Origin of the sequence: Bacillus sp. NPDC057893 (assembly GCF_042796455.1) — a bacterium.
GTDB lineage: Bacteria > Bacillota > Bacilli > Bacillales > Bacillaceae_G > Bacillus_A.
Genome location: NZ_JBHVNG010000001.1, coordinates 330,618 through 388,288 on the forward strand (window position 1 = coordinate 330,618; position 57,671 = coordinate 388,288).

The window sequence follows — 57,671 nt, forward strand, 5'->3', positions numbered from 1 at the left end:
TCGACAGGAATAACTGGAGCAACGGGTCCTACAGGATCGACAGGAATAACAGGAGCAACGGGTCCAACAGGATCGACAGGAATAACAGGAGCAACGGGTCCGACAGGATCGACAGGAATAACAGGAGCAACGGGTCCAACAGGATCGACAGGAATAACAGGAGCAACGGGTCCGACAGGATCGACAGGAATAACAGGAGCAACGGGTCCAACAGGATCGACAGGAATAACAGGAGCAACGGGTCCGACAGGATCGACAGGAATAACAGGAGCAACGGGTCCAACAGGATCGACAGGAATAACAGGAGCAACAGGTCCAACGGGAGTAACAGGAGCAACAGGATCGACAGGAATAACGGGAGCAACAGGTCCAACGGGAGTAACAGGAGCAACAGGTCCAACGGGATCGACAGGAATAACGGGAGCAACAGGCCCAACAGGTCCAACAGGAATAACAGGAGCAACAGGTCCAACGGGATCGACAGGAATAACGGGAGCAACAGGAATAACAGGAGCGACAGGAATAACGGGAGCAACAGGAATAACGGGAGCAACAGGAATAACAGGAATAACGGGAGCAACAGGAATAACAGGAATAACGGGAGCAACAGGAATAACGGGAGCAACAGGAGCAACAGGAGCAACAGGAGCAACAGGAGCAACAGGATTGACAGGAATAACGGGAGCAACGGGAGCAACGGGTCCAACAGGTCCAACAGGATTGACAGGAATAACGGGAGCAACAGGAATAACAGGAATAACGGGAGCAACGGGTCCAACGGGATCGACAGGAATAACGGGAGCAACAGGTCCAACAGGGTCGACAGGTCCAACGGGAGTAACGGGTCCAACAGGGTCGACAGGAATAACAGGAGCAACGGGTCCAACGGGGTCGACAGGAATAACAGGAGCAACAGGTACAAGTATCACGGCAACATATGCATTTGCAAATAATACATCGGGTACAGCAATATCGGTACTACTGGGTGGAACAAATGTCACACTCCCGAATAATCAAAATATCGGCCCAGGTATTACAGTGTCTGGGGGGAACACAGTATTTACGGCTGCAAATGCAGGGAATTATTATATTTCATATACAATTAATATAACAGCTTCATTATTAGTTAGTTCGCGAATTACAATTAATGGAGCAGCGCTTGCCGGGACTATCAATTCCCCTGCATTAGCAACTACATCATTTAGTGCAACAATTATTACAACTCTTGCAGCAGGAGATGCTATTAGTTTGCAATTATTTGGTTTGTTAGCTGTTGCAACATTATCAACGACTACACCTGGTGCAGTTTTAACGATTATAAGATTAAGCTAAGTAACGTGAACTCTCTTATTCTTTTAAGATTAGGAGAGTTTATACATATAATAAGAAGTTAACGAAGTAAAGCATAGTTATATAAAAGTCAGAATATTATGATTGTAACGTTGTTATGACTATAATATAATGAAAACAACATCATGAATGAACATTCATTTATTTTCACAAGTATTGGAAGGGGGAATGAGAGTGGAAAAACCTTGGCTGCAGAGTTATCCAGATGAAATTCCAGGGACAATTTCTTATGATATTCAGCCACTTCATAGATATTTAGAGAAAATGGCTGCTCGTTATCCAGAAAAGAAAGCGCTTCACTTTTTAGGTAAAGATGTTACATTTTCAGATTTCCATGACAAGGTAAAGAAATTTGCGAATTACCTTCAAAGGCTTGGTATTGAAAAAGGCGATAGAGTTGCGATTATGTTACCAAATTGTCCGCAATCTGTAATTGGTTATTATGGTACTTTGCTTGCGGGAGGGATTGTCGTACAAACGAATCCTCTTTATACAGAAAGAGAGCTTGAGTACCAACTTCATGACTCAGGGGCAAAAGTTATTCTTTGCCTTGATTTAGTGTTTCCGAGAGTTACTAACGTTCAAACTGCAACAAAGCTTGAGCACATTATCGTAACCCGTATTGCAGATTTTTTACCATTTCCTAAAAATTTACTTTATCCATTTGTACAAAAAAAGCAGGCAAATCTTGTTGTGAATGTGTCGGAAAGCGAAACGATTCATCTTTGGAAATCGGTAGAAAGGGAAAGTAGTACTAATGTTGAAGTTCCATGTGATCCTGAAAATGATTTAGCCCTTTTGCAGTATACAGGGGGAACGACAGGGTTTCCAAAAGGGGTTATGTTAACGCATAAAAACCTCGTTTCGAACACTTTAATGGGCGCACATTGGTTATATAATTGTAAAGAAGGAGAAGAGGTAATTCTTGGTGTTCTTCCGTTTTTTCATGTGTACGGGATGACAGCTGTAATGAATTTAAGTATTATGCAAGGATATAAAATGGTGCTTATTCCGAAATTTGATATGAAAATGGTTTTTGAAGCAATTAAGAAACATAAAGTTACACTATTTCCAGGAGCACCAACTATTTACATTGCTCTATTAAATAGTCCTCTTTTAAAAGAATATGATATTTCTTCAATTCAGGCTTGTATTAGTGGTTCTGCACCGCTTCCTGTAGAAGTACAGGAGGAGTTTGAGAGAGTTACAGGTGGTAAATTAGTAGAAGGTTATGGATTAACTGAGTCATCACCAGTTACACATGGGAATTTTTTGTGGGAAAAACGAGTTCCGGGAAGTATTGGGGTACCGTGGCCAGATACAGAGGCAATCATCATGTCACTTGAAACAGGAGAGGCATTACCTCCGGGTGAAATTGGTGAAATTGTTGTAAGGGGCCCACAAATTATGAAAGGGTATTGGAATAAGCCAGAAGAAACGGCAGCTGTATTGCAAGATGGCTGGCTTCATACAGGTGATGTAGGATACATGGATGAGGATGGCTTTTTCTATGTGAAAGATCGTAAGAAAGATATGATTGTTGCTAGTGGTTTTAACGTATATCCTCGTGAAGTAGAAGAAGTGTTATATGAACACGAAAAGGTGCAAGAAGTGGTAACAATCGGTGTTCCTGATCCGTATCGAGGGGAAACTGTAAAAGCGTTTGTTGTTTTGAAAGAAGGCGTAGAATGTTCTGAAGAAGAATTAGATCAGTTTGCACGTAAATATTTAGCAGCTTATAAAGTCCCGAAAGTATATGAGTTTAGAAGTGAGTTGCCGAAGACGACAGTCGGAAAAATTTTACGCCGTGTCCTAATAGATGAAGAGAAGAGAAAGAATGAGGATGAGCAAACGGGCTAAGGCCCTTTCTTTTTGAAAAAATAGGATTGACACTTTTCTAAATAGTCAGTATTATAAGAATATGAATGACTATTCATTCAGTCATCTTCTTGAAGGGGACAGTAAAGTGAAGAAAAATAGACCGAAATACAATCAAATTATTGATGCAGCAGTCATTGTGATTGCGGAGAATGGATACCATCAAGCGCAAGTTTCTAAAATTGCAAAGCAAGCAGGAGTAGCTGATGGCACGATTTATTTATATTTTAAAAATAAAGAAGATATATTAATATCCTTATTCCAAGAGAAGATGGGAGAATTTGTTGAAACAATTCGTCAAAAAATAGCAGGAATTGAAAGCGCTGTAGCGAAGTTATTCATGTTGGTAGAAACGCACTTCTTGCTGTTGTCACAAAATGATCCTCTTGCTATCGTTACGCAATTAGAACTAAGGCAGTCCAATCAAGACTTGCGCCTTAAAATAAATGAAGTATTAAAAGGCTACTTACAAGTTATGGATGAGATTTTAGAGACAGGTATAAAGCAAGGTGAATTTCAGGCGGATTTAAATGTTCGCGTGGCAAGACAAATGATCTTTGGAACAGTAGATGAAGTTGTGACCAATTGGGTAATGAGCGATCATAAGTATGATCTGGTCGCACTTTCAAAAACGGTACATGGGCTACTTATTGCAGCTTGTGGTTATCGTCAATAATGGGAGGGATCATGTTGAAATTCCTATCTGTAAAAGTTGAAGATCATATCGCGGTGGCGACGTTAAATCATGCTCCAGCTAATGCGATGTCTTCACAAGTTATGCATGACGTTACTGAATTAATCGATCAAGTGGAAAAGGATGATAACATTCGTGTTGTTGTTCTTCATGGGGAAGGACGTTTCTTCTCAGCAGGAGCAGATATTAAAGAATTTACATCTGTTACTGAAGCGAAGCAAGCGACAGAATTAGCGCAACTTGGACAAGTTACGTTTGAGCGCGTAGAAAAATGTTCAAAACCAGTTATTGCGGCAATTCATGGAGCGGCACTTGGCGGCGGCCTTGAGTTTGCTATGTCTTGCCACATGCGCTTTGCTACTGAAAGTGCAAAACTTGGTTTGCCTGAATTGACACTTGGATTAATTCCTGGCTTTGCAGGTACACAACGCTTACCACGTTATGTTGGGAAAGCGAAAGCTTGTGAAATGATGTTAACAAGTACGCCAATTACTGGTGCTGAAGCATTAAAATGGGGACTTGTTAACGGATTGTTCTCTGAAGAATCGTTTTTAGATGATACGCTTAAAGTTGCAAAACAAATTGCTGGAAAAAGTCCAGCAACAACTCGTGCTGTACTAGAGTTATTGCAAACGACGAAATCGTCTCATTATTATGAAGGTGTACAACGTGAATCACAGATTTTTGGTGAAGTATTTACGAGTGAAGATGGAAGAGAAGGTGTAGCAGCGTTTTTAGAAAAACGTAAGCCTTCATTTAGTGGCAGGTAGTTCAATTATTTTTTTAATATAAATTAACAGAATTTTAAAATTGATAGAATCTTTCTGAAAAACAAGGGGGTAAATGAAATGAACATCTACGTACTCATGAAACGAACATTTGATACAGAAGAAAAAATCGTAATTAAAAACGGTGCAATTTACGATGGCGAAGCGGAATTCATCATCAACCCTTACGATGAATATGCGATTGAAGAAGCAATTCAAGTAAGAGATGCACAAGGTGGAGAGGTTACTGTCGTAACAGTTGGTGGCGAAGATAGTGAGAAAGAGCTTCGTACTGCATTAGCGATGGGCTGCGATAAAGCGGTGTTAATTAATATTGAAGATGATGTTGAAAATGGTGACCAGTTCACGACAGCAAAAGTACTTGCTGAATATTTGAAAGATAAAGAAGTAGATTTAATTTTAGGCGGGAACGTTGCGATTGACGGAGCGTCTGGACAAGTTGGTCCACGCGTAGCTGAAGCGTTAAATATCCCATACGTAACGACAATCACAAAACTTGAAATTGATGGTACAAACGTGAAAATTGAGCGTGATGTTGAAGGTGATACAGAAGTTATTGAAACATCATTACCAGTTTTAGTCACAGCGCAACAAGGTTTAAATGAACCTCGTTATCCATCGCTTCCAGGTATTATGAAAGCGAAGAAAAAGCCGCTAGAAGAAGTAGAATTAGATGATTTAGATTTAGAAGAAGATGATGTGGAAGCAAAGACAAAAACAATTGAAATCTATTTGCCTCCTAAGAAAGATGCAGGAAAAGTGTTACAAGGCGAGCTGCAAGATCAAGTAAAAGAACTTGTATCGTTGCTCCATACAGAAGCGAAAGTAATCTAATAAAATACGAAATTATATATGCAGGAGGGAAAATCTATGGCTCGTAAAGTATTAGTAATGGGTGAAGTTCGTGACGGATCACTACGTAACGTTTCGTTTGAAGCGGTAGCAGCAGCAAAAACAATTGCAGAAGGCGGTGAAGTGGTAGGTCTTCTAGTTGGAGACAGCGTGGCCTCTTTTGCAAATGAATTGATTCATTACGGTGCAGATCGCGTTGTGACAGTTGAAAATGATAAATTAAAATCATATACGTCTGATGGTTATGCACAAGCGTTTTTAGCTGTATATGCTGAAGAAAAACCAGAAGGTATTGTATTTGGACATACAGCACTTGGTAAAGATTTATCGCCAAAATTAGCAGCGAAATTAGAAGCAGGTTTAGTTTCTGACGTGACGGCTTTAGAAGTTGAAGGTGGAAATGTTATCTTCACTCGTCCAATTTACTCTGGTAAAGCATTCGAGAAGAAGATTGTAACAAATGGTATATTATTTGCGACAGTGCGTCCAAATAATATCGCAACTCTTGAAAAAGATGAATCTCGCACAGGTGAAGCGTCTTCTATTACAGTTGATGTGAAAGACTTACGTACAATCATTCAAGACGTTGTCCGTAAAACGGCAGAAGGTGTTGATCTTTCTGAAGCGAAAGTTATTATCGCTGGCGGACGCGGTGTGAAGAGTGAAGAAGGATTTAAACCATTGAAAGAGTTAGCTGACGTATTAGGCGGCGCTGTTGGAGCATCTCGTGGTGCTTGTGACGCTGAGTATTGTGATTACTCATTACAAATTGGTCAAACAGGTAAAGTTGTTACACCAGACTTATACATTGCATGCGGAATTTCTGGTGCGATTCAGCATTTAGCTGGTATGTCTAACTCAAAAATAATCGTTGCGATTAACAAAGATCCAGAAGCGAGTATCTTCAAGGTAGCTGACTACGGTATTGTCGGTGATCTATTTGAAGTATTACCTCTTTTAACAGAAGAGTTTAAAAAGTTAAAAGTACATTCATGATTTGAGTACCCTTGAGTTCCAAGTGAAGTACCCCTATATATAGAAGAAGGTGAGAGATCCCCTGTCTCTCATCTTTTTAGTATTTCATCCATATTTTTATATAGTATAAAGGAACATTTTTTTGTTACAATACATAACGATACATAATATTCGCCACGTATAAAAGTTAATGATATACTCTTGGTAGAATATACTTGAAGGAGGAAATAAAATGGCAATTATAAATGCAAATGACCAAAGCTTCGCAGCTGAAACTAGCGAAGGTGTTGTATTATTAGATTTCTGGGCGCCTTGGTGCGGACCTTGTAAAATGATCGCTCCTGTATTAGAGGAAATCGATTCAGAGTTAGGCGAGAAAGTAAAAGTAGTAAAAGTGGACGTTGATGAAAATCAAGAAACTGCTCGTCAATTCGAAGTAATGAGTATTCCAGCTCTTTTCGTATTAAAAGACGGTAAAGTAGTTGATCAAGCGTTAGGATATAAACCGAAAGAAGCGTTAGTAGAATTAGTTTCTAAACACTTCTAAAATAAAGAAGCTACCATTTGGTAGCTTTTTTTATTTTCTTTTTTACAACCTTTCCGTTACAATAAAAGAACGTATGTTGGGTGTTTTGACATAGTATGTTTTTATGTGAAAATAAAAATGATAAGCATGTAGAAATGGAGGGAGACGAGTGCACGAGCATTTAAAAGAGAAGTTAGCAATTTTGCCCGATCAACCTGGTTGTTATTTAATGAAGGATAAACAGGGAACGGTTATATATGTTGGAAAAGCAAAGGTACTCAAAAATCGTGTGCGCTCGTACTTTACTGGTTCACATGATGGGAAAACACTTCGGCTTGTTGGAGAAATTGTTGATTTTGAATATATTGTGACTTCCTCAAATTTGGAGGCTCTTATTTTAGAGTTAAATTTAATAAAAAAATATGATCCAAAATATAATATTCAATTAAAAGATGATAAAACATATCCTTTCATTAAAATTACAGCTGAAAAACAGCCGCGCTTACTCATTACGCGAAATGTAAAAAAGGATAAAGGAAAGTACTTTGGGCCTTATCCAAATGCGCAATCGGCACATGAAACAAAGAAATTATTAGATCGTATGTATCCACTTCGTAAATGTTCAAATATGCCAGATAAAGTTTGCTTGTATTATCATATGGGTCAATGTTTAGCACCTTGTGTGAAAGAAGTACCGGATGAGCAAAACAAAGAAATTGTTGATGAAATTATTAAATTCTTAAACGGTGGGCATAAAGAAATTCGTTCAGAATTAGAAACGAAGATGTATGAGGCTTCAGAGAAACTAGAATTTGAACGGGCGAAAGAGTTGCGAGATCAAATTGCTCATATTGATGCAATTATGGAAAAGCAAAAGATGATTATGAGTGATTTAGTGGATCGTGATGTGTTTGGGTATGCAGTTGATAAAGGCTGGATGTGTGTTCAAGTTTTCTTCGTTCGAAAAGGAAAGTTAATTGAGCGCGATGTTTCCATGTTCCCGATATATGATGAACCTGAAGAGGGTTTTTTAACTTTTATCGGTCAATTTTATGAAAACAGTAGTCATTTCAAGCCGAAGGAAATTGTTGTTCCAGGAAGTATAGATTCAGAATTAGTAGAGCGCTTTTTAGAAGTTGAAGCGACACAGCCGAAGCGTGGAAAGAAAAAAGATCTTGTGGAATTAGCAAATAAAAATGCGAAAATTGCACTAGAAGAGAAATTTCACTTAATTGAACGTGATGAAGAACGGACGATTAAAGCTGTTGATAATCTAGGAAAGCAACTAGGGATTGAAACACCCTATCGTATTGAAGCGTTTGATAATTCAAATATTCAAGGAACAAATCCTGTTTCAGCAATGATTGTTTTTATCGATGGGAAACCAGCGAAGAAAGAATATCGGAAATATAAAATTAAAACGGTCCAAGGGCCAGATGATTACGAGTCTATGAGGGAAGTTGTGAGACGCCGTTATACGAGAGCATTAAAGGAAAATTTACCTCTGCCAGATTTAATAATTATCGATGGGGGAAAAGGACATCTCACGGCTACAAGTGATGTTCTTGAAAACGAGCTTGGATTATATATTCCAATGGCTGGGCTTGTAAAAGATGAAAAACATAAAACATCACATTTAATTATTGGGGATCCGCCTGAGCCTGTTATGCTTACGAGGAATAGCCAAGAGTTTTATTTATTGCAGCGCATTCAAGATGAAGTACATCGATTTGCAATTACATTCCATCGTCAATTACACGGGAAATCTGTTATTCAATCCGCGTTGGATGAAATTCCAGGAATCGGTGATAAACGAAAAAAAGTATTGCTAAAACATTTTGGTTCATTAAAAAAGATGAAAGAAGCTTCCATATCGGAATTTGTCGAAGCGGGTATGCCGAAAAATGTAGCGGAGACAATTTATACTTATTTAACAGATAAGAAGACGTTGTAGTTTACAATGTCTTCTGTTTTTTGATATAATTTCTGAAGATTTAAAATAAACGCACCTAAATGAATATACAAAAAAGTCAACTAAACTTATATGTCTAGTTGACTGTAAGTAGATGCTACACTTCAATGAGATCTTTTATATCCCATTTAACAAGAAATGTAATAGAGTCTGAACGTTTTTTCTGTTCCTCATAGGACTCTGCAACGACGTTTCTTTGTCTTTGAATTTGCTCGGCGATAAATCCAGCTTCTAATTGATAAGATGAATGCCTTTTTTGTTTTTGACGCTCAGTAATAAGTGTACCTTTAAGTTGAAACTGCATTTCACGACGTTTATGTTCAATGATGCTTAAAGTACCCCAACCAGCTTTTTCAAAAAACTGAATGACTTCTTCAATTGTTTCTAGCGGATATTTTCTCGCAAGGTTTCTACCGGCCCAGTATAAAATACCATCTAAATCGTTACCAATTAAATCAGGTAGTAATTCTTCACGTAGCAATTCATAAGCGAAGGCGTTCAATGAAACATCTTCTAAAGATGTTATATCGATTGTATTTTTGCTCACAATATTCCCCTCTTTCTATAGGGCTTATTATATAACATTTTTCATTTATAAAAACAGATTTTTCTTAGGGAAAATCTGAATATATAAGAAGAAAAAAAGAATTGGCAAATTATATGCAAATTATGTATACGTTTTCTTGACGCTTCGACAAAAATAGGGGTAAAATGAACTTGGAATCAAATTATGCTGAAATATTTTGAATAATTTTTTCAGTTTTTCTTATGCCAATAGTGAAAAAACATTATTGTTGTAAATTAATCTGAAAACAGCAGTCAAACATTCAAGGGGGTAATGGGGACATGAAAGGCCGCGAGTATACGTTTCGTAAGTGGCACTCATTAATGGGGGTCATCCCGGTTGGTGTCTTTTTGACGCAACATTTAATTGTAAACAACTTTGCAACAAGAGGAGCAGAGGCTTTTAACAAAGCTGCAGGCTTTATGGAGCTCCTTCCATTCCGGTATGCGCTAGAAATTTTCATCATCTTTTTACCTATACTGTACCATGCTATATATGGCTTATATATTGCATTTACAGCTAAGAACAATGCGGTATCTTACGGCTATTTCCGTAACTGGATGTTCGTCTTCCAACGAATTTCAGGTATCGTTACGCTGATCTTCATTTCTTGGCACGTCTGGGAAACTCGTATTCAAGCATTGTTAGGTAAAGAGGTAAACTATGATATGATGGCAGATATTTTAAACAACCCATTTATGTTTGGTTTCTATTTAGTTGGTGTTGTTTCAACAATTTTCCACTTTGCAAATGGACTATGGACATTCTGCATAAGCTGGGGAATTACAGTATCTCCACGTTCACAAAGAATCTCTACTTATGTAACATTAGCTATTTTCTTAGGTCTATCTTATGTAGGTGTGAGTGCATTATTAGCGTTCATCGATCCACAGCTAGCAAACCAGTAAGGAGTGGGAGAGCATGAAAGGGAAACTTATAGTAGTCGGCGGTGGCTTGGCCGGCTTAATGGCAACGATTAAAGCGGCAGAAGCAGGAGTGAATGTTGAACTATTTTCTTTAGTACCAGTAAAACGTTCACATTCTGTATGTGCCCAAGGTGGAATTAACGGTGCCGTAAATACAAAAGGTGAAGGGGATTCTCCATGGATCCACTTTGACGATACAATTTATGGTGGGGACTTCTTAGCGAACCAACCACCAGTTAAAGCGATGTGTGATGCAGCACCTGGTATTATTCATTTAATGGACCGCATGGGTGTTATGTTCAACCGTACGGAAGAAGGACTTCTTGATTTCCGTCGTTTCGGTGGAACACAACATCACCGTACAGCATTTGCTGGCGCAACAACTGGTCAACAATTACTATATGCATTAGATGAGCAAGTACGTCGTCATGAAGTAGCAGGACTTGTAACGAAATATGAAGGTTGGGATTTCTTACGAGCTGTTGTGGATGATGAAGGTGTGTGCCGAGGAATCGTCGCGCAAGACTTACAAACTATGGAGATAAAAAGTTTCCAAGCTGATGCCGTAATTATGGCAACAGGGGGCCCTGGTATCATCTTTGGAAAATCAACAAACTCTATTATTAATACAGGTACAGCAGCGTCTGCTGTATATCAACAAGGTGCATATTATGCGAACGGTGAGTTCATTCAAATCCATCCAACGGCAATTCCTGGAGATGATAAGTTACGTCTTATGAGTGAATCTGCACGTGGTGAAGGTGGACGTGTTTGGACATATAAAGATGGTAAGCCATGGTACTTCTTAGAAGAAAAATATCCAGCTTACGGAAACCTTGTACCTCGTGATATTGCAACGCGTGAAATCTTTGATGTTTGCGTAGAGCAAAAACTAGGTATTAACGGTGAAAACATGGTGTACTTAGATCTTTCTCATAAAGATCCGAAAGAACTAGATATTAAACTTGGTGGAATTATTGAAATCTATGAGAAATTTACAGGTGATGATCCTCGTAAACTACCAATGAAAATATTCCCAGCGGTTCACTATTCAATGGGCGGATTATGGGTTGATTATAAACAAATGACAAGTATTCCAGGTTTATTTGCAGCAGGTGAGTGTGATTATTCTATGCACGGTGGTAATCGCCTTGGTGCGAACTCACTATTATCAGCAATTTACGGTGGTATGGTAGCAGGACCGAACGCAATTGAGTATATGAAAGGTCTTTCTAAATCATCTGATGCTGTTTCATCTACTGTATATGAGCAAAATGAATTAATCGAAACAGAGAAATTTAACAATATTTTAGCGCTTGATGGTAACGAAAATGCGTATGTTCTTCATAAAGAGCTTGGAGAATGGATGACAGATAACGTTACAGTAGTTCGTGAAAATAAAAAATTATTAGAAACAGATGCGAAAATTGAAGAGTTAATGGCGCGTTACAAACGCATTAACATTAACGATACAGCAAGATGGAGTAACCAAGGTGCTTCATTTACACGCCAACTTGCAAATATGTTTGAGTTAGCGCGTGTTATTACAATTGGAGCATATAACCGCAATGAAAGCCGCGGGGCGCATTACAAACCAGAATTCCCAAATCGTGATGATGCAAACTTCTTAAAAACTACGATGGCGAAATTTGAGGGAGAAGGAAAGGCACCAGCATTCCATTACGAAGAAGTGGATGTTTCATTAATTAAACCACGTAAACGTGACTATTCCTCAAAACATGATGTAGCTGCTAAGGGTGAAGAGAAGGGGGATAAGCAACATGTCTGAGAAAACAATCCGCCTCATCATTACGAGACAAGATGGACCAGATGCACAAGAGTTTGACCAAGAGTTTGAAATTCCATATCGTCCAAATATGAATATTATTTCGGCACTGATGGAAATTCGTCGTAATCCTGTTGATTCAAAAGGAAACCAGACGACTCCGATTGCATGGGATATGAACTGTTTAGAAGAAGTATGTGGTGCTTGTTCGATGGTGATTAACGGAAAACCACGTCAATCATGTACAGCTCTTATTGACCAGTTAGAACAACCAATTCGCTTAAAGCCGATGAAGACATTCCCGATTGTACGTGACTTACAAGTTGACCGTAGCCGTATGTTTAACGCGTTAAAACGTGTTAAAGCTTGGATTCCAATCGACGGTACGTACGACCTAGGACCAGGTCCAAGAATGCCAGAGAAAAAGCGTCAATGGGCATATGAACTTTCGAAATGTATGACATGTGGTGTTTGCTTAGAGTCATGTCCGAACGTAAACAGTAAGTCTGACTTTATTGGACCAGCACCGCTTTCACAAGCGCGTTTATTTAACTCGCATCCAACTGGTGAAATGCATAAAGCAGATCGCTTGCGTGCAATTATGGGTGATGGAGGACTTGCAAACTGTGGTAACTCTCAAAACTGTGTGCAATCATGTCCGAAAGGTATTCCATTAACAACTTCAATTGCAGCATTAAACCGTGATACAACAATTCAATCGTTCAAAGATTTCTTTGGTAGCGACAATAACTATTAATAAATATTGCCTCTTCATGTTGAAGAGGCAATATTTATAACTTTATATTTCTGTTTATTCTGTTTATTTTAAAGGCGAAAAGGAGAGGGAACGATGAAGAGAATTTCTTATATTGAAGACTTTGAGCAATGGGAGAGTGGTTTTTCATTTTATAATCCTGTCAAAGTTCGTTTTGGTGAAGTAGATATGTTTGGACATGTAAATAATGTCGTTGCTTTTACATATTTTGAAGAAGCTCGTATCGCATTGTTTAAAGAACTTGGATTTATGCAAGAATGGACACATGAATCTTCAGAAACGATGATCGTTGTTGCAGATTTACAATGCAATTTTATTAAACAAATTTATTTTGATGAGCAGTTGAAAATATATGTAAAGGCAGGAGCGGTTGGGAACTCCTCTTTAGATTTACACTATATGGTCAAAAATGCAGAAGGAGAAGTTTGTTTAGTTGGACGCGGTATGATGGTCCAAGCATCGAAAAAAACTGGAAGAGGCGAACCGTGGCCTGAGGAATGGAAGAAATTATTACAATAATAGAATAAAAGAAAAATAAGAGAGCGATTCGCTCTCTTATTTTTTGTCCTTCATTGCCTCTTCTAATGTTAGATGGTGCTTATATATGTATGCGGCATATGGATTGCCAACGTAGCGTAAGTGCCACGGTTCGTATGAATACTCTGTTGTCTCTGTTTTATCCTCTAAATAACGAATGACAAATCCGAACTCATGGGCATGTTCTGCAACCCATTTTCCTTCTGCTGTCTCTCCGAAGATTGGTTCTAATTGGAATTTAGCAGATTTTGAGCTAATATCCATTGCTAGACCAGTTTGATGCTCGCTTGTTCCAGGAATTGCACTTACCGAATCAGCCTCAGCTTTTCCTTGGCGTTTAATATATGTATTATGTAATGACTGTTGGCGTTTGTAAGAACGGTAACCTGAAACTGCTGTAAGTTCTAAACCTTCTTCTTTGGCTGCTTGGAACATTTTTTCAAGAGCGTCTGCAGCATCTTTGCGAAGCAATGTTTTCTCTTTATCTTTTGGACTAGTAAATGGTACGTTCGGTTTCGTTAAATCTTCTGGAATGTACCCATTTGGTAATTTACGATGTTTATTGACTAATACAAGAGCAGAATCTGGATTTGTTACAACGGAAAAATTATCATCTAGTTTCTTTGCATTATGATCAGCTTTTGGAAAAGCAGGAATCTCTTCTTTTGGATGGTTACTATGTTTTTGACTTTCGACAGCTTTCGCCTCATTTTGCAGTGGTGATTTAGAACCAAAGTAAGCGAAAGATGTGATACCGATTACAATAGTAGCGGCAGAAATAATTATTATTTTTTTCATGATGCCCTGTAATCACAGTCCTTTCTTAATAAAATATGTATCGTTTTTATTATAAGTTTAGTTTGTTGAAAAAGAAATATAAGAGTCGTAACGTAATAGAAATGCAAAGAAAATGTCAGAAAATGTGTGAAAATGTAGTATTTTTTCATATAATTCATTTCTTATCTTTCATGAAGTGCATTTTTTATGTAATATATGTATATAAGAAGATGTAGCGATTATCGAGAATAAAAGACTTCTTGTATAGACTAGGAGTGAATGGGAATGGATTTTGCAACAATTATTGGAATCATTTTAGGAGTATTAGCGGTAGTCGTAGGGATGGTCGTCAAGGGCGCTGACATAACAGCCTTACTAAATCCTGCCGCAGCACTAATTATTTTCGTCGGTACATTTGCTGCAGTGTGTATTGCATTTCCGATGAATCAACTAAAAAGAGTTCCAAAATTATTTAAAGTTCTTTTTGGTTCAAATAAAAAAGATTTAAGTTATGAACAATTGCTAGAATTATTTGTTCATTGGACATCTGAGAGTAGAAAATACGGTATTTTGTCTTTAGAGCAACAATTAGATGAAATTGAAGATGAATTTCTTTTGCGTGGTATGAAATTTGTTATTGATGGTGTATCTGCGGAAGATTTAGAACAAATTTTAGAAGCCGAATTAGAAGCAATTGAAGAGAGGCATGCAAAAGGAGCTGCTATTTTCTCACAAGCAGGTACATATGCACCTACATTAGGGGTTTTAGGTGCTGTTATTGGTCTTGTAGCTGCTCTTGGTAATTTAACTGATATTGACAAGTTAGGACATGCTATTTCAGGTGCGTTTATTGCAACGATTTTTGGTATTTTTTCAGGTTACGTATTATGGCATCCATTTGCAAACAAATTGAAGCAAAAGTCTGCTGCTGAATTAGAGAAGAAACGTTTAATTATTGATTGTTTATTAATGTTACAAGAAGGTACATATCCGTTTATTATGAAAAACCGCATTTTAGGTGCGCTTTCTGCAACTGAGCGTAAGAAGCTAGAAAAAGGAGCGGAAAAAAATGCGGAGTAAGAAAAATAGAAGAGGCAAAAAGAAAAAACATGAAGAGCATATTGATGAAACTTGGTTAATTCCGTATTCTGATATGCTAACGTTGTTGTTTGCTTTGTTTATTGTTTTATTTGCAATGAGTAGTATAGATGCTGCGAAATTTAAACAGATGGCAGTAGCTTTTCGAAGTGAACTAGCAGGTGGAACAGGAAATAAAGAGTTTTTAAGTGATCAAAAGCCGAATGAAGAGAAAGAGTTATCGGCAAGTAGTCTTGAGGCAGAACAAATAAAAAAACAAGAAGAAGCTAGAGCCAAAGAAAAAAAAGAAATGGATGAGTTGAAAGTATTACAAAAAAAGATTGATCAATATATTAATGAGAACCAATTATCTTCTTCTTTTAAAACAGATTTAACTGAAAAGGGATTAATGTTAACAATATTAGAAAATGTATTATTTGACTCAGGGAAAGCGGATGTGAAATTGGAATCATTAGGGATTGCAAAGGAGATGTCTAGCTTACTTGTTTCAGCATCACCTCGTGAAATTACAGTGTCTGGTCATACAGATACTGTTCCTATTGCAAATGCTCAGTTTGCATCAAACTGGGAGTTAAGTACACAGCGTGCAGTTAATTTTATGCAGGTGTTACTCCAAAATAAAGAATTGCAACCAGAAAAATTTAGTGCAATTGGTTACGGAGAATACCGTTCAATTGCACCAAATGATACGCCAGAAGGAAAAGCGAAAAATAGACGTGTAGAAGTGTTTATTTTACCTTTAACAAGAAATACGCAATAAAAGAGGATGGCGAAAGCCATCCTCTTTTTTATTTTGTATCAAATGATTTTAAGTTGTCACGACGAATTTTGTCTTTTTCTGTATCTGATTTTTTGAAATCATAGTCATATAAAGCGCCTTCCCAATCGCCATACATTGGGTTAGGGAAAATGATGAATTTCTCACCAAATTGTGCTTTTGAATCTGCGACTGTTTGATTGCGATCTTTTACAGATTTCCCATCAAAACCAGTGAAATCAGATAAGTTGTCACCGAAGAATAGGACGATGTCATGTGTTTGAGAAACAAGTTCACGACGCTTTTCTTTCCCTTTTTCTTTCGGGTCTTGTAGTAGTATGTGTTCTTTCGTTGCTTGAGGAGCACCTACGCGCTCAAGGTTTTTAATTGTTGCATCTAGTTGATTCGTTTTACGATTTGAGATGTAGTAAATATCTACACCTTTAGACTCTGTATATTTTAAGAAATCAATTGCGCCTGGAAGAGCTTCAGCTTCAGCCTTATTAATCCAATCGTCCCATTTATAAGGATAGCCTTTTCCTGTTTTTACGCTCATTGCTTGATGAGGACTGTTATCTAAAACAGTTTCATCTAAATCAAGTACGATAGCAGGTTTTTTGTTTGTGCCTTTTGCAAGAGCTGCATCAAGCTTCAATTGACCAATATTATATCCTTGGTAGTATAGTGCTTTCGTTTCACCAGCTGTTTGATACCATAAATCAGCCATCAATTGCTGGTCTGTTAATTTTACTTTTTCTTCTTTTGCCACTGTTTTCTCAGCTGTTCCTGAACATGCTACAAGCGATGTAGAAAGAACGGCTACAGATAATAAAGTGGTAATACCCCTCTTCATCTTCATATGTACCCTCCTTGATGTTAGTAAATCATTTAATATTATATATTAAAATATAATATTTTTATATGAACATTTGCATATTGTCTTCTGTATATATAGTAGTATGCTCTATATTAATAAGATGAGCAAAATAATGAATGTTATTTTGACAAGTTTAATTGTCGTAATGACAAATATAATTGACAAATAAAGTTTTGTTATTTACAATTTTAACTAAATAGAACAAATGATGGATTAAGGCGATGTTACATACTAAGAGGATGAAGCGTAGTGCTATATTTTATCCTGAATAAACATAGTCTTTGAAAGAGAGTATGAATGACACTAAAGGGGAGGCTTTATACTTTGAGTTTACAAATTCAAAACTTAACGAAACTATTTGGGGAATCAAAAGCAGTTAATGGTTTGCAAATTTCGTTACCAAAAGGTGAAGTACTAGGATTACTTGGACGAAATGGTGCAGGGAAAACAACGACAATTAAAATGTTACTAGGTTTATTAACGCCAAATGAAGGTTCTATTACGTGGGATGGAAAGTCATTTGGTGATAGCGGGGTAACAATTGGATATTTACCAGAAGAAAGAGGACTATATACAAAAAGTAGAGTAATAGATCAGTTGCGATATTTTGGTAGATTAGAAGGAATGACGAAAAAAGAAGTAGATCTTGCAATTGATCACTGGTTAGAGCGATTAGCAATCCCAGAATATAAATTTAAAACGGCAGGGGAGCTTTCGAAAGGGAATCAACAAAAAATTCAATTGATTGCTGCTCTTCTTCATGATCCAGAACTTCTTATTTTAGATGAACCATTTAGCGGACTTGATCCAGTTAATGCGGGAATGTTAGCTAATATTATTGGAGAACAAGTACAGAGTGGAAAGACAATTATTTTATCAAGTCATCGTATGGAGCAAGTAGAGGCTTTTTGCCAACATGTATGTATTTTGAAAAAAGGCGAAGCGGTCGTAGAAGGACAGTTAAGTGATATTAAGAAAGAATACGGTTTCCGTAATTTAACGATTGAAGATACAGTAGAGAATGAAAAGGGATTAGAAGCTATACACGTTCCGTATGAAAAACAACAAGGCCTTCTTTATGTAAAAGTACAAGGCGATGCAGAAGCTCTAAAGATTTTGCAACAGTTGCAAGAGCAAGGTATTAGCTTACGACAATTTAAAATGTTAGAGCCGACGTTAAACGAAATCTTTGTAGAGAGGGCGAAATAAAGATGCGTAAATTTTCTCATGTATTTTCATTTTATTTTAAGGAAGCGTTTTTATCTAAAAAATCATTAATTACGAGTGCGATTTTATTTTTGGTTGTGTTTGGGATTTTTGCATTTAATCATTTTACTTCAGGCGATGATAAAAATAAGGATAAAGATAAAATTGCAGTTGTAGTAGAGAGTTCCACATACAAAGTACAAAAAGAAGAGCTAAATAAGTTATTGCCATCAGCAAAAATAACGGTCGGTTCAAAGGGTGATTTTGATAAACTGCATAAACAAGTAGAAGAGGGCGATTTAGACGGTCTATTCCATGTGACGGAAAAGGATGGGGCTCCAGCAGTTACATATATGTATAATGGATTTCCAAGCCAAGCAACTTCTGCGATTATGGCGGGTTATTTAAAACAACAATATACGATGGTGACGATTGCAAAAAATAATGTTTCACCAGAAATTGCGCAGCAATTACAAGCAGAAATTCAAGTAAAGCAAGAAGCGATAAAAGATCGTACATCTTCTTTCGGAATTGCATATTTCTTTACATTTGCGTTGTATATGTTTATTGTAGCTTTCGGAAATACAATCGCAATGAATATTGCATCTGAAAAGGCGTCACGTGTAATGGAAGTAATGCTTCCGAAAGTAAAGCCTCTTACGATGATGTATGCGAAAATCTTAGCGGTTGTTTCAACGGCGTTATTGCAACTTGTAATATTGGCTTGTGGTTATCTTATTCCTTATTTGTTAGGTTGGGTCGATTTAGAAAGTGCTTCATTATTTGGTGTTCCCATTGACTTTACAAAATTAGATGCAAAGGTTATAAGTATGTTCCTTGTTTATTTCATTACGGGGTATTTACTTTATGCGATGATGTACGCTGCGGCTGGAGCTGTTGTGTCTAAGACAGAGGATTTACAAGCTGTATCTTTCCCAGTAATGATTTTGATCATGGCTGCATTCTTCATTAGTATTAAATCATTAAGTGATCCGAATAGTACTATTGTTGTTGTAAGTTCGTATGTTCCGTTTTTCACACCGATGGTTACCTTCTCGCGGATTGTAGCTGGTGAAGCTGGTATGTTAGAGATTACGATAACATTAGTAGTTTTATTGGCGACGATTGGTATATTAAATGCTATTACAAGCCGTATCTATGTAAATGGTGTAATGAATTACTCTGATAAAGTGAAGTTTAAAGATTTGGCGAAATTTATAAAGCGTCAATAATGGGAGAAAAGCATGATTTTCTAATGGAATCATGCTTTTTCTTTATGTATAAATTAAAAATAGTATATAATAATAAGAGTTGTCTTTTAATAGAATGAATAAAAAGGAGGGTGTGCAGATGGGAATTAGTAGTCGTTTTACAGTAGGTGTTCATATGTTAACGTTACTTGCAATAGATCGAAACTCTCGCTGTACCTCTGAATGGATTGCTGGTAGTGTGAATACAAATCCAGTTGTGATTCGTCGCATTACAGGAATGTTGAAGAGAGCAGGACTTGTTGATGTACAAGCTGGTAAAGGTGGTACGACACTTGCTCGTGATTTAGATGAAATTACATTACTTGATGTATATAAAGCTGTGGAAGTTGTAGAAGAAGGACATCTATTTTCTTTCCATGAAAATCCCAACATTGAATGTCCAGTAGGAGCTAATATTCAATCGGTATTAGAGATTGTTTTAATACAATCGCAAGAAGCGATGGAAAACGTACTTGCAAATGTAACGGTGCAGCAATTAGTTACAAATTTAAAGTCGAAAATTAAAGAATAAAAAAAGCGAGCTTCCTCATGATGAGGGCTCGCATTTTTTTATTCGGAAATATTGAAAATTCTATTTTTCAGTATTTAAAATAAACTTTCCTACAACAGCTGCTACGATACCACCAAAAATTGGGGCAACGATGAACACCCATAGTTGAGAAATTGCTTCTCCGCCAGCGAATAGAGCTGGTGCGATACTACGAGCTGGGTTAACAGATGTTCCAGTTAACGGAATACCTAATAAGTGAATTAATACTAATGTGAAACCAATTACTAGTCCAGCTAAAGAAGAACTTCCCTTTTTACCTGTTACAGCAACGATAACTAAAACAAATACGAAAGTTAAAATGAATTCAACTAAAAATGCTCCAGATAAACCAAGAGTTCCAAAACTATTTTGTCCTAAATTATCTAAAGGTAATTTAGCAGATCGTAAAATTGTTACTAACGTTGCAGTTCCTAATAAACCACCTAAAATTTGGGCTAATAAATAATAGCTAAGTTCCATAGCGTTCATTCTTTTATTGATGAACATAGCGATTGATACTGCTGGATTAATATGACACCCAGAAATTGTTCCAATACTATATGCCATAGCCACGATAGATAATCCGAAAGCCATAGCGATACCTAACGTTCCAATTCCTTCAATTCCGCCACCAATGACAGCTACTCCAGTTCCGAATAATACAAGTACAAATGTACCAATAAATTCAGCAATTGCTTTTTTTAACATAATTTACCTCCTATTAATGCGCATGAAACGTATTATAACATAGGTTTTAGTATAAATAGCTAATGAAATACTATTCTGATAAGGCGAAATAGGGAGACAATAAAAATAGATATGGTTCTATAAAGAAGAACCATATCCATTTTTATGCTGATTTTTTTTGTTTAATGACTGGAACAGAACGGTTTAAAACACTATTTACGACCATTCCTAACATTATAATAATCATCCCAATCAGTGACAGACCGCTAGGGAATGAACCATTTAAGAAAATAATCTCACCAAGCACAGTGAAGACCATCGTTCCAGCTTGTGTTGCTTCAACAGCTCCAAGTAAAGCAAGATTGTTTTTTGCTAAGTCAGTAGCAAAGAAAAATGTCATCGTCGCAATAACTCCGGAACATAATGCTAATAAAAATCCTTGCATCATTTGATTTGATGATGGAATACCGGTAGTGGAAAATCCGTATATAGCAAGTAGAATTGTAATAGGGAGACTTCCGATTGCCATTCCTAATACACGTTGGAATGTATCAAGACGCCCGCCAACAAGTTCCATCATTTTTCGGTTACCGAAGGGATATAAGAAAGCTGCTAAAACGACAGGTAAAAAACCAGAAATGAATTGAGTCATTGTAATATGCCCCGCTTCAGTAGCTTGCATACAAAGTACACCAAGTAAAATAAATAAAGCGACGTATAAACTGCGCAGTGGGATTTTTCCACGTACAAGTTTTGTACCTGATTTTGTTTCTATTTTAATGAAGAATAATGGCGATAAAAGTAAACCTGCTAATATCGTAACTTGCCAAGTTCCAGCAACGAGCCAAGCTGGAGAAAAAACAGCTGCGAAACTTAATAAAGAATAGAAGCCGATGCCAGCGACAGAGCCCCACCCGATCCATACAAATGGATGTTTTTTTAATTCTTCCCATAAAGCTCCTAAGTTTTTGCGAAATAAAACGATAAGGAATAAAATAGGGAGAGCAAATAGAAAACGGAAGGAAGCAGTCCAAGCCCAGCTTGTTCCAGATACATTCATTGCTCTGTTAATAATAAAGGTTGCAGAAAAAAAGGCCGATGATAAAAGACCTAGTAGTATTGCGCGCATGAAGTATGGCACTCCTTTCGAAATTGAGTATTTATGTATATTATAATATACTTAAAGTGAATAAAAGTAAACTATTTTATATTTTAAGGTGGTTTTATAGATGAAAGAAAATGAGGACATGCAAACAAAAGAAGTGATCCAGCAAGTAGGTCAGTTATTAAGACAAATTCGAAATGAACAAAAATTAAGTTTAGAAGATTTAGCCCAAAAGACAGGTGTTAGTAAATTAACGCTAGGGAAAATTGAAAGAGGTGAAACGAATCCGACATTAGCTGTCATCTGGAAAATTACGAAAGGGTTATCAATCCCTTTATCGAGATTGATGGTTGTTGGAGAGCCTGTAGCTGTTGCGCGCTGCGGAGAAGGATTTGCAGTAGATGTAGGACAAGCATGGCATTTAGAAACGATGTTCCGTTACACGAAAGAAACAGGGATGGAAATGCACCGAGCTTGTTTAAGAGCGGATAGTATATATGAACCTGAAGCTCATCATGAAGGGGCAATCGAACTTGTAACAGTAATGAAAGGGAAAGTTTCTATTCAAGTGGAGAACGATGTGTACGTGCTAAATGAGTTTGATTCCATTCAATTTGAAGCGAATAAGAAACATAGTTATAAAAATGAAGAGGATGAAGTGGCCGTATTACATTTAACGATGAAATATTCTTCGTGAAAAAATCACCTATAGAATTCTATAGGTGATTTTTTATATGCTCTTCTTAAGTATATGAAGTGATGCCATTAGTACGAACGTGGCATAAGTAATAAACAAATAAAATAAACTAAAAATCCCGTTCCAAAACATAAAACAGCAATGACCCAAAGGATACGAATGAGAGTAGAGCTAATATCGAAATATTCTCCTAAACCACCACATATACCAAATAGCATTTTATCAGTTTCGGATTTACATAATTTTTTTGACATATAACGATCAACTCCTTTTTTATATGAAGCTACATACTTCTATTCTATATGGAAATTTATGAGAAGACTATGAGGTTGTATTACATTTTTTTAGAGAAACGATCATATTAATTGTCTTAATTTTCAGCTGATATTAAAATTATAGTAAGAGGTATGAGATGATTTTTAATAAAGGGTGGGGAAATAGAGATGACAGTATATTGGTTGACTAATGTAATGGTTGAATCAAGGTATGCATATGAAGAAGGGGAAATTTCACGAACAGAAACAGAATTATGTAGTTTACTTATTGAAGATGGACGAATTAAAAAAATTATAGAAGGGATTGTTCAAGAGGAAGGGATAGTAACTCTTGATGCCAATCGCTTATTAATTTTGCCTTCTTTCGAAGAGATGCACATTCATATTGATAAAACGTATTATAGTGGGCCTTGGAAAGCTTGTATGCCAGCAGAAAGTATTTTTACACGTTTTAATGAGGAAGAGAAGATTTTGCCAAAGCAATTAGCAACTGCTCAAGACAGGGCGGAAAATATGCTAGAGTTACTACTTCGAAATGGTGCAACGAATATTAGAACGCATTGTAATGTTGATCCAATTATTGGACTTAATAATTTGGAGGCGACGTTAGCTGCATTAGAAACATATAAAAATCGGATGTCTGGTAGAATCGTTGCTTTTCCGCAACATGGATTATTACGCAGTAATTCTGTACAACTTGTGAAAGATGCGATGCGTATGGGTGCGAATCTAGTCGGTGGAGTGGATCCAGCTACAGTGGATAATGATATCGAAAAATCATTACATACAATTATGGATATCGCAGTAGAATTTAATGCAGATGTTGATATTCATTTGCATGATGCGAATAATCTGGGAACGTTTACGATGAAGAGGTTGGCAAGCTTAACAGAAGAAGCAGGGTGGCAAGGGCGTGTAACAATTAGTCATGCGCTTGGACTTGGTGGTGTTACTGATAAAGAGGCTGAAGAAGTGGCAGAAAGACTAGCGGCTTTAAGTATTGATATTACTTCAACCGTGCCAATTGGTAAACAAGTAATCCCAATTCCATTATTAGATAAAAAGGGTGTTAAAGTTTCATTAGGAAATGATAGTATTACAGATCATTGGTCGCCGTTTGGAACTGGCGATATGCTTCAAAAGGCAAATCGATTAGCAGAGCGTTTTGGATGGGGTGACGAAAGGTCTTTAGGAAAAGCACTTCGCTTTATTACGGGAGGAAAAGGAACGTTAAACAATGAAGGGAAACGAGTGTGGCCAAATGTAGGAGATGAAGCAAGCTTTGTTTTAACGAATGCAACATGTACTGCTGAAGCGGTAGCGCGTCAAACAGAAAAGCGTTTAGTCGTGTATAAAGGGAATATTGTTGTTGGAAGTTTAAATGAGGTGGAATTAAATAATCTTGTGTAGAAGAATCGTTTAAATAATTTGAGGAGGGTTCTAATTGAGAATATAGAACTCTTCTTTTTTATTCTTACAATATATTTCGTATAGGAAAGCTAGAAGGGATGAAAAATTTGGACAATCAACATAATCAAAATCATATTATGGGAACTTTGCAATGGTTTATATTTTTATTAGCGAATTCAATCGCACTACCAATTGTCGTTGGTGGGTTATTTCATCTTACGACGGAAGAAATATTTTATTTAATGCAGCGTACGTTTTTTGTAGTTGGTATATCTTCTTTTTTACAAGGGTGGCTTGGACATAGACTACCAATTGCAGATGGGCCAGCTGGATCTTGGGTTGGTGTATTTACCGTACTTGCTTATGCAACTGTCGGGCAGGATCAATTACATAGTACGTTGCAAATTTTAGAATTAGGGATGATGGTTGCTGGAGTAGTTTTAATAGGACTAGGAGTAACGGGGTTTATCGGACGTATTTTATTTTTATTTACGCCGCTCGTGACAGGAACGTTCTTACTGCTATTATGCTTGCAATTAAGTGGTGTGTTTTTAAAAGGAATGTTAGGGATTACAACTACTGTTTCTCAAATTGATGGATTTACAGCATTGATCGCTTTCGGCATATTTTTGTTCGTGGTCATACTCTCCAACTTCGGAAAAGGTTTTGTCAAAAGCTATGCAGTTTTAATAGGATTAATTAGTGGGTGGATTATTTTTCTAATTGCAGGGAAAGTGACGATTCCGTCTCAAGTAACTCATTTTGTGCAACTTCCACAGATATTTGCTTGGGGACTTCCGAAATGGAATACAGGTATGGCAGTATCAAGTTTCGTTATGGTATGTATTTTAGTTTCAAATACAGTGGCAGCTATTATAGCAATTAATCAAGCTACCATTCATAAAGCGACTATTGAACAAAAACAGTTGAAGGATGGTACGTGGGTTGGAGGGATTTCACATATCATTTCCTCCGTGTTTTCAACTGTAGGTGTCGTTCCGTTACCAGCAACGGCAGGATTTATACGCTTAACAAAACAAAAATATATACGATCGTTCTTAATGGCATGTGCGTTACTAGTCGTAATGTCTCTTTTTCCAAGTATTATTCGTTACTTAGCATCGTTACCATCCGCTGTTGCATCTGCAGTTTTAATGGCTTCGTTCGTACAGCTAATTGGAATTGGGTTAAATAATATAAAACAAGTGGAGCTTAATGAAAGGAATGTAACGATTTTAGGAGTTGCGATATTATTTGGTTGCGGTGTTATGTTTTTACCGTCTGGAGCACTCCAATCGTTGCCGTCTGTTATGCAATATATATTTGGAAATGGTTTGTTTGTAGGTACAGTTGTAAGTATATTACTAGAACAAATATGGCGCATTAAAAAGTAAGTGGATAAAATGAGTGCACGCACTGTATAAAAGTCTAAAATAACATAAGAAATAAAGCCCATTTTCATTCACCACCTGCACATTTCGTTCATACAATATCTTGACTAAATAAACACCCAACTTACACATATACAGCTCTGGCTTAAGCAAGGAGGGTTATACCAGTTGAAGGAAAAAGCGTATCAATCTAAACCGTTACTCACAAAGAGAGAAAGAGAAGTATTTGAATTACTCGTTCAAGATAAAACAACGAAGGAAATTGCAGGTGAACTTTTTATAAGTGAAAAAACAGTACGCAACCACATCTCAAATGTAATGTGTAGTATTTGCAAATATATAGTGCAAAGAAAAAATGGAATTTGTTTATTTGCTATTTAAATAAGGGTTTTTGTGGTAATCATATGTAAGACAGCTATTTTTCTAATATATAGAATTGATTGGAATTATCATTTTTGAGGCAAACGGTGCTAATTATAAAATAAATCCATAAAATGTATGAGAGGAATATAACTAATTCTTGTGAAAATACAGAAAGAGGTGATAAAATGGATATAAAAAATGAGGAGGGACAAGAGATGGAAAAAGTTATAGAGCGCCAATCGAATGAGTCCTATCCAAATCAAGATGGTCAAAACAACGAAAAGAATTTTGATCAATATGAAAAAGCTTGGAAACAGCTATCTCCAGATTCGATTAAACAGCTAAGTAAATTAGTAAGTGGGGATATTGAAGAAGAATAGATTTGGGGGATTTGTACAGATGTCTAGTAGCCGAGTGTCAAGTGAGCAAATTAAGCGGGGAAATATCTATGAAGTTGCAGTTCCATTTTCTGATGGGAGACCACTTACTTTTTTTGAAGCTGATCCAAAATTAGGAGAAAATGTTGGAAGGGCAGTAAAAAAAGAGCATGGTTTTGAACCAGAATATGATGCAAAAACAAGCACGAAGAAAGCAAGAATTGTATCTGTGATCGTTAAACATAAAACAAGGTTATGCGTAGTTTTACAAAGTGACTTGTTTAATGGAAATGAAAACTATGATCATGTGTACGTTGCACCAATTGCTACGATTCACTCGCGAGAAGAAAAAACAGAACTTATTAAAAGATTAAAAGAAAAAAATGATATACCACAACTCCACTACATAGATTCTCATACTGGAAAACCTGCTTATGTAAACGTAGGAGATATCAAAAGATTACACAAATCTTTGATTTTAAAGACAACTTCGCATTCACCTTTATCTTCAAAAGCAATGAGAGAGATATCAAAAAAAATGCAAACGTTGATGGGTATGCCCCAAGATTCTGAAAGAACGGGTCGAATCAATACAGAGAGATCAGAATAGAGAAATTCTTGTTTCGAGAGCAATAAATTATTAGGCTAGTCCATTTGGATTTGTTGTATATAATTAGGGGGAGATTAGGTTTAAGATACCTCCTTATTCAAATTTAAAAATGGAGAACATAGAATACCGGGAGTAGAAAAACATGTTTGAAAGCCTTAGAGGTCTGTTTTATAAAGTAGAAGGACAAGAAAACTCCTGATTAATCTGGGGTTTTTTATTTTTTAAATAAAAGTCATAAAAACAGAAATTCGAATGATTAATTGGATATAGTATTGAAATCTGATTGGTTGTATATTTTGTTATTTTCAAGAAGAACGATATTAAGATGAAGTGTAATGTGTACGGAATTTTACTGTTTGATTTTGTACGATAAAAATTTAATAACTAAATATCTACAAGGAATAGGGTAGTCCATGAAGTGTGTTTGCATATAGTGGTGATGAGGTGATGCTTCATGACAACAAAAACATCCCCACTTAAACTTGGAAATGAAGTATATGGTACTGTGAAAATTGAGAAAGCCTTTTTGGAAGCTTTGGAAATGTATTTTATAAAACAGCAAGACAAAAAAACTCCTGTTTAATCAGGAGTTTTTTATTTTTCTGAAGAGGATAACATAGTAAAGATGGTTATTCGGTTTTATAGATCCATACATACTTTTCACCTATATAAGAATCCCAATATTTCCACTGCCAAGGTGGAGGAGGGGAATCTTGATAATATAATTGATAAAAGATATTTAACCATTTAAGTGAATAATGGTCGATTTTTAAAGAATGGTATAACGTGCTGGGGATCGGAAAAGCTTGCTGATACCCACCACTCCCTTTACTTGAATGATGGTAAATATGAAAATATTCATCTAGAGGTAACTTTTTTAAATCTGCAGTGTAGAATAGAAATCCATAGTTTTTGGCTGCTTCAAAGAAATCGATAAGAGATCTAACGTTTGGATATTGTTTTGTTTTTATTCCGTTATTTAATGTAATAAGTTTCATTTGCTTGGTACCTCCTAAAAAAGAAGAAAATTGTATTCTAACAATCAACCTATATCAAGTTATGAAATTAAAGAAATCATTATATTTAATGATTGTTTATTACGATTAATTGATTGTAGATTGTCACATATCGATCACCGTTTAGGATTGTATGTTCTGGAGCTCCGTAAAAAACATTATTACTTCCATACTCTTTAATGAGAGAATGAACAATTTCTTGCAGAGTTTGTTTCAAATCATCTTGACTGTATGAAATATCAGCTTCTTGAAACATGTCTTCAATAGAGTCAATGTAATCATCCCCAATAAAGTTGCCACCATCTTCAAACTGGATGTGTATCCAATCTATATAGCTTTCAACTACTTGTGCCAGTTCTTTTTTCATGTATATTCAGCTCCTTAATTAGAAAAAAGAGAACCTCTTTTTATAAAGGTTCTCCTTTTTTTATAAATTTATTCATATTTATAAAATTAATTCATAATAATGAATAAAGGATAGACAGGTTGTTCATAATGAAAGTAGTGACACTATTGAGATTGCTGATATATTTCTAAACCTTTCTCGATATGGGACATAAAATAATCTGCTAATTCTGGATTTTCATCATGAGTTTTTTGTAATACTTGGCATAATCGTTGTAGGCGAAAAGCAATTTCATGCTTTGGGGAATCTGTTTCCTGGGTGAGAGCAGGGAACAGGTTCAGTTCTTCTTGTATTTGTTCTAGAAATGCAAGTGAAACAGTATCAGTTTTCATTGTTTCTAAATTACTGAGGTAGCCAGGTGATACATGTAATTTTGCTGCGAGATCATTTAGTGTAATCCCTTTGTGTTTTCGTAATGTTCGGATGGTCTGCCCGAGATGTTGTAACAAGTAAATACCTCCCTTAATTAGTTCTTAAACAAATATTTTATCTATAAAAATATATGCAGTTGGGGAAGAAAACAGACTTTTTATAAATAACTTTTATGAAAATGAAATGGTAGAAGGAGTGGGATTTTTGAAAGATACAGAAGCAATCGGGTACATTGTAATGGGAGTAAGTAGGATGGGGTATGGATTAGATGGTATATTTCAGACAATGGACACCGCTCAAAAGATGTTAACTCAAACATTAAAAGAAGAATTATGGAATGAAGATGTCTTAGAGGTAGTTGAAAAATTAGGACATGAAATAGAAATAAATGAAGGCGAGTTAAAATCTGAAATGTGTTGGAGTTTTGATGTTCACACGGAAACCGAAGCGGGGATCATTTATAAAAAATTCATGGATTTAAAAAAGAGCGAATCAAAATTAACAAGATAACAATAGTGTGATTATGTAAATAGGATTTAGCTTGAAGGAGAGCTAAATCCTATTTTTTATTATTAATATTACTTTTGTGTAGTTATATCTGTTATATGACATTCATAAGGTTAGTAGAGACATAAAGGGAGGTGGAATATGACAAGGTGGATTAATGTTCAAGAAGCGATGAAGATTCTAGAAGAAAACTACATAAAGGTAAGTTATAAGACCTTTACGGATTGGCTTCGGAAGTTAGAAATTGCAGCAGTACCATCAGAGAATAGAAAAGAGGGATGGAGTATTCGTGAGGAAGATTTATTTACATTTATTGATAAAAAACGTCCAGGATTACGTCAAATCTTGCAGGAATATCATCATCTTATTCAAGATATAAATGATGTAAAACAACAAGTACAAGTTTTATTTTATAAAAAAAATGAAGGAGAAGTTGAGTATTTAGAAGGAAGAGAGAGTATAACGGATGAGGACATTCATTTTTTATATGATGTGGTAAATATTATGTGTGAAGAGATATCGGCATTGCAAAAGCAGAATCAATGGATGAAAGATGTGTATGAACAAGTGGCAGAAGAGTATGATTTATTGCAACAAAAAGTGAGTAAGTTGGACGCAGTGATTGAAAACAGAAAACCACCGAGCAACATAGATGAAAATAGGATTCTGGGTTTGGATGAAAAAGCATTTCAAAGGTTATTAAGAGCTCAATTTAAAAGACTCTTTCCTGATTGTACATATTCATTAAAAGGAGAGGAGGGATTGCAAATATATCAAGATTTTTGCAATCTTGTATTTCCAAAAGAAGATGAACATCTGGGAATAATAAAGAAAGGGGACGAGTATATTTATCAACGAACAGATGAAAAATCTACACAAGTAAATCGTCTTTATAATAAAGTAATAAAAGAACTATTGGAAGATATGGAAAAGAGAGCCGTTTTGGAAAAATAGGCTCTCTTTTTCAGAAGGCTTTATTCATTTTGGTAAAAAAAATTCATTAAAATGAATAACCAGCCCCTAATTGGTAATAATAACCACTAAGCAACTATTTCTTTTGGTATAATATCAACCCTTGTTCAATGTGAGAAATAAAATAATTTGCTAACTCGGGATTGGTATCATGTAGCGTTTTCAATAGTTCGCACACCCGATCTAGCCGGAAATGTAATTCATGATGAGGAGAAGTTGTGTGATTCAGGGAAGGAAATAAATCAAATTCCTCATTCAATTTTGCGAGTAACGTTAAAGAAATGGTATCTGTTTTTTGTGTTTCAAGGTTACTTAAATATCCTGGAGAGACTTCAATTTGCTCAGCAAAATTTTGAAGAGAAATTCCTTTTTGCTTTCTTAAATTACGAATGGTTTGTCCTAATTGCGTAATCAATAGTAATTCCTCCCATACAATTTGTTTTGAAAGGTGTTGATTTTAATGGCTGTACAAAAGAAGCTTCAACTTAGATCGATTTCGTATATTCATGATCCTGAAGCTGCACAAAAATGGTTTCAATTATATGTGGAACTTTTAGTAGAAGTAATGAAACAAAATGATTCTATGGACAAGGATGACGTGCATACATTGTAAGCACAACAAGATGGAAGGGCTGGTTGCATTGAAGAAAACAGTCGCATATTACCGTAGTTCATCTAAAAAACAAGAACACTCCGTTCGAATGCAGAAATACTATGCAAAGGCGTATTGCAGAGATCATTATATGAAGCTGGACTATGAATATGAAGATCCATATGTATCAGCTCGAATTATACATATGAATCAGCGACCGGGTTTACGAAAGTTGTTGGAAGCAATTCGAAATGATGAAATTGAACATTTAATTTTGTATAAGAGAGACCGGTTAGCAAGAAATGTAATCGAGTATATGGAAATTTATGAACTTCTTCAGGAGAAACAGATAAAAGTTCATTTTACGACTGTTGGAGAACCGGTAATGGAATACACGCCGATGAATCGCTATCTAGAAGTGATTATGGCTGGCTTTGCACAACATGAAGGTGAACAAATTAATAAACGGTTTGATGCGATGCGTCAGAGTAAATTTGATGCAGGAAAAGCAGTGAGTCGGCTTCCATATGGTTTCCAAAATAATAAAAAGAAAAAGGAAATTGAAATCGTAAAAGATGAAATGGATATAGTTATGTTTATTTTTAATGAATTTTTGAACGATACATGCACATCTTTGCAACAAATAAAAGATAGTTTAGATGGAAAAGGTTTTAAGAAACGAAAAGGACTTCCTTGGGAACTACAAGATATTAGACGTACATTAGAAAATTCCTTTTATATGGGTGTATATAGTATTCGATTGAAGGGAGTTCAACAAGAACATCAGCTAGAAGGCACAATGCCGATTGAACCACACCAATGGGAAGCTACGCAAGAAAAACTAAATCGAATATTAAATAAGCGTGGTTCTACAAAAATGAAAAAGGAAATTGATAAAGAAGATATTCTGTATCGTATGGAGGGACTCCTGCAATGTTCTTATTGCAAGAAACAATTAGAGGGGATTGTCAAACGAAGAGGGGATACATTTTTAATAGGATATCAATGCAAAGAACATCGTTTGTATATTGAGAAGGAATATATCGAACAAAAAACATTTGAAAAAATGAAATGTTTTTTTCTTAATTTACGAGAGAAAGAATTTGATGGCTTGTTTCAGCGTTACTATAGACAAAATATAAAAGAAATAGAACGAATTATACAAGGGCATAGTCAGCGTTTAGATCAAAAGAAAAAGACAGTGCACACAAAAGTACAAAGGTGGTTAACGGAAAAGAAAAATGAAAAGTTGCACAAAGAATTACTTGGTTCTTATCAACATTTTCAGGAACACAAACAAATAAAAGAAGAATTGGAATTAAAATTAAATGTATTAAAAAAGGTGCCTGGTGTAGTAAAGGACTTGGAAGATAATATCCATAAACAATTGATGTTAGATTCCTTACCGGATTATAAGAGTATGGGGTTATTTCAAGATTTGATTTTTACTGTAATTGTAGATAGACACGGTTATGAAATTATTTTTAAACATCCATTTTTACATTATCAAGAGGTGCATACATGTGAAGACAATTCGTGATGTTTTAGAAAAAGGAAAAAAGGGAGCTTTTTATGCGAGAGTTTCATCTGATCGTCAAACAATCGATGCGCAAAGACATCATGTATATGAATTTATAAACAACTATGAATGTGAAATTGTGAAAGAATATGTAGATCATGGAGAATCGGCATTTAAAAAGAAGTTAATCAAGCGTCCCCAAATAATGGCGTTATTACGAGATGTAGAACAAGGGAAATATGATTTTGTGATTACGTATGCAGATGACCGTCTTGCGCGATCGGAGATTGAACATGTACAAATACGAGTAATAATGAAAGAAGCGAAAACAGATGTCATATTGACGAGTACGGGAGAATTGTATACAGAGCGTGATATTATTACACAATTAATTCGAGAGGGTGGAACTCGTTATGAAGTAGAGCGAATCAGTGCACGTACAAAAGATGCGTATGGACAAAGAACAGACTATGGTCAATGGATGGGAGGACCTGTACCATTTGGATATGTACAGGATGAAAATACCAAGAATTTCTTTATTCTAGAAGATGAAAAAGAAATTGTGTTAAAGATATATCAGTTATATCAAAATGGCGAAGGGTTTGCAGATATCGCCAAAAAATTAAATGAGCAAAAGGTGAAAACAAATCTAATTCATTGGAAAAAGGAACGAGTAAAGCACATTTTGACCAATCCAATTTATGCGGGGTATGTTACATTCGGAAGATTGAAACCTGGATCTGGAAATAGTATTGAAGATTTGTCCAAATGGAAGATGGCAAAATGTGAAGAGATTCCAGCTATTATGACCACGGAAGAGTGGTTAGCTACTTTTCAAATGTTTGAAAAAAAAAGAAACAAGGAATTACCCCCAAAACAATTAAAAACAGAGTATGTTCTACGGGACTTAATTTATTGTAAAAGTTGTGATGCGCCTTTGCTTCCAAAGAATCAAGAGACTAAGGGGAAAAATGGAAAGAAATATGGAATGAAAAAATATATGTGCTCGAATAAATTATGTAACGTTTGGTTTTCAACAGATGAGCTACATGCACTGGTTTTTGATAGTATTATAAAGGAGATTACGGATAAAGTTATTTCTAAATCTCAAACGGAACTGATGTATGAAATGGAACAAATTTTAGAAAAAGACATAAAACAAATAAAAAAAGAAATTCAGCGTTTGAAAAAACAGGTGGATAATTGTCTAGTTTGGACCAAAGATGCGGAACGTGAAGTAGATGAATTATATAATCAAAAGAAGAAATGGGTGGAAGTTGATCCGAAAATAGATCCTTTGTTGGATGTAATGCTGGATTATCGTTTGCATTTGTTGTACGAAATCAGGGAGACGGAGGAGTTAATCGCAAAAAAAGAAGCAGAAATGAAGCATATTGAAGACGTCGATTCTAACCAAAGTATGTTACAAAAAAATGTGTTACAAGCATTTCGAATAGAATTTACAAATTTACAAAAAGATATGAAACGAGTTCGTCAATTTTTGGTGTATTTAATTGATAAAATTATAATAGATCAAAATGGGAAAACAGAATATATTTTAAAAATAAATTTAGAGCAATAAAAAGTAACTCGGAAATTTGAGTTTCTTTTTATTGTTTTTTAATATCACAAATATGGATGTGCTATGGGTTGTCATTTAGAAATATGCTAGTTTCAAAGAAATTATTTTTTCGGCAAAAAGGTGAAGGGGTTATGCCAAGAAAAACGTTTACTCGGTATTAAGTTAGTAATGGTATACCACTACTACTTCTTTGCCGAGATATTTTTTAAAAAAGTAGGACAAGAGCCTGTGATATAAAAGGTTTGTACTTTTGTTTACAAATAAAGAAAATTTAGGATAGTTATTTCTCGGTGTAAGGGTGAATGTTTCCTTTGTTATTCGGCACCGAGATGAATCATAAGTTGGTTAATTTTCAAAGGTTGATAGAAATTATTGCACCTGAGTCAGGGAGGAGCATGAAAAATAGAAAATTACATTATTTTCATCTAAAAAAGTGCCTCTATTTAAAATAGTTAAATAACATATGTTACATAAGCTTTCTTATTTAGGGAATGTTGTTTGAAAATTTCTTTTGTAATTTCAATGCAATATTAACAAGAGTGATTAAAACGGGTGCTGCTACTAATGATCCAATAACAGTGGCAAAAGGTGCACTTGAATGAATCATGAATACCCCAACAGCTACAGCGATAGCTAGTTCAAAGTTATTACTTGTTGCTGTAAATGATAAGAAAGTTGAGATAGGATAACTTGTCTTATTTTATTTGATAAGAAAAATGAGACAAAGAAAATGAAAATAAAATATATAAGTAATGAAATTTCAATTCGTACAACATCCATTGGTAACGGAACAATCAATTTCACCTTTAATAAAGAGCATCGCAATGATTGTAAAAAGTAATACAATTAACGTTAATGGACTAATACAAGGCACAACAGTTGACTCATATCTTTCGTTATCTTTTATTGGTATATATTTATTTATTAATTTATAATAAAAGTGCACTTTTATTATAAATCGAGAGGTTATTTGACTTGTTAGTTAAATTCAGGATAGGTAAAAGCTTCCTTTTTGGGGGCTATTGTAAGATAATTAATAGTAGTTAAATTGTTTTAGAGATTTTTTATGTAGCATTTTTAAGGAGAGATATAGATGGAATCTAATGTTAGCCAATTACAACAAATTAATGAAGAGGTTGAAACGAATGCGGATGAATTAGGAACATCTGTTGCTCGTTTAGGTACGTTAACAAGATTTTTGCGTAACAATACTGATAGACAAATTGCTAATACAACAAAGCTTCTGTTATTAGAACAATTAGATCAAATTTGCATCATGTTAATAAAAAGAGCTGAGCAGCATAGTACCTCAATGGGAAGAAGTAAAATAAAAGATGAGGATGTACAGAAGGCATTTGAAGAATTATTACAGCCACATGTATTTATTGACCAAATCACTAATTTACTAGATCAACAGAAAGATGAATTAAGTGAACTTGCGTCTAGGCAATCATTGATAAGATTTTTGGAGGAATAATTAAATGCAGACCGAAAAGAAAACATTTTTCTTTAGAAATAATGAATATTCAATTGATGAAATGATTGAAAGGATTTATGCGGAGAATTTTATTGAATTTTTTAAAGGATATTTAACTGCAGAGACAAAACAACAGCCTAGTAAAAAAAATTGTTTGCTAGGGTTAGGAAATGCTTATCCAGATGATGAAGATACGGTGAGATTAAAAATAACGCAAGCATTTGAAGAAATAGGAAGAAAGGGGGACAAGCTATCTGTAAACCTATTTCGATTAACAGAGGTGGAAATAGATGTAACTCCAAGGATAAAATCAGAAATTGAAGATCTTATTACTACAAAAACAAATATAAGAAACAGAGATTCTTTATCTAGAAATTTAGAATACGATTTATTTTTAGAGAATGTGAATTATAACCAATCTTCTGTGGACTTTAGGTTCCGCGTTGACAAGACAGAAGTGGTTACAAATCCTATTCCCACTCAAATAATAAAAAGTACGTTTGTGGAAGTGCGTCTTTATACTGCAACAAAGCTTGCTGCTATGTATAAATTAGACATAACTGATACCCAAGCAATACAAATATTATCAGTAGTTTCATTGTTATTTAAAAGATATACACCTAGAATAGAAAAAATAAGTTTGGATGAAGCTCAACTTATTATGATCAATCTTAAGTTAAAAGGACTAGTTTCTTCTCCGAAGTTTAAATCTGATGATGATTTAAGAGTAGACATTTATGGGGTAGGTCCTCAACACCAAAATAATAATATCATGCAGTTTATTGAAGGTTCATCTAGTCTTAAAATGTATGAATTAGCAATTCAATGTATTATTGAGGGACATGCTTGTAACCTCAAGCTTACAAATGACGGTGGTATTTATGTTGGTACACCAGTTAATCCTAAGGTCCTAGATTTTATTATTTTACAACTTAACTGGGTGATTCATCATAAGAAGTTCTACAATGACATAGAACAAATTATGATACAGACATTTAAGCGTATAAAACCATCGATTCTTCAATATCATTTGGCAACAAAAATAAAAAAAGTAGAGGAAGATTTAAAAAAGGTTGTCGAGGGTAGTAAGTTAAATGTTCAAAAGAGAAAATTATTATTTACGGTTTTGACTAATTTAGGATTAGAGAGTGTAATGATGTTAGAGGACGATCAGATTCTAAATGTTATAAATGAAGAATTAAAGGATGAAGAAATAAATATAGATAACTATGGGTACTTAAAAAGTTTCTTCTCCGATTATTTTGTTTCATATCGTCATAAAAATCGTACAGATTCGGATGATCTATCCAAATACGTTGTAATATTGATATGTAGTTTCTATACAAAATTTAAAGATGATGTAGTAGGGATAATTGAAGAATATAAAATTAAAACTGAGGAATGGTCGGAATGTCTAGTGCAGAGAACATCTTAACCAATGATGAAATAAATTGTTTAGATGTTATATTGTCAGATGTGAATTTAACTGCTCTTAAAGATTATTCTATTGACATAAGAGCTCTTGAAAATCAATTAGAAAAGGTAGAGAGTATTAATTCTTTGAGAGCAAAAGGAGTTTTTGATCTCAAAGAATTAGAATCATTTGAACAAGTAAATAGTGATGAAGATGCTGAACCGCTATTAAAGCCAGTAACTGTATCTCTTGTTAAAGTTAATGTCAAAAAACTAATAATGGTATGGATGAGTACAGTTTTTTATAATGCAGGAAGAGCTTTTTCGTTAGAAAGAGATATTAAACTTGAATATGAGAACGGTGAATACAGTGTATTAATTGAAAATGGAATACAGGAATCACCTAAAATAGTTTTCATAACAAAAAAGCTTAATGATTCAAAGCTGTTTCAAAATATAGAAGGAAAAGTTTATATCGCATTTTTTGCTTCATCATCTATTCCAGAAGAAAGAATGTCCCATTGGGATGTACCGTTAAGTGTTGGAGAAGCTACTCGATTTTTTACTTGGCTCCAAGAAAGTAATAAAGAAACATATTCTAAATTATATAATTACATAAATGTCCCGAAGGATTTGGATAATTCTCAAATTGAAGGTATTTTATTGCTAATTAATGATTACTTGATTGAAATGGACTACCAAAAGACGAATGACAGTAGGAAATTTAGACAAGAATCAATAGAATATTTAATACCACATGAATTAATACGAGAAGTTTTTATTTCGATTAATGGTGATAAAAAAATTATTATTAGTGTTAATAATAATCGAATAGAAATCCATTCATTTATCAATGGTGTAAAAAAAATCAATGAAGAATTGGAGACATATATTCAAAGTCTAGACGCTTGGATTAATGGAAAAGTAAAGAAACATCGTTCTATTCAAAAGAGCATAAAAACTCCTATGTTATCTGACATAAAACAATATATAGGTATATTGCTTATGATTATAGTACCAGCTAGTACATCGTTTTTGCTGTTATTTCAGGGTGTTAAGAATATAGAAGATATTTTTAAGGACCCAATTATGTTGACAATACATGTACTATTTTCTGTTGCTATTATAATTATTATATTTTATCTAAGCATTGTTCCTCATATAAAGTTAAGGTGGTTTTCATGGGAAAGAGGAATTAAAAGAGTAGCCGAAAAAGATAAGAGTAAGTTAAGATCATAAATTAAAAGCTATCCTTGCAAAAGGCATGATTTAATGTCATGACTTTTTTGTAAGGATAGTTTTTGGTTTAAACATTTTTAACTTTTTTATTCATTATGATGAATTTAATTCACGTAAGTGAATAAACTAAAGAGACCATACTTATAATAAGTATGGTCTCTTTAGTACAGATTGTTCTTTATTTATGTAAAAATTTATTTTAATTAATACTGCTCTTGCATAAGCATTAATACTACATAGTGATTTTTGAAAAGTAGGTGTTTTGGTTGGAATCTTATGCAGTTTATGTTCGCGTATCAACTGACCGGGATGAACAAGTTTCATCTGTCGAAAACCAAATAGATATTTGCCGAAATTGGTTAGAGCGGAGTGGTTTTACATGGGATGAAAAACGTGTTTTTAAAGATGAAGGGGTAAGTGGTACTTTATTTGTAGATCGTCCTTCTATTCAATTATTATTGCAAAAGGCAAAAAACAAAGAAATTGATATGGTTGTTTTTAAATCTATTTCTCGCTTGGCACGTGACCTAAAGGACTCATTGGAAATTAGGGAAGTATTTCTGGCTCATAGTGTTCGGATTATTTCTGTAGAAGAAGGATATGATTCTGTAAAAGCGGGGAAAAATGATATGGCGTTTGAGCTATGGTCATTGTTTTCAGCTCAATATAGTAGAACCCTTTCTTCTAGTATTACAGCAGCTTTAGCGGTAAAAGTACGCCGGGGGGAACATATAGGTAGGGTACCGTATGGATATGATCGTATAAATCAAAAATTAGTTATTAATGAAGAAGAGGCAAACGTTGTTAAAAGGATTTATAATTGGTATAACAGTGGTTGGGGGTTTAAAAAAATTACAAATGAACTTAATCGATTAGGTATAAAGCCTAAAAATAAAAGTGTTTGGCAAATGACTTCTGTGCAAAGGATTGTTCGAAGTCCTATTTACAAGGGGACTTTTATTTTGAATCAATATACATCAATTAAAGTTGGTGGCAAGAAAAAACAAATTCGAAATCCAAAAGAAAAGTGGTTTGTTTTTCCGAATCATCATCCAGCAATTGTTGATGATGAAACATGGAGTCAAGTAAATCAGAAAAATATAACGGATAATAAAACGAAAATTACAGCCTGGAATGAATTTCGTAATTTAGCCAAATGCGCAGTTTGTGATTCGAATATGGTTATTGTACAATCGCATCTTCGAAAGAAGAGTGGTGAACGTACGGAATGGAAGTATTTAAAATGTTCGCAATACCGTCGAACAGGGAAATATGGCTGTGTGAATCATGTACCCATTCGATATCATGATTTTCGTCAGTTCATTATAGATTTATTAGTGAAAAAGGGAGAGGCTGTTACTTTAAAACTTCAAAGTAATGTTAAAGAGGAGCAAGGGAAAAAAGAAAAAAAACTACAACAGCTTATGAATGTGAACGAACAAAAGAAAAAATCACTACTAGATTTGTACTTGGAAGAACTAATTAATAAAGAAGAATTTGAAAAGAAGCGGAACGATCTTGAAACAGAAATAAAAAAGGCGAATCAAGAATTGTTTATCTTGCAAAATAGTGACGTCATTCAAATGGACGTTAAAACTATAAAACAAGCTTTTGAGCAGTTACAGCAACAAGAGCAAGATTTGCTCTATGCATTTCAGACATTAATTCAAAAAATTATGGTTCATCAAGATGGGACAGTGGATATTACCTATACGTTTGAACAATCGTAATTAAGGGCAATATCACTTTTTAGCAAAGTTTAAATAAAAAAATTAGTTCATAGCATTAAAACACTTCGTATTGGATTTATCGAAGACACAGATATGTATTTAATAATTAATTTAGAATCATTGATAAGAGGCATTTTGAGGTGATTTGAGTTATTTTGACAAAGCCAAATCATTCACCTTATGATAGAAAGAAAGTAACGGCAAGAGACATGTTTCTTTTGCTGTTTTTAATTCCAGAAAAAATGATATATGTTAATAAGACTCGCAGTTGATAAAACTTCGCGTTATACATATGTAGCAAACAAATAAAACGAATTAAATCAATTTATCCTTATACAGGAGGAACAGAAATGGCAAAAAAAGAGAAGTTAACATTACAAAAGTTAAACAACCTGTTGTTATCCGCTGCCGATATACTTCGAAAGCAGATGGAAGCGACAGAGTACAAAGATTACATATTCGGAATGTTGTTTTTAAAACGTCTTTCTGATCAATTTGAAAAGGAACGTAAAAAGATGGAAGTATCTTTAGTGGATAAACCATTTCCTGATCATATTAAGGAATCGATGTTAAATGATAAAACTAAATATGAGGTATTCGTTCCGGTTGAAGCCAGATGGAATGAAACTATTGCACATTTGCATGAAAATATTGGAGACGGCTTAAATAAAGCCCTGGCAACAATAGAAGATGAAAATCCTGAAGTATTACGTGACGTGCTAAAAGGGAAAATTGATTTTAACAAAAAGGTCGGGAGAACAACGGTTAAAAATGAAATCTGGCGTGAATTGATTCAAAAGTTTGATCGTATCCCGCTTAGCAATGACGATTTTGAATATCCAGACTTACTTGGTGCCGCATATGAATACTTGATTGCCAACTTTGCCGAAAGTGCTGGGAAAAAGGGCGGGGAATTCTATACACCAAGCGAAGTGGATGTGTTATTGACAGAAATCTTGCAACCACAAGAAGGGATGCGTGGATACGATCCGACGTGCGGAAGCGGGAATATGTTAATTCACTTACGCAAATATGTAGAAGAAAACGGTGGCAATCCGAACAACATTTCATTATATGGACAAGAAGTGTTTGGTGGTACATGGGCAATTGCGAAAATGAATATGTTTTTGCACGGCATCAAAGACGCGGATATTCGCAATGAAGACACTCTGAAATTTCCACAACACGTGGAAAATGGAGAACTTATGAAATTCCATCGTGTAATCGCTAATTTCCCGTTTTCGCTGAATTATGACAAGGTAAATTGGACATTTCCTGGACGCTTTAAGTATGGTGAGACACCAACAAAGGGTAAAAAAGCTGATTTTATGTTTATTCAGCATATGATTGCTGTTCTTCGTGAAGATGGAAAAATGGCGACGATTGCGCCGCATGGACCGCTATTCCGCGGAGGAGAAGAGAAGAATATCCGACAAGGTATTATTGAGGATGGTTTGATTGAAGCAATTATTGGGTTGCCATCAAATTTGTTCTTCGGCACGGGCATTCCTGCTTGTTGTATCGTCATTAACAAAGATAGACGTAAAGACCGCAAACATATTTTGTTTATTAACGCAGACCATGAGTATCAAAGTGGAAAAAATCAAAATAAACTCCGTCCAGAAGATATTCAAAAAATATCGTACGTATACCATCATAAGCTGGAGGTCGAGAAATACTCTCGTCTTGTTTCTATCGAAGAAATTAAAGAGAATGATTACAACTTGAGTATTCGTCGATATATGGATAATACACCTGATGAAGAGCCGCAAGATGTAAAAGCTCATTTATACGGTGGTGTACCTATTTCTGAAATTCAAGGTAAAAAGTTTGTTTATGAACCATTAGAAATTAAAGCGAGTGATATTTTTGAAAATGAAGTAGATGGATATTGCTATTTTAAGGAGAGTGTGGCAAACAAAGAAACGATCAAGGAAATCATTGCGAGTAATTGTGCCATCTTGGACAAAAGAGGAATGCTGAATAACACCCTACAAGCATGGTGGGCACGTTATCAACATTTGTTAAGTGATTTGGAAGATTATAAGCAAGTTTTCGAGTTCCATGAAGAAGGGATGGGAACACTTGGTGAAGCGTTAATTCCATTAGAAATCCTAACACAGCATAAAGTGAATGCCATCTTTGCGAATTTCTGGAACAAGCACAAATCAGATTTTCAATCGATTGGGGCATCAGGATGGACGGCAGCGCTAATTCCTGATGAATTGATACTACAAGCTAAATATCCTGAACGTATAGAACAAATGGAGCACTTGAAAGAACAAATCGAAGAATTAGAAGTAGCATTCACTTCTGTTGACATAGCACCAGAAGAGGATGAAGAAGTGGAATATGAAGAAAATAAATATGGTATTTTATCAAAAACATATGTCAAAGAGCTGAGAAATCGTAAAAAAGAATTGAATGGATACATCCGCGTTTTGAAAAAAGAAGAAATTACGCCGTATGGAAAAATCCAAAAAAATATTGATAAAGGAAAGCCGAATCTCATGGGCATGACAATGGAAGAATTCCAAGAAAGATATGCTGAAGCTCAACAAAAACAACAACGTTATGAGAAAGAAATCGCTGAAATTGATGAGCAGTTAGAAAACCATGTGCAGAAAGAGGAAATGCTGAAACGATTCAAAGAAGAACTGAAAAGAATGGAGCAAGAAACGGATGAGTACATCGAGATGGCAAAGGCGGAAATTACTTCTGAAGAAGTGCAAATCATCTTATTAGACCGTTTTTATCATACGTTTCAGCAAGAGTTGGAGGTAAAGTTTGAAGAACGTGTTTGTCAGGTTGTTAATATGTTTGCCAATTGGTATGACAAATATCGTACGCCAGCATTGGATATTGAAACAGAGCTCGCGGAGACTGATGAACTATTACAAGGTTTCCTGAAGGAGTTAGGGTATGTTGGGTGATAATATGATTAAAAAAATTAAAGAAGTATGTGAGGTAAATCCCGAGCAAATCCCGAGCAATACTCATCTGCGTCATAAAATAGCATACATTGATATTGAAAGTGTGGAAAATGGAAAAATTAAAGGAGTTAAAGAATTCGAATTCAGACATGCTCCCAGTAGAGCACGAAGAATTGTAAAAGAAGGGGATACAATTTTTTCAACTGTTCGTCCATATCTTCGAGCATTTGCTTTTATTAAACATGAACATGATAAAAAGATATGTTCAACAGGCTTTGCGGTTCTTCGGGCAAATGAAAATGTATCTCCTGCATACTTATATCAATGCATGGCTAGTAACACAATCATGAAGCAAACTTTACCTGTAATGGTAGGTTCAAACTATCCTGCCATTAACACTTCCGATTTGCTAGAGTTCAAAATATATATCCCTAGCTTGGTAGAGCAACAAAAAATTGCTGATATCCTTTCCGTTGTTGATCGAAAAATTGAGTTAACCGAGCAGCTCATTGCTAAATATGAACGTATCAAGGAGGGAACGATGCAGGATTTGCTCACAGGCAGAAAGCGTTGGAAGGATGAGAAATGGGTGGAAGAGACGGAATTTCAATGCACAGAGGCTGGGGAGATACCAAAGGACTGGGAAGTAAAAACTATCGGTGACATTGGTGACTTATATTCAGGGACTACTCCTGATAGAAAAAAAGAAGATATATTTTTCGTTAATGGAAAAACCCCGTGGGTGAAAACCTTAGACTTAAACAATCAGTATATTTTTGAAACGGAAGAAAAGGTTACTTCTCAGGCTCTCAAGTCAACTTCTTTACGTATGTTACCCGTAGGATCGGTATTAGTGGCTATGTATGGGGGATTTAACCAAATAGGTCGTACAGGTATACTTAAAATTGAAGCCACAGTGAACCAAGCAATCACGGCTATTGTAATTTCTTGTGGTATAATAAAACCCGAGTTTTTACAAGTGTGGCTAAATTTAAAAGTATATCTATGGCGGAAGTTTGCCGCTAGTAGTAGAAAAGATCCGAATATAACAAAACAAGATGTTTTGAACTTTTGGGTAACTATTCCGAGCGCTACGGAACAAGAAAAAATTGTTGGCGTCTTACAGTCGTTTGAAAAAAAGATCCGTCTAAAAAACAAGGAATTAATCAAGTATAAAATGTTGAAGGAATCTTTAATGCAAGATCTTCTTACGGGAAAAGTTCGCGTTCCTATCAATGAACTTGTAAATCCGTAAGTTAGTGCGAAAATATTCTTTATAAATTGACAGGATATCTTATCGGTATCGTAAAATGGAGATGGTAGGAACTTTCTACCATCTTTTTTGTTTTGGAAAAAGTGAAAAGGGAAAGAAGGGACAGGATTGGGGAAAGAATGGAAGTTTGTTGAAGAACCGTTTTTGCAACAATTATCACAAGCAGGCTGGAATGTTGTCATTCATGAAGAGGGAATTCCGCAAGACCCAAAGATATCTTACCGAAGCAGTTTTCGTGAATGGATATTAAAATCTATTTTCAAAGAATACATACAAAAGATTAATGTAATGGAAGATGGAGCGGAGTGGCTGACCGATTCTCAGCTAGAAGAATTGTATCAAGAGGTGCAAACCTTTACGGATAACACGTTATTTGAGGGGAATGAACAGTTTTATACAAAGCTGCGGGAGAACACAACGGTGGATGTCAATCATGCCACGGGTGAAAAGCATCCTGTTGTGAAATTGATTGATTTCAAAAATCCGAAAGCTAACCATTTTGTAGCTATTAACCAATTTCGTATCGATACACCAGGATTAGCGAACGAATTCATTATCCCTGACATTGTGTTATTCGTAAACGGGCTACCGTTCGTCGTAGTAGAATGCAAGTATCGCCACTACACGACGTCTGATCCTATGCAAGAAGCCATACGTCAGCTGCTTCGCTACAGTAATTGTCGTGGCGATACGGAAGGTATAGTGGAGAGAGAAGGAGAAGAACGGCTCTTCCTGTATAACCAGCTTATGATTGCTACAACAGGTGATGAAGCGCGTGTGGGTACTATTTCATCTTCTTATGAATATTTTTCAGAATGGAAAGATATCTATCAAGAAGCAAATAGAATATATAAGCCGCCACTTGGGAAAGAACGCTCACAAGAGATTCTTATTCAAGGCATGTTGGTTCCCAAAACGTTCTTGGATATTGTAGAGAGCTTTTTGTTGTACATGCAAGTGAGTGAACGAAAACGGATCAAAGTAGTCGCCCGCTACCAGCAATACCGCGCAGCCAATAAAGCCGTGCAACGATTGTTAAAGGAAGAAAAACCATTTGATCGTTCAGGCGTCATCTGGCATACACAAGGTTCAGGAAAATCGTTGACAATGGTCTTTATCATCCGAAAAATACGTCGCATGAAAGAGCTCAAAAAATACAAGATCATTATCATTAACGATCGCATTGATTTAGAAGAACAGTTAGGAGCAACGGCTGGACTAGCTGGAGAGCCCGTCATGTTTGTAGAATCCGTCAATCAGGTAAAAGACGTGTTGTCTACTTCGATCTCCAACATTAACATGGTTATGGTGCAAAAGTTCCAAAATAAAGAAAAGAAGCAGGAACAAGCTCATGCCCGTTTGATGAAAGAATTTGAAGAATTTCCAATCGTGAATGATTCTGAACATGTGCTGATACTGATTGATGAAGCTCATAGATCGCACAATAGGGAGTTAGGATTCAATATCTTTTCGGCATTTCCAAATGCAAGCAAAATTGCATTTACAGGTACGCCGCTGATTTCAAAACGTCATAAGAAACGTACCCATGAAATATTCGGAACTTACATTGACACTTACAAGATCAGAGACGCGGTGAATGATGAGGCAACGGTCGCATTGAAGTACGAAGGGAAAGCGGTGTACACCAAAGTAGACAATGAGGAAGATTTGGAACATGACTTTCTTGATTTATTTGGACATCGCACGCAAAAAGAATTGGATCTCATTCGTCAAAAGTATGGAACGCTTGGAGACATACTGGAAGCAGAGAAACGGATTGAGAAAATTGCCGCGGACATTGTGGACCATTACTTGGCGAAAATCTATCCGAACGGATTTAAAGCGCAAGTTGTCGCAAACTCCAAGTTGGCAGCATATCGATATGAAAAATATATTAACCAAGAACTAGAAAAACGTGTGCAGACAGAAACAGATGAACAAAAGAAAAAGGAAATCGCCTTCCTGCAAACGGCTCTCATCGTATCCATGAATGACACGAACGAAATTCCAGAAATTAAAACAGCAATGAAGAAAAGCAGAAAGAATAAGGCAGTGGATTTCTTCAAAAAATCATTCGATACCAACGAACCGCGAACAGGAATCGCATTTATTGTGGTCTGTGACATGCTGCTAACGGGTTTTGATGCGCCAATCGAACAAGTGATGTATATCGACAAGAAGATGAAAGAACACAATCTTCTACAAGCGATCGCGCGTGCGAATCGCAAAACGGAAGGGAAAGAATGCGGCTATATTGTCGATTACATTGGGGTCAGCAACCATCTCTTAGGGGCATTAAAGATGTACGAAGGAGAAGAAGTAGATGATACGATACGTGCTATGACGGATATCAATGAAGAAATCCCGATACTAGTCGATCGTTATGAACGCTTGATTCATTTCTTCAAAGATTTAGGTGTAAAAGAGATTCGTGAATATGCGGAAAGAAGAGCTCGTAATGCAGCAGAGGAATTAAAAATCCTTGATCAATGCATTGCGGTATTGGGTGATGACCGTAATCGCGTTTATTTTAACCAGCAGCTGAAGCTGTTTTTGGAAAGTATGAATATCCTCATGCCGAACGAAACAGCAAATCAGTACCGCCCAATGATGGAGGCGTTTGTTCATATTCTGGCACAAGTCCGTGATGTGTATAAAGATGACACAATCAATTTAATGGGAGTCGGATACAAGATTAAGAAGCTGATTAACGAACATATGAATGTTGAGAAGTTCTTTACACATATCCAAGAAATTGATATTCTATCAGATATATTCGAGGAGAAGGTGAAGAAGAACAAACGCAGCGCCCGCTCAAAGGCTTCCGAAATGGAACATGCAATTCGAAAGGTCATTAACATCAATATTCAAAAAGACCCTGCTTTTTACATCTCCTTGTCTCGAAAATTAGAAGCTATCATTGCAGGGTATCGGCACGATGTGGAAGCGATGTTTGAAGAGCTGTCGAAACTGTATCAAACGATGAAACAGGGGAGGAGCCAGCGTGATAATCCATTCAATAAAGAAATAGGATTGATCTTCTATGATTATCTGGCAACGAAACTGACAACTCCTGAATACCATCAAGGGAAGTTAGTGAAGCTTGTATTGGAAATTATGAACATTTCACAAACAAGAGTGAAAATGGTTGACTTCTGGAAGCGTGAAAACAGCATAAAAGAGTACCGTTCTGCATTAGAGGACAGATTTTTTGAAGCAGGCATAGAGGAATTTTACGACTATGAATTGGTAAAGGGGTTAGCGGGGGATATCGCAGAGTTAGCGAAAATCCATCATCAGGAGTTGATTCACTAAATGTATAAGGATTTGTTTTCTTATGAAATCGTTCGAAGAAAACGAAAATCGCTTGGGATTGCGGTAGAACGTGATGGGAGCTTGAAAGTTATAGCTCCCCTTGATTTAACCGAAGAAGAAATTCGTGAATGGGTATACAAAAAACGAGATTGGATCATTAAACATCAATTGAATTATGAACATCGTAACAATTATTCATACAAAAGACAGTTTGTAAACGGAGAAGGGTTTCTATATGACGGGCGCTCTTATAAATTACAGATTGTGGAAGAACAATCCGTTCCGTTACGGTTATTTCAAGGTCATTTCTGTTTGCGAAGACAAGAGTTATCATTCGCTCAAGAACATTTTAAAAATTTCTATCGAGCGAAATTGAGCGGGAAAATAGAAGCTCGTGTGGAACATTTTCGATTGATTTTAGGAGTGAAGATTAATGGTGTCAAAGTCATGGACTTGCAGAACCGCTGGGGATCGTGCACGAAAGAGGGTACAATTTTGTTCCATTGGAAACTTATGATGGCACCGACGGATATTGTTGACTATGTGGTGCTCCATGAATTAACACATATAAAATATATGAACCATTCAACGGAGTTCTGGTCTGTCATCGGGACAATTATGCCAGATTACAGGCTAAGAATGAAATGGCTTGAAGAGAACGGCGTCAAACTCAGTTTATAAAAAAGCGGCATAGGAAAAACCTGTGCTGCTTTTTTAGCATGATTGTTTTGAACTGACTTATACAAACTTTGAACTTCATACATAGGAAGGCGGACAGTGTTATGATGGAAGAAACAAGGATATCTGGTTTAACTATACATAGAAAACACAATCGATCTCCGCTGGTGAGAATTGGAATGAACGAAGAGTGATGAATGATATCATTTTAATAAAACATTTATTTGCAATTACTACACATCTCAAACGCAATGCAAAAGCTAGGGGTTAAAGGACGTTCACAAGCAGTTGTTGAGCTTCTTCGCATGGGAGAGCTCGAACTATAAGAAAGCAGCCGACTTTTATACAAAGAGTCGGCTATTTTTCTGTTTGTTTCATGCTCTATATGAATGATAAGGATGTTTCATACATAAATAGGTAAGGCTATAAAGAACGCGATAAATAAAATATAGAAACAAAACTCCCGCTATTAATAAAGGTAGCGGGAGTTTTGTTTTGAATGAATATTTTATATAGAAGAAACCGACTTTCATATAGAAGGTCGGTTGTTTTCTGTCTTGCAAATTATAAAAAAAAGGAGCAAAATAAAAAAGGTCCTGATCTATATAGGTACAAATGAAACTTTTTATACAGGAGCATTTTAAGTTAGCGAACTTAAAGTGTGTAAAATAAAATGATAAAATAAGATGATGAATGAGAAAACGGGTGATTAAGTTGAATAGAGCGATCGGTGTTATTGATTCAGGAGTGGGCGGTTTAACAGTAGCGAAGGAATTAATTCGTCAGTTGCCGAAAGAGCGTATTATATATTTAGGGGATACAGCACGTTGCCCTTATGGTCCGCGTTCTCGTGAAGAAGTGCGTCAATTCACGTGGGAAATGACGGAGCATTTATTAGATTTAAATATCAAAATGTTAGTTATTGCGTGTAATACAGCCACTGCGGTTGTATTAGAAGAAATGCAGAAACAATTATCAATTCCAGTAGTTGGAGTTATTCATCCAGGATCACGTACAGCTTTAAAAGTGACAAATACGTATCATGTTGGGATTATTGGAACGATTGGAACAGTAAAAAGTGGTGCCTATGAAGAGGCGCTAAAGTCTATTAATAACCGTGTTATGGTAGAAAGTTTAGCTTGTCCACCTTTCGTTGAGCTTGTAGAGAGCGGAAATTTCGAAAGTGAAATGGCGTATGAAGTTGTAAGAGAAACGTTGCAACCGTTGAAAAGTACTGACATTGATACACTTATTTTAGGGTGTACACATTATCCGATTTTAGGCCCTGTTATTAAAAAGGTAATGGGGGATCAAGTGCAATTAATTAGTTCGGGTGATGAAACAGCGCGTGAGGTAAGCACAATTTTATACCATAGTAAGATGTTAAATGAGGGAGAAGAACAAAGTGATCACCTCTTTTTAACGACTGGTAAAATAGGTCTGTTTAAAGAAATTGCATCAAAGTGGTTCGGTCAGCCGATTGAAAATGTGAAGCATATTAATTTAGATACAGAATAATAGTAGATTCATATAAGAGAACTCCTGAGAAATCAGGGGTTTTTTCTGTGTAAGTGGCTATAGCTTGTTCTAAAATATGAAACAGCTCGTATACATAATAGTACAAACTTAGATTTTAGGGGGGAATGGCATGCCTAAATCCACTTTTAAATGGGTTGTTGGTGCTACTGTGAGTGCGATTTTATTATCAGGGTGTGGCTTGTTAAATCAAGAGAAAGCGACAGAACAAATTGATCCGCCAAAAAAAGTTACGTATACAGAAGGTGAAAAGAAAGAAACAGCTAAAAAAGATAAACAAGGGCAAACAGTAAATAGAGAGTTATACCTCGTTGATAAAAATGGATATGTCGTACCGCAAACTATTGCAATGCCTACTCCGAAAGCGAATGAAGTTGTACAGCAAACGTTAGAGTATCTTGTGAAAGATGGACCAGTCACAAATTTATTGCCAAATGGATTTCGAGCAGTCCTTCCAGCGAATACGACGATGACCTTGAATTTGAAAAAAGGCGGGACAGCAGTAATTGATTTCTCTAACGAAATGAAAAATTATTCAAAAGAAGAAGAGCGTCAAATTGTTGAATCAGTAGCGTGGACTTTGACTCAATTTACAGAAATAAAACAAGTGCAGTTCCAAATAAATGGTGAAAAGTTAGCGAAGATGCCTGTTGCAGGTACACCGCTTGGTGAAGGGATAAGTCGTGCGAATGGAATTAACTTTGATGATGAACAAGTAGCAGATGTAACGAATACAAAACCGGTTACACTTTATTTTATGGCGCAAAATAATAATAAGCAGCAATATTACGTACCGGTAACAAGACGCGTTGCAGAAGGAAAAGAAAATGATTATGCGGCCATTGTGGATGAGCTTGTAAAAGGTCCGATTCAAGGATCGCTACTAAATGATTTTAATCCAGGAGCTAAGCTTATTACGAATCCGAAAGTGCAGGACGGAAATATTACATTAAACTTTAATGAAAATATATTTGTGAACCCAGACAAAAATATGATTTCAAATTATGTGTTGAAATCGTTAGTCTTATCTTTAACGGAAAAACAAGGTGTGAAAAATGTTTCTATTGAAGTGAATGGGAAAGCAAATCTTATGGATGAGAAAGGTGAAAAGTTAATAAAACCTGTTGATCGTCCACAAAACGTGAATACAGGTAGTTTTTAATCGCGAATAATTTGATATACTTATGTAAGAAAGGGGAATTGCTTTTTGAGTTCCCCTTCTTTTATTGTTATACATATCGTACATTTAAATTTGGCTATACTAATGAGAGTATTTATGAGGGGGTTATTTTTATGCGAGTAGATGGTAGAGGAAAAGCAGAGCTACGCCATATACATATTCATACAAATTATTTAAAACATCCAGAGGGATCGGTACTAATTGAAGTTGGGGATACAAAGGTAATTTGTTCAGCGACAATTGAAGAGCGTGTACCGCCGTTTATGCGCGGAGAAGGAAAAGGCTGGGTAACAGCAGAATACTCAATGATTCCACGTGCGACAGAGCAACGTACAATCAGGGAGTCAAGTAAAGGGAAAGTAACAGGGCGCACAATGGAAATCCAGCGTTTAATTGGACGAGCATTACGTGCGGTTGTTGATTTAGAAGCGCTTGGCGAAAGAACGGTTTGGATTGACTGTGATGTAATTCAAGCGGATGGCGGAACGAGAACGGCTTCTATTACAGGTGCTTATGTAGCGATGGTATTAGCTTTTGAAAAATTATTGCAAGCAGACAAAGTATCTAAAATTCCGGTGAAAGATTATTTAGCGGCAACGTCAGTAGGTGTTGTTGAAGAACAAGGTGTCGTTTTAGATTTAAATTATGCTGAAGATTCTAAAGCAGACGTTGATATGAACGTTATTATGACTGGAAAAGGTCAGTTTGTTGAAGTACAAGGAACTGGAGAGGAAGCGACGTTTAGCAGAGCTGAATTAAATGAATTACTTGATGCTGCTGAACAAGGGATTTTCCAACTTGTTGAAAAGCAAAAAGAAGCGTTAGGTGACATCGTATCTCATATAGAGTAGAGGTGGAAAATATGAAGCAAGTTGTTGTAGCGACGAAAAATATTGGGAAAGTACGTGAGTTTGCTGAGTTATTTGAGAGATTTGACTTAGAAGTGAAATCTTTACACGATTTTCCTCATATTGAAGAAGTCGAAGAAACTGGTGAAACATTTGAAGAAAACGCGATTTTAAAAGCGGACAGTCTTAGTAGACAGTTGAATTCCATCGTAATTGCGGATGACTCTGGTCTTATTGTAGATGCCTTAAACGGGAAACCAGGTGTATATTCAGCTCGTTTTGCTGGAGAGCCGAAAGATGATCAGGCGAATATAGATAAGGTGTTACAAGGGTTAACCGGCGTCGATTTAGAAAAACGTACAGCTCGTTTTTACTGTGCGCTAGCAGTTGCTTTCCCTGAAGCTGATAAAGAGCCGGTTATTGTAAACGGAACGTGCGAAGGAAAAATCTTAGAACAGCGCCGCGGGGAAAATGGTTTTGGATACGATCCGATTTTTTATGTAGAAGAATATAAAAAAGCGATGGCGGAGCTAAGCTCAGATGAGAAAAATGCGATTAGTCACCGCGGGCGTGCTCTTCGTAAATTAGAAGAAAAAATCCCAGAATGGTTTTTAGAAGAATAAGGGAGAGAGATTGATGAAAGCTTTAATCGTAAGCGATAGTCATAGCTCTGTGAAGGAATTACAGCAGTTAAAAGAGAATTACGAAGGGAAAGTAGATGTCATGATTCATTGCGGTGATTCAGAGCTAACGCCTGCTCACGAAGAGCTGCAAGGTTTCCATGTTGTAAAAGGGAATTGTGATTATGCTAACTTTCAAGATGAAATTGTAACTGATGTAGATGGAATTCGTTTCTTAGTTGTACACGGTCATCGTCATAATGTGAAAATGACGTTACAAACGTTAGCGTATCATGCAGAAGAAGTAGGAGCGCAAGTAGCATGCTTTGGACATTCTCATGTATTAGGGGCAGAATTAATTGATGGGATTTTATTTATTAATCCAGGAAGTATTTTGCTCCCACGCTCTCGTGTGGAAAAAACATTCGCTTTATTAGAAATGGATGAAAATCATATAGAAGTTCGTTTTGAAACATTAGACGGACAGTTGGTGGAACAAGCAATTTTTAAAAGAGGATAAGAAAAATTATCCTCTTTTAAAAAAGTGTTGACTTTATAAGTAGTTATGAATATAATAAATATTGTCGATAGGGCAACGGCGCTAACGATGAAAAATAAAATAACATACGCGGGTGTAGTTTAGTGGTAAAACAAGAGCCTTCCAAGCTCTGGTCGAGAGTTCGATTCTCTTCACCCGCTCCATGTCCCAGTAGCTCAGCAGGATAGAGCATACGCCTTCTAAGCGTACGGTCGGGAGTTCGAATCTCTCCTGGGACGCTAACAAAACCTTGTTATCTTTTGATAACAAGGTTTTTTATTTGTTTTAAATTAGTTATTAATAAACTTCTCAAAGACAAAACCATAATCTTTCACGTTATATTGTTTCTTCGTATCAACAAGCCAGTTAAAGGCGATCTCGTTCATCTCTTTAAATTGTTCTGCTAAATTTACTTGTGCATTTGTAATACGGCTAAAAGTGTTAGAGGCCATATCTAAACTTTTATGCGCATACTGCAATGTAATATCGTTGTCGTATGAAATTTCTTCGATTTTAAGAAGAGCCTTATATAAATCTTTTAATTCTTCAATATGTTTTTTATGAACATCAATTGAGTAATGCTCATCTCCCATATGAAATTTAATTTCTACATCTAAATCAATTGTGCCTGCAGTTTCAAGTGCTACGTTTTTAATTTGATATTTACTATAGCTATATCGGCGTAGTGTACGCTTTTTGCTTGTCGCGCTTGTACCATCTAGATGAATTAATCCTTTGTTTGTAAAGCAATATTCATCTGATTTTGATTTAATAAGAAAGTAAATTTTCTCCCCATCTTCATGCATCACGTAATCATCAGCATCAACCTTATCATAATCTTTTGGTGTAATGACAGAACCTACATCGCTTAATCCTAAAACATCAGCAGCCATTTTTTTGAACATATATAATCCCCCTTATAAATTAAATTCTTAATTGTACAAAAATATAATATCATGATTTGAAGTCTTTTTTTGAAATCTTACAATTCTGTAAGGTAAGTGTAAGGAAGTTCGATGGTAACAAATTACTAATCCTATATAATGAAGATAACAACGATAAATGAGGAGGAAGAGATGATGAAAGGGTTAATCGTAACGGGTTTAACAGTAGCTTTTGGGTTTGTGGCGTATGAAAAGTTAACATATGTAATTGATGTCGTAAAACATTTAGTAGCGTAGAAAAAACTGCCATGAGAGGGAAAGGGAATGAGTGAATGAATGGAATGGTTATTTGGAATTATAGGTACTTGTAGTGTAGTTTTATTGTTCTTTGTCCCGAGTGGTATACTTAGTTCGACAACAAGTTTGTTCTTTTTAAGTTTGTTTGCTTGTACGATGCTTATTATTATGTTTTTAATGAAGCAAAGTAAACCAATCTTCTATTTTAGCATGATTGTTATGGCAATTATTGTTCTCCAAATTATTACCCTTGTTATATACCCCACAATTATAAAAGCTTTCCGTTAATGATGAATCCTCTGCGTCTGTTGCTGAGGGTTTTTGTTTGTGAAAAATGAATTTCATTTAAAAGTTTGTTGCTTTTTTGTTGCGAAAATCGAATATTCCTATATTTCAAATAAATAATTTTGGAATGTTGTGTTCTCATTACGCATTTGATATATTTACTTTGAAGATCATTAAAATCTAGAAAAAGAGGCGGACGTATGGATAAAAAAGAAAATACGGTCGTATTGTTTCCTCAACTATCAGAACGCTATATTGATAAAGGTTTTTTAGCGTTGAAAGAGCGGGAATTCGAAGATGCATTGCGCTGCTTTGAAATATTACGTCAGTATAATGCAGAAACGGAACAAACAGAATTAGCTTCAGTTATTTGTTTGCTAGAATTAAAACATATGGAAGAAGCGAAAGAAAAATGTGAGCAGTTGCTTGAAACAGGAGCTGTATTATTTGGTGATATTCTTGAAACGTATGTAACTATTTTAGTTCAAACAAATGATTATGAAGGTGTCATCGAAACTGTTGAGGAAGTTTTGCAAACGAAAGATATAATTCCTGAGCAAAAGGAAAAATTGGCACAGCTTGCTTTGTTTGCGCAAGGGATGCTGAATGAAGAAAATATACCGCTAGTGGATTCGAATTTTGAATTAGAAGAATTTACCGAGGGGCTTTTTGGAGAAAACTTTGGTCAAATGCTAAGAGTGATCCAGAAACTTTCGTTAAAAGACCTGGATCTCGCGCTTCCTACTTTAAAGAAATTTTTAATAGACGAAGATCAGCACCCTTATTTAAAAACTTCTATTTTGTATAAAATGGTAGAAAATCAAATAGAAGAAGAGATAGAAGTAGAGAAGTTTGGGAATACGATAAGGGTGATTCCAGCATTTGCAGGTCATAATGAGGAGCAATCCGATAAAATTATACATAAATTCTCAAACCGATTAGAGCAAAATTATCCGGATATATTTGATGCAATGGTTACATACTGGAAAGAATTACAAATTAGCATTTTCCCATTCCCTCTATTAATGGATAAAGTAGAAATTTGGGCTGCCGTCTTAGAGAGAATTGGAAGAAAGCGTTTCGGATTGGCTATTGATGAAGAAGAACTTATGACAGCATACAATATTGAGTTTGAGGAATTCCATATTGCCTATCAATGGTTACTGCGCATTGAAAGAGAAGGGTATTTGCCCGTATAATTATGAAAAAGAATCGTTCAGTTATTGAAACGAGCACATTCTATGTTATAATGTAAGGGTTGCAAAAGGCAGAAATCTGCCCGTTTGTAAGAGAAGAGGAGTATAATTCTCTTACTTAATATGTTTCATATTAGTCTCGAACAAAATATACCGTAGTTGTCTTTTAGACAATTAGTAGATTGGAACATTGTATCTGAAAGCTTTTTGCTAGAGGGTTACTTGTACATTTGTTATTTCAAAAAAGAGATAATAAAAATCTTAATCTATAGAGGTATGTGCATACATTATTATAGTTGGAGGGAAAGAATAAATGTCTACAAAATGGGAAAAATTAGAAGGTAACGTTGGCGTTTTAACAATCGAAGTTGATGCTAAAGAAGTAAATAACTCTATCGACGCTGCATTCAAAAAAGTAGTAAAAACAATTAATGTACCAGGTTTCCGTAAAGGAAAAATGCCTCGTCCATTATTCGAACAACGCTTTGGTATTGAATCTTTATACCAAGATGCTTTAGATATCATCTTACCAAAAGCATACGGTGAAGCAATCGATGAAGCTGGTATCTTCCCAGTTGCTCATCCTGAGATTGACATCGAGAAATTCGAAAAAGGCCAAAACTTAATTTTCACTGCAAAAGTTACTGTAAAACCTGAAGTTAAATTAGGTGATTACAAAGGTTTAGCAGTAGAAAAAGTTGAAACAACTGTAACTGACGAGGATGTAGAGAACGAAGTAAAAGCTTTACAAGAGCGTCAAGCTGAACTAGTTGTTAAAGAAGAAGGAACTGTTGCAGATGGTGATACAGCTGTAATCGACTTCGAAGGTTTCGTTGATGGCGAAGCATTTGAAGGCGGAAAAGGCGAAAACTATTCTCTTGCAATCGGTTCTGGTACTTTCATCCCAGGTTTCGAAGAGCAAGTAATTGGTCTTAAATCTGGTGATTCTAAAGAAGTTGAAGTATCATTCCCAGAAGAGTACCATGCTGCTGAATTAGCTGGTAAACCAGCAACATTCAACGTAACAATTCACGAAATCAAAACAAAAGAACTTCCTGAGTTAAACGACGAGTTCGCTAAAGATGCTGACGAAGAAGTTACAACTCTTGATGAATTAAAAGCAAAACTTCGTACAAACTTAGAAGAAGGCAAAAAGCACGAAGCTGAGCACAAAGTACGTGACGAAGTAGTAGAATTAGCTGCTGCTAACGCTGAAATCGACATTCCAGAAGCTATGATCGACACTGAGTTAGATCGTATGGTTCGTGAATTCGAGCAACGTTTAAGCCAACAAGGTATGAACCTTGAGCTTTACTACCAATTCACAGGTACTGACGCTGACAAATTAAAAGAGCAAATGAAAGAGGATGCACAAAAACGTGTAAGAATCAATCTTGTTCTTGAAGCTATCATTGAAGCTGAAAACATCGAAGTTACTGAAGAAGAAGTAACTGCAGAAGTTGAAAAAATGGCTGAAATGTACGGTATGCCAGTAGACGCTATCAAGCAAGCTCTTGGAAGCGTAGACGCTTTATCTGAAGACCTTAAAGTGCGTAAAGCTGTAGACTTCTTAGTAGACAACGCTGCATAATAAAATAACAAGGCGCGATTTTAATCGTGCCTTGTTTTATAAATATAGAAATATATTTATAAAACTTTTCGATGAAGAAGGAAAAGTTCCTTTGTAAGTCGAATATACATATTTCAAAAGTTTTAAAATTTTTTTATTTGTACATAACTAGTCATATTATTTGTATTTCTCGCCACGTAGTGACATAATATGTATTTACATACGATACATTTATCGTGTACATACGAAGGCAAGAGGTTAGCACTTTGTAAGGGGTGTGAAAATATGTTTAAATTTAATGATGAAAAAGGTCAACTAAAATGTTCTTTCTGTGGTAAAACACAAACGCAAGTTCGAAAGCTAGTTGCAGGTCCAGGTGTTTACATTTGTGACGAGTGTATCGAGCTTTGTACTGAAATTGTACAAGAGGAGCTTGCGAAGGACGAAGAAGTAGAATTCAAAGATGTACCGAAACCGGTAGAAATTCGTGAAATCTTAGATGAGTATGTCATCGGACAAGATAACGCGAAAAAAGCACTAGCGGTAGCGGTATATAACCATTACAAACGCATTAATTCTAACAGCAAAATTGATGATGTAGAATTGGCGAAGAGTAATATTTCACTTATTGGGCCAACT

General features: G+C 35.7%; 57 protein-coding genes, 2 tRNA genes and 2 pseudogenes (1 of these 61 only partly in view). 49 read left to right on the plus strand and 12 right to left on the minus strand.

Going from position 1 to position 57,671, the window contains the following annotated elements; genetic code table 11:
- The 8 genes from ACFVQC_RS01905 to uvrC all read left to right on the plus strand — a co-directional run.
- Window positions 1-1,332: BclA C-terminal domain-containing protein (locus tag ACFVQC_RS01905; protein ID WP_483861775.1), on the plus strand; the 1,332-nt coding region annotated here is incomplete at its 5' end.
- A 192-nt stretch (window positions 1,333-1,524) separates the two neighbouring features.
- Window positions 1,525-3,210 (plus strand): long-chain-fatty-acid--CoA ligase, encoded by a 1,686-nt coding sequence (locus tag ACFVQC_RS01910; protein WP_377897310.1) that lies wholly within the window; start codon window positions 1,525-1,527, stop codon window positions 3,208-3,210.
- 106 nt (window positions 3,211-3,316) lie between these two features.
- On the plus strand, window positions 3,317-3,904 hold the full coding sequence (locus ACFVQC_RS01915; RefSeq protein ID WP_012261773.1) for a fatty acid metabolism transcriptional regulator FadR: 588 nt from the start codon (window positions 3,317-3,319) through the stop codon (window positions 3,902-3,904).
- An 11-nt stretch (window positions 3,905-3,915) separates the two neighbouring features.
- Window positions 3,916-4,692: an enoyl-CoA hydratase gene (locus ACFVQC_RS01920; protein WP_002145489.1), complete on the plus strand. Its 777-nt coding sequence runs from the start codon at window positions 3,916-3,918 to the stop codon at window positions 4,690-4,692.
- Window positions 4,693-4,770: 78 nt separating this feature from the next.
- The gene (etfB, locus tag ACFVQC_RS01925) at window positions 4,771-5,544 is read left to right on the plus strand and encodes an electron transfer flavoprotein subunit beta (RefSeq protein WP_001029036.1); all 774 of its coding nucleotides are present in this window, start codon (window positions 4,771-4,773) and stop codon (window positions 5,542-5,544) included.
- Between the two features lie 36 nt (window positions 5,545-5,580).
- Window positions 5,581-6,558, plus strand: a complete 978-nt coding sequence (gene etfA, locus ACFVQC_RS01930) for an electron transfer flavoprotein subunit alpha (protein ID WP_377891999.1) — start codon at window positions 5,581-5,583, stop codon at window positions 6,556-6,558.
- Between the two features lie 211 nt (window positions 6,559-6,769).
- Window positions 6,770-7,084: a thioredoxin gene (trxA, locus tag ACFVQC_RS01935; protein WP_000974757.1), complete on the plus strand. Its 315-nt coding sequence runs from the start codon at window positions 6,770-6,772 to the stop codon at window positions 7,082-7,084.
- Between the two features lie 148 nt (window positions 7,085-7,232).
- Window positions 7,233-9,017, plus strand: coding sequence for an excinuclease ABC subunit C (gene uvrC, locus ACFVQC_RS01940; RefSeq protein WP_377897311.1), 1,785 nt, complete (start codon window positions 7,233-7,235; stop codon window positions 9,015-9,017).
- A 115-nt stretch (window positions 9,018-9,132) separates the two neighbouring features.
- On the opposite strand, the gene ACFVQC_RS01945 is transcribed toward uvrC, so the two are convergent.
- The gene (locus ACFVQC_RS01945) at window positions 9,133-9,582 is read right to left on the minus strand and encodes a YslB family protein (protein WP_002015405.1); all 450 of its coding nucleotides are present in this window, start codon (window positions 9,580-9,582) and stop codon (window positions 9,133-9,135) included.
- A 299-nt stretch (window positions 9,583-9,881) separates the two neighbouring features.
- Between ACFVQC_RS01945 and sdhC the strand changes: the two genes are divergently transcribed.
- The 4 genes from sdhC to ACFVQC_RS01965 all read left to right on the plus strand — a co-directional run bounded on the left by sdhC (window position 9,882) and on the right by ACFVQC_RS01965 (window position 13,606).
- Window positions 9,882-10,508 (plus strand): succinate dehydrogenase cytochrome B558, encoded by a 627-nt coding sequence (sdhC, locus tag ACFVQC_RS01950; protein WP_002015407.1) that lies wholly within the window; start codon window positions 9,882-9,884, stop codon window positions 10,506-10,508.
- 13 nt (window positions 10,509-10,521) lie between these two features.
- Complete coding sequence (gene sdhA / locus ACFVQC_RS01955; RefSeq protein WP_377892007.1) at window positions 10,522-12,315, plus strand: succinate dehydrogenase flavoprotein subunit; 1,794 nt, start codon at window positions 10,522-10,524, stop codon at window positions 12,313-12,315.
- The gene (gene sdhB, locus ACFVQC_RS01960; RefSeq protein ID WP_002088861.1) at window positions 12,308-13,069 is read left to right on the plus strand and encodes a succinate dehydrogenase iron-sulfur subunit; all 762 of its coding nucleotides are present in this window, start codon (window positions 12,308-12,310) and stop codon (window positions 13,067-13,069) included. Before sdhA ends, sdhB begins: the two co-directional genes overlap by 8 nt.
- A 93-nt stretch (window positions 13,070-13,162) precedes the next feature.
- Window positions 13,163-13,606, plus strand: a complete 444-nt coding sequence (locus ACFVQC_RS01965) for an acyl-CoA thioesterase (protein WP_002145496.1) — start codon at window positions 13,163-13,165, stop codon at window positions 13,604-13,606.
- Window positions 13,607-13,642: 36 nt separating this feature from the next.
- On the opposite strand, the gene ACFVQC_RS01970 is transcribed toward ACFVQC_RS01965, so the two are convergent.
- Complete coding sequence (locus ACFVQC_RS01970) at window positions 13,643-14,422, minus strand: M15 family metallopeptidase (protein ID WP_377892012.1); 780 nt, start codon at window positions 14,420-14,422, stop codon at window positions 13,643-13,645.
- A gap of 264 nt (window positions 14,423-14,686) precedes the next feature.
- Here ACFVQC_RS01970 and motA point away from each other — a divergent pair, with 264 nt between their 5' ends.
- The gene (gene motA / locus ACFVQC_RS01975; RefSeq protein ID WP_219303615.1) at window positions 14,687-15,481 is read left to right on the plus strand and encodes a flagellar motor stator protein MotA; all 795 of its coding nucleotides are present in this window, start codon (window positions 14,687-14,689) and stop codon (window positions 15,479-15,481) included.
- Window positions 15,471-16,259: a flagellar motor protein MotB gene (gene motB / locus ACFVQC_RS01980; protein WP_377892015.1), complete on the plus strand. Its 789-nt coding sequence runs from the start codon at window positions 15,471-15,473 to the stop codon at window positions 16,257-16,259. Before motA ends, motB begins: the two co-directional genes overlap by 11 nt.
- A gap of 28 nt (window positions 16,260-16,287) precedes the next feature.
- Here the strand turns inward: motB and ACFVQC_RS01985 are convergent, their stop codons facing one another.
- Complete coding sequence (locus ACFVQC_RS01985) at window positions 16,288-17,115, minus strand: 5'-nucleotidase, lipoprotein e(P4) family (protein ID WP_377892018.1); 828 nt, start codon at window positions 17,113-17,115, stop codon at window positions 16,288-16,290.
- A gap of 342 nt (window positions 17,116-17,457) precedes the next feature.
- Here ACFVQC_RS01985 and ACFVQC_RS01990 point away from each other — a divergent pair, with 342 nt between their 5' ends.
- The 3 genes from ACFVQC_RS01990 (at window position 17,458) to ACFVQC_RS02000 (ending at window position 20,121) form a co-directional block, all read left to right on the plus strand.
- Window positions 17,458-18,342, plus strand: a complete 885-nt coding sequence (locus tag ACFVQC_RS01990) for an ABC transporter ATP-binding protein (protein WP_377893202.1) — start codon at window positions 17,458-17,460, stop codon at window positions 18,340-18,342.
- A gap of 2 nt (window positions 18,343-18,344) precedes the next feature.
- Complete coding sequence (locus tag ACFVQC_RS01995) at window positions 18,345-19,571, plus strand: ABC transporter permease (RefSeq protein WP_377897312.1); 1,227 nt, start codon at window positions 18,345-18,347, stop codon at window positions 19,569-19,571.
- 118 nt (window positions 19,572-19,689) lie between these two features.
- The gene (locus ACFVQC_RS02000; protein WP_002112095.1) at window positions 19,690-20,121 is read left to right on the plus strand and encodes an Rrf2 family transcriptional regulator; all 432 of its coding nucleotides are present in this window, start codon (window positions 19,690-19,692) and stop codon (window positions 20,119-20,121) included.
- A 60-nt stretch (window positions 20,122-20,181) separates the two neighbouring features.
- Here the strand turns inward: ACFVQC_RS02000 and ACFVQC_RS02005 are convergent, their stop codons facing one another.
- Together ACFVQC_RS02005 and ACFVQC_RS02010 are read right to left on the minus strand one after the other, a co-directional pair.
- Window positions 20,182-20,847 (minus strand): aquaporin, encoded by a 666-nt coding sequence (locus tag ACFVQC_RS02005; RefSeq protein WP_002067333.1) that lies wholly within the window; start codon window positions 20,845-20,847, stop codon window positions 20,182-20,184.
- Between the two features lie 142 nt (window positions 20,848-20,989).
- Complete coding sequence (locus ACFVQC_RS02010) at window positions 20,990-21,955, minus strand: DMT family transporter (protein WP_002145507.1); 966 nt, start codon at window positions 21,953-21,955, stop codon at window positions 20,990-20,992.
- A gap of 100 nt (window positions 21,956-22,055) precedes the next feature.
- Between ACFVQC_RS02010 and ACFVQC_RS02015 the strand changes: the two genes are divergently transcribed.
- Window positions 22,056-22,628, plus strand: a complete 573-nt coding sequence (locus tag ACFVQC_RS02015) for a helix-turn-helix domain-containing protein (protein WP_002112092.1) — start codon at window positions 22,056-22,058, stop codon at window positions 22,626-22,628.
- A gap of 68 nt (window positions 22,629-22,696) precedes the next feature.
- Here the strand turns inward: ACFVQC_RS02015 and ACFVQC_RS02020 are convergent, their stop codons facing one another.
- Window positions 22,697-22,882 (minus strand): PspC domain-containing protein, encoded by a 186-nt coding sequence (locus ACFVQC_RS02020; RefSeq protein ID WP_098268772.1) that lies wholly within the window; start codon window positions 22,880-22,882, stop codon window positions 22,697-22,699.
- 189 nt (window positions 22,883-23,071) lie between these two features.
- On the opposite strand from ACFVQC_RS02020, the gene ACFVQC_RS02025 reads away from it, so the two are divergent.
- The 6 genes from ACFVQC_RS02025 (at window position 23,072) to ACFVQC_RS02050 (ending at window position 27,637) form a co-directional block, all read left to right on the plus strand.
- Window positions 23,072-24,313: an amidohydrolase family protein gene (locus ACFVQC_RS02025; protein ID WP_377893208.1), complete on the plus strand. Its 1,242-nt coding sequence runs from the start codon at window positions 23,072-23,074 to the stop codon at window positions 24,311-24,313.
- 98 nt (window positions 24,314-24,411) lie between these two features.
- Window positions 24,412-25,707, plus strand: a complete 1,296-nt coding sequence (locus ACFVQC_RS02030; RefSeq protein WP_377897313.1) for a purine/pyrimidine permease — start codon at window positions 24,412-24,414, stop codon at window positions 25,705-25,707.
- A gap of 165 nt (window positions 25,708-25,872) precedes the next feature.
- Window positions 25,873-26,085, plus strand: coding sequence for a helix-turn-helix domain-containing protein (locus tag ACFVQC_RS02035; RefSeq protein WP_377897315.1), 213 nt, complete (start codon window positions 25,873-25,875; stop codon window positions 26,083-26,085).
- Window positions 26,086-26,282: 197 nt separating this feature from the next.
- Window positions 26,283-26,447 (plus strand): hypothetical protein, encoded by a 165-nt coding sequence (locus ACFVQC_RS02040; RefSeq protein ID WP_377897317.1) that lies wholly within the window; start codon window positions 26,283-26,285, stop codon window positions 26,445-26,447.
- Between the two features lie 19 nt (window positions 26,448-26,466).
- The gene (locus tag ACFVQC_RS02045; RefSeq protein WP_377897319.1) at window positions 26,467-27,054 is read left to right on the plus strand and encodes a type II toxin-antitoxin system PemK/MazF family toxin; all 588 of its coding nucleotides are present in this window, start codon (window positions 26,467-26,469) and stop codon (window positions 27,052-27,054) included.
- Window positions 27,055-27,508: 454 nt separating this feature from the next.
- Window positions 27,509-27,637 carry a hypothetical protein gene (locus ACFVQC_RS02050; protein ID WP_377897320.1) on the plus strand — a complete coding sequence of 43 codons (129 nt, stop codon included), beginning with the start codon at window positions 27,509-27,511 and terminating at the stop codon, window positions 27,635-27,637.
- 46 nt (window positions 27,638-27,683) lie between these two features.
- Here ACFVQC_RS02050 and ACFVQC_RS02055 read toward each other — a convergent pair whose 3' ends face one another.
- From ACFVQC_RS02055 to ACFVQC_RS02065, 3 genes are all read right to left on the minus strand, one after another.
- Window positions 27,684-28,052, minus strand: coding sequence for a protein kinase family protein (locus ACFVQC_RS02055; RefSeq protein WP_377897322.1), 369 nt, complete (start codon window positions 28,050-28,052; stop codon window positions 27,684-27,686).
- Window positions 28,053-28,137: 85 nt separating this feature from the next.
- The gene (locus ACFVQC_RS02060; RefSeq protein ID WP_377897323.1) at window positions 28,138-28,437 is read right to left on the minus strand and encodes a hypothetical protein; all 300 of its coding nucleotides are present in this window, start codon (window positions 28,435-28,437) and stop codon (window positions 28,138-28,140) included.
- Between the two features lie 143 nt (window positions 28,438-28,580).
- Window positions 28,581-28,925, minus strand: coding sequence for a helix-turn-helix domain-containing protein (locus ACFVQC_RS02065; protein WP_377897325.1), 345 nt, complete (start codon window positions 28,923-28,925; stop codon window positions 28,581-28,583).
- Window positions 28,926-29,043: 118 nt separating this feature from the next.
- Between ACFVQC_RS02065 and ACFVQC_RS02070 the strand changes: the two genes are divergently transcribed.
- Window positions 29,044-29,358, plus strand: a complete 315-nt coding sequence (locus tag ACFVQC_RS02070) for a hypothetical protein (RefSeq protein ID WP_377898123.1) — start codon at window positions 29,044-29,046, stop codon at window positions 29,356-29,358.
- Between the two features lie 138 nt (window positions 29,359-29,496).
- A complete protein-coding gene (locus ACFVQC_RS02075) occupies window positions 29,497-30,309 on the plus strand; it encodes a DNA-binding protein (RefSeq protein WP_377897326.1) in 813 nt (270 codons plus the stop codon).
- A 94-nt stretch (window positions 30,310-30,403) separates the two neighbouring features.
- On the opposite strand, the gene ACFVQC_RS02080 is transcribed toward ACFVQC_RS02075, so the two are convergent.
- Window positions 30,404-30,742: a helix-turn-helix domain-containing protein gene (locus ACFVQC_RS02080; protein WP_326036710.1), complete on the minus strand. Its 339-nt coding sequence runs from the start codon at window positions 30,740-30,742 to the stop codon at window positions 30,404-30,406.
- A gap of 45 nt (window positions 30,743-30,787) precedes the next feature.
- Here ACFVQC_RS02080 and ACFVQC_RS02085 point away from each other — a divergent pair, with 45 nt between their 5' ends.
- Genes ACFVQC_RS02085 through ACFVQC_RS02095 form a run of 3 tightly spaced genes read left to right on the plus strand, consistent with a single transcriptional unit; the run spans window position 30,788 to window position 34,020 of the window.
- Window positions 30,788-30,940: a hypothetical protein gene (locus tag ACFVQC_RS02085; protein ID WP_175879545.1), complete on the plus strand. Its 153-nt coding sequence runs from the start codon at window positions 30,788-30,790 to the stop codon at window positions 30,938-30,940.
- Window positions 30,941-30,968: 28 nt separating this feature from the next.
- Window positions 30,969-32,459, plus strand: coding sequence for a recombinase family protein (locus ACFVQC_RS02090; protein ID WP_377897327.1), 1,491 nt, complete (start codon window positions 30,969-30,971; stop codon window positions 32,457-32,459).
- The gene (locus ACFVQC_RS02095) at window positions 32,443-34,020 is read left to right on the plus strand and encodes a recombinase family protein (protein WP_377897328.1); all 1,578 of its coding nucleotides are present in this window, start codon (window positions 32,443-32,445) and stop codon (window positions 34,018-34,020) included. The genes ACFVQC_RS02090 and ACFVQC_RS02095 overlap by 17 nt, the downstream gene beginning before the upstream one ends.
- A gap of 484 nt (window positions 34,021-34,504) precedes the next feature.
- On the opposite strand, the pseudogene ACFVQC_RS02100 reads toward ACFVQC_RS02095, so the two are convergent.
- Window positions 34,505-34,936 (minus strand): annotated as a pseudogene (locus ACFVQC_RS02100) (arsenic resistance protein); the annotation flags it as partial.
- Between the two features lie 177 nt (window positions 34,937-35,113).
- Between ACFVQC_RS02100 and ACFVQC_RS02105 the strand changes: the two are divergent.
- The 16 genes and pseudogenes from ACFVQC_RS02105 to ACFVQC_RS02180 all read left to right on the plus strand — a co-directional run bounded on the left by ACFVQC_RS02105 (window position 35,114) and on the right by ACFVQC_RS02180 (window position 53,039).
- A complete protein-coding gene (locus tag ACFVQC_RS02105; RefSeq protein ID WP_377897329.1) occupies window positions 35,114-35,497 on the plus strand; it encodes a hypothetical protein in 384 nt (127 codons plus the stop codon).
- 4 nt (window positions 35,498-35,501) lie between these two features.
- Window positions 35,502-36,932, plus strand: coding sequence for a hypothetical protein (locus tag ACFVQC_RS02110; protein ID WP_377897330.1), 1,431 nt, complete (start codon window positions 35,502-35,504; stop codon window positions 36,930-36,932).
- Entirely contained in the window at window positions 36,908-38,149 is a 1,242-nt protein-coding gene (locus ACFVQC_RS02115) for a hypothetical protein (RefSeq protein WP_377897331.1), read from the plus strand. The genes ACFVQC_RS02110 and ACFVQC_RS02115 overlap by 25 nt, the downstream gene beginning before the upstream one ends.
- Before the next feature lie 266 nt (window positions 38,150-38,415).
- On the plus strand, window positions 38,416-39,879 hold the full coding sequence (locus ACFVQC_RS02120; protein ID WP_377897332.1) for a recombinase family protein: 1,464 nt from the start codon (window positions 38,416-38,418) through the stop codon (window positions 39,877-39,879).
- A gap of 350 nt (window positions 39,880-40,229) precedes the next feature.
- Window positions 40,230-42,812, plus strand: a complete 2,583-nt coding sequence (locus ACFVQC_RS02125; RefSeq protein WP_377897333.1) for a type I restriction-modification system subunit M — start codon at window positions 40,230-40,232, stop codon at window positions 42,810-42,812.
- Window positions 42,802-44,067 carry a restriction endonuclease subunit S gene (locus ACFVQC_RS02130; protein ID WP_377897334.1) on the plus strand — a complete coding sequence of 422 codons (1,266 nt, stop codon included), beginning with the start codon at window positions 42,802-42,804 and terminating at the stop codon, window positions 44,065-44,067. Before ACFVQC_RS02125 ends, ACFVQC_RS02130 begins: the two co-directional genes overlap by 11 nt.
- A gap of 126 nt (window positions 44,068-44,193) precedes the next feature.
- The gene (locus ACFVQC_RS02135) at window positions 44,194-47,400 is read left to right on the plus strand and encodes a type I restriction endonuclease subunit R (RefSeq protein WP_377897335.1); all 3,207 of its coding nucleotides are present in this window, start codon (window positions 44,194-44,196) and stop codon (window positions 47,398-47,400) included.
- A complete protein-coding gene (locus tag ACFVQC_RS02140) occupies window positions 47,401-48,081 on the plus strand; it encodes a M48 family metallopeptidase (protein WP_377897336.1) in 681 nt (226 codons plus the stop codon).
- Between the two features lie 233 nt (window positions 48,082-48,314).
- Window positions 48,315-48,404: pseudogene (gerE, locus tag ACFVQC_RS02145) on the plus strand (spore germination transcription factor GerE); the annotation flags it as partial.
- Between the two features lie 379 nt (window positions 48,405-48,783).
- Window positions 48,784-49,596 (plus strand): glutamate racemase, encoded by an 813-nt coding sequence (racE, locus tag ACFVQC_RS02150; protein ID WP_377893212.1) that lies wholly within the window; start codon window positions 48,784-48,786, stop codon window positions 49,594-49,596.
- 130 nt (window positions 49,597-49,726) lie between these two features.
- Window positions 49,727-50,776, plus strand: a complete 1,050-nt coding sequence (locus tag ACFVQC_RS02155; protein ID WP_377893214.1) for a GerMN domain-containing protein — start codon at window positions 49,727-49,729, stop codon at window positions 50,774-50,776.
- A 131-nt stretch (window positions 50,777-50,907) separates the two neighbouring features.
- Window positions 50,908-51,645, plus strand: a complete 738-nt coding sequence (rph, locus tag ACFVQC_RS02160) for a ribonuclease PH (protein ID WP_002138500.1) — start codon at window positions 50,908-50,910, stop codon at window positions 51,643-51,645.
- Window positions 51,646-51,656: 11 nt separating this feature from the next.
- Window positions 51,657-52,265 (plus strand): XTP/dITP diphosphatase, encoded by a 609-nt coding sequence (locus tag ACFVQC_RS02165; RefSeq protein WP_377897337.1) that lies wholly within the window; start codon window positions 51,657-51,659, stop codon window positions 52,263-52,265.
- A 13-nt stretch (window positions 52,266-52,278) separates the two neighbouring features.
- Entirely contained in the window at window positions 52,279-52,782 is a 504-nt protein-coding gene (locus ACFVQC_RS02170; protein ID WP_070145014.1) for a metallophosphoesterase, read from the plus strand.
- Between the two features lie 108 nt (window positions 52,783-52,890).
- Window positions 52,891-52,964, plus strand: a tRNA-Gly gene (locus ACFVQC_RS02175).
- A 1-nt stretch (window position 52,965) separates the two neighbouring features.
- Window positions 52,966-53,039, plus strand: a tRNA-Arg gene (locus ACFVQC_RS02180).
- Window positions 53,040-53,090: 51 nt separating this feature from the next.
- Here the strand turns inward: ACFVQC_RS02180 and ACFVQC_RS02185 are convergent.
- Window positions 53,091-53,705, minus strand: a complete 615-nt coding sequence (locus ACFVQC_RS02185) for a PH domain-containing protein (protein ID WP_002160347.1) — start codon at window positions 53,703-53,705, stop codon at window positions 53,091-53,093.
- Window positions 53,706-54,020: 315 nt separating this feature from the next.
- On the opposite strand from ACFVQC_RS02185, the gene ACFVQC_RS02190 reads away from it, so the two are divergent.
- The 4 genes from ACFVQC_RS02190 to clpX form a co-directional block, all read left to right on the plus strand.
- Window positions 54,021-54,269: a hypothetical protein gene (locus ACFVQC_RS02190; RefSeq protein WP_002145520.1), complete on the plus strand. Its 249-nt coding sequence runs from the start codon at window positions 54,021-54,023 to the stop codon at window positions 54,267-54,269.
- Between the two features lie 197 nt (window positions 54,270-54,466).
- Window positions 54,467-55,465, plus strand: a complete 999-nt coding sequence (locus tag ACFVQC_RS02195) for a hypothetical protein (protein ID WP_377897338.1) — start codon at window positions 54,467-54,469, stop codon at window positions 55,463-55,465.
- Window positions 55,466-55,775: 310 nt separating this feature from the next.
- Window positions 55,776-57,053 (plus strand): trigger factor, encoded by a 1,278-nt coding sequence (tig, locus tag ACFVQC_RS02200; protein WP_377897339.1) that lies wholly within the window; start codon window positions 55,776-55,778, stop codon window positions 57,051-57,053.
- Window positions 57,054-57,317: 264 nt separating this feature from the next.
- On the plus strand, window positions 57,318-57,671 hold the 5' portion of the coding sequence (gene clpX, locus ACFVQC_RS02205) for an ATP-dependent protease ATP-binding subunit ClpX (RefSeq protein ID WP_002145523.1). The gene runs 906 nt beyond the window's last position; the window shows 354 of its 1,260 coding nt (coding positions 1-354); its start codon is at window positions 57,318-57,320; its stop codon lies off the right edge, out of view.

Coding starts and splice junctions, on each gene's coding strand:
- ACFVQC_RS01920 (WP_002145489.1), top strand. CDS start 3,916: ATGTTGAAATTCCTATCTGTAAAAGTTGAAGATCATATCGCGGTGGCG.
- etfB (WP_001029036.1), top strand. CDS start 4,771: ATGAACATCTACGTACTCATGAAACGAACATTTGATACAGAAGAAAAA.
- etfA (WP_377891999.1), top strand. CDS start 5,581: ATGGCTCGTAAAGTATTAGTAATGGGTGAAGTTCGTGACGGATCACTA.
- trxA (WP_000974757.1), top strand. CDS start 6,770: ATGGCAATTATAAATGCAAATGACCAAAGCTTCGCAGCTGAAACTAGC.
- sdhC (WP_002015407.1), top strand. CDS start 9,882: ATGAAAGGCCGCGAGTATACGTTTCGTAAGTGGCACTCATTAATGGGG.
- sdhA (WP_377892007.1), top strand. CDS start 10,522: ATGAAAGGGAAACTTATAGTAGTCGGCGGTGGCTTGGCCGGCTTAATG.
- sdhB (WP_002088861.1), top strand. CDS start 12,308: ATGTCTGAGAAAACAATCCGCCTCATCATTACGAGACAAGATGGACCA.
- ACFVQC_RS01965 (WP_002145496.1), top strand. CDS start 13,163: ATGAAGAGAATTTCTTATATTGAAGACTTTGAGCAATGGGAGAGTGGT.
- ACFVQC_RS01970 (WP_377892012.1), bottom strand. CDS start 14,422: ATGAAAAAAATAATAATTATTTCTGCCGCTACTATTGTAATCGGTATC.
- motA (WP_219303615.1), top strand. CDS start 14,687: ATGGATTTTGCAACAATTATTGGAATCATTTTAGGAGTATTAGCGGTA.
- motB (WP_377892015.1), top strand. CDS start 15,471: ATGCGGAGTAAGAAAAATAGAAGAGGCAAAAAGAAAAAACATGAAGAG.
- ACFVQC_RS01985 (WP_377892018.1), bottom strand. CDS start 17,115: ATGAAGATGAAGAGGGGTATTACCACTTTATTATCTGTAGCCGTTCTT.
- ACFVQC_RS01995 (WP_377897312.1), top strand. CDS start 18,345: ATGCGTAAATTTTCTCATGTATTTTCATTTTATTTTAAGGAAGCGTTT.
- ACFVQC_RS02000 (WP_002112095.1), top strand. CDS start 19,690: ATGGGAATTAGTAGTCGTTTTACAGTAGGTGTTCATATGTTAACGTTA.
- ACFVQC_RS02005 (WP_002067333.1), bottom strand. CDS start 20,847: ATGTTAAAAAAAGCAATTGCTGAATTTATTGGTACATTTGTACTTGTA.
- ACFVQC_RS02010 (WP_002145507.1), bottom strand. CDS start 21,955: ATGCGCGCAATACTACTAGGTCTTTTATCATCGGCCTTTTTTTCTGCA.
- ACFVQC_RS02015 (WP_002112092.1), top strand. CDS start 22,056: ATGAAAGAAAATGAGGACATGCAAACAAAAGAAGTGATCCAGCAAGTA.
- ACFVQC_RS02020 (WP_098268772.1), bottom strand. CDS start 22,882: ATGTCAAAAAAATTATGTAAATCCGAAACTGATAAAATGCTATTTGGT.
- ACFVQC_RS02025 (WP_377893208.1), top strand. CDS start 23,072: ATGACAGTATATTGGTTGACTAATGTAATGGTTGAATCAAGGTATGCA.
- ACFVQC_RS02030 (WP_377897313.1), top strand. CDS start 24,412: ATGAAAAATTTGGACAATCAACATAATCAAAATCATATTATGGGAACT.
- ACFVQC_RS02040 (WP_377897317.1), top strand. CDS start 26,283: ATGGAAAAAGTTATAGAGCGCCAATCGAATGAGTCCTATCCAAATCAA.
- ACFVQC_RS02045 (WP_377897319.1), top strand. CDS start 26,467: ATGTCTAGTAGCCGAGTGTCAAGTGAGCAAATTAAGCGGGGAAATATC.
- ACFVQC_RS02050 (WP_377897320.1), top strand. CDS start 27,509: ATGACAACAAAAACATCCCCACTTAAACTTGGAAATGAAGTATATGGT.
- ACFVQC_RS02055 (WP_377897322.1), bottom strand. CDS start 28,052: ATGAAACTTATTACATTAAATAACGGAATAAAAACAAAACAATATCCA.
- ACFVQC_RS02060 (WP_377897323.1), bottom strand. CDS start 28,437: ATGAAAAAAGAACTGGCACAAGTAGTTGAAAGCTATATAGATTGGATA.
- ACFVQC_RS02075 (WP_377897326.1), top strand. CDS start 29,497: ATGACAAGGTGGATTAATGTTCAAGAAGCGATGAAGATTCTAGAAGAA.
- ACFVQC_RS02085 (WP_175879545.1), top strand. CDS start 30,788: ATGGCTGTACAAAAGAAGCTTCAACTTAGATCGATTTCGTATATTCAT.
- ACFVQC_RS02105 (WP_377897329.1), top strand. CDS start 35,114: ATGGAATCTAATGTTAGCCAATTACAACAAATTAATGAAGAGGTTGAA.
- ACFVQC_RS02110 (WP_377897330.1), top strand. CDS start 35,502: ATGCAGACCGAAAAGAAAACATTTTTCTTTAGAAATAATGAATATTCA.
- ACFVQC_RS02115 (WP_377897331.1), top strand. CDS start 36,908: ATGTCTAGTGCAGAGAACATCTTAACCAATGATGAAATAAATTGTTTA.
- ACFVQC_RS02125 (WP_377897333.1), top strand. CDS start 40,230: ATGGCAAAAAAAGAGAAGTTAACATTACAAAAGTTAAACAACCTGTTG.
- ACFVQC_RS02130 (WP_377897334.1), top strand. CDS start 42,802: ATGTTGGGTGATAATATGATTAAAAAAATTAAAGAAGTATGTGAGGTA.
- ACFVQC_RS02140 (WP_377897336.1), top strand. CDS start 47,401: ATGTATAAGGATTTGTTTTCTTATGAAATCGTTCGAAGAAAACGAAAA.
- ACFVQC_RS02155 (WP_377893214.1), top strand. CDS start 49,727: ATGCCTAAATCCACTTTTAAATGGGTTGTTGGTGCTACTGTGAGTGCG.
- rph (WP_002138500.1), top strand. CDS start 50,908: ATGCGAGTAGATGGTAGAGGAAAAGCAGAGCTACGCCATATACATATT.
- ACFVQC_RS02165 (WP_377897337.1), top strand. CDS start 51,657: ATGAAGCAAGTTGTTGTAGCGACGAAAAATATTGGGAAAGTACGTGAG.
- ACFVQC_RS02170 (WP_070145014.1), top strand. CDS start 52,279: ATGAAAGCTTTAATCGTAAGCGATAGTCATAGCTCTGTGAAGGAATTA.
- ACFVQC_RS02185 (WP_002160347.1), bottom strand. CDS start 53,705: ATGTTCAAAAAAATGGCTGCTGATGTTTTAGGATTAAGCGATGTAGGT.
- ACFVQC_RS02190 (WP_002145520.1), top strand. CDS start 54,021: ATGGAATGGTTATTTGGAATTATAGGTACTTGTAGTGTAGTTTTATTG.
- ACFVQC_RS02195 (WP_377897338.1), top strand. CDS start 54,467: ATGGATAAAAAAGAAAATACGGTCGTATTGTTTCCTCAACTATCAGAA.
- tig (WP_377897339.1), top strand. CDS start 55,776: ATGTCTACAAAATGGGAAAAATTAGAAGGTAACGTTGGCGTTTTAACA.